The 57,671-nt window shown below is 58.1% G+C and carries 47 protein-coding genes and 3 tRNA genes (1 of these 50 running past the window's edge); 28 read left to right on the top strand and 22 right to left on the bottom strand.

All coding sequences use genetic code 11. From position 1 onward, the window contains the following. Nucleotides 1-480: the 5' end (the start) of an ATP-binding protein gene (locus VG146_07835; GenBank protein ID HEV2392258.1), read on the bottom strand. 2,634 nt of this gene lie to the left of the window's left edge; 480 of the gene's 3,114 nt are visible here — the first part of the coding sequence; it begins with the start codon at nt 478-480; its stop codon lies beyond the left edge, outside the window. Nucleotides 481-633: 153 nt separating this feature from the next. On the opposite strand from VG146_07835, the gene VG146_07830 reads away from it, so the two are divergent. Further along, entirely contained in the window at nt 634-918 is a 285-nt protein-coding gene (locus tag VG146_07830) for a hypothetical protein (GenBank protein HEV2392257.1), read from the top strand. On the opposite strand, the gene VG146_07825 is transcribed toward VG146_07830, so the two are convergent. Beyond that, nucleotides 915-1,577, bottom strand: coding sequence for a dienelactone hydrolase family protein (locus tag VG146_07825; GenBank protein HEV2392256.1), 663 nt, complete (start codon nt 1,575-1,577; stop codon nt 915-917). The genes VG146_07830 and VG146_07825 overlap by 4 nt on opposite strands. 249 nt (nt 1,578-1,826) lie before the next feature. On the opposite strand from VG146_07825, the gene VG146_07820 reads away from it, so the two are divergent. The 19 genes from VG146_07820 (at nt 1,827) to VG146_07730 (ending at nt 24,963) form a co-directional block, all read left to right on the top strand. Next, a complete protein-coding gene (locus VG146_07820; GenBank protein ID HEV2392255.1) occupies nt 1,827-4,208 on the top strand; it encodes a DUF4838 domain-containing protein in 2,382 nt (793 codons plus the stop codon). Between the two features lie 138 nt (nt 4,209-4,346). After that, nucleotides 4,347-4,469, top strand: coding sequence for a hypothetical protein (locus tag VG146_07815; protein HEV2392254.1), 123 nt, complete (start codon nt 4,347-4,349; stop codon nt 4,467-4,469). After that, a complete protein-coding gene (locus VG146_07810) occupies nt 4,466-5,476 on the top strand; it encodes an ROK family protein (GenBank protein HEV2392253.1) in 1,011 nt (336 codons plus the stop codon). Before VG146_07815 ends, VG146_07810 begins: the two co-directional genes overlap by 4 nt. Nucleotides 5,477-5,482: 6 nt before the next feature. Beyond that, nucleotides 5,483-6,055 (top strand): glucose-6-phosphate isomerase family protein, encoded by a 573-nt coding sequence (locus VG146_07805; protein ID HEV2392252.1) that lies wholly within the window; start codon nt 5,483-5,485, stop codon nt 6,053-6,055. Further along, complete coding sequence (locus tag VG146_07800) at nt 6,052-6,435, top strand: phosphomannose isomerase type II C-terminal cupin domain (GenBank protein ID HEV2392251.1); 384 nt, start codon at nt 6,052-6,054, stop codon at nt 6,433-6,435. The genes VG146_07805 and VG146_07800 overlap by 4 nt, the downstream gene beginning before the upstream one ends. Then, nucleotides 6,435-8,978, top strand: a complete 2,544-nt coding sequence (locus VG146_07795; protein HEV2392250.1) for a discoidin domain-containing protein — start codon at nt 6,435-6,437, stop codon at nt 8,976-8,978. The genes VG146_07800 and VG146_07795 overlap by 1 nt, the downstream gene beginning before the upstream one ends. Nucleotides 8,979-9,036: 58 nt before the next feature. Next, complete coding sequence (locus tag VG146_07790) at nt 9,037-12,546, top strand: glycosyl hydrolase-related protein (protein ID HEV2392249.1); 3,510 nt, start codon at nt 9,037-9,039, stop codon at nt 12,544-12,546. An 88-nt stretch (nt 12,547-12,634) separates the two neighbouring features. Further along, a complete protein-coding gene (locus VG146_07785; GenBank protein HEV2392248.1) occupies nt 12,635-14,476 on the top strand; it encodes a right-handed parallel beta-helix repeat-containing protein in 1,842 nt (613 codons plus the stop codon). Nucleotides 14,477-14,880: 404 nt separating this feature from the next. Then, the gene (locus tag VG146_07780) at nt 14,881-15,630 is read left to right on the top strand and encodes an ankyrin repeat domain-containing protein (protein ID HEV2392247.1); all 750 of its coding nucleotides are present in this window, start codon (nt 14,881-14,883) and stop codon (nt 15,628-15,630) included. Between the two features lie 648 nt (nt 15,631-16,278). Continuing rightward, nucleotides 16,279-16,722, top strand: a complete 444-nt coding sequence (locus tag VG146_07775; protein ID HEV2392246.1) for a hypothetical protein — start codon at nt 16,279-16,281, stop codon at nt 16,720-16,722. A 234-nt stretch (nt 16,723-16,956) separates the two neighbouring features. Further along, complete coding sequence (locus VG146_07770) at nt 16,957-17,283, top strand: rhomboid family protein (GenBank protein ID HEV2392245.1); 327 nt, start codon at nt 16,957-16,959, stop codon at nt 17,281-17,283. Next, complete coding sequence (locus tag VG146_07765; protein ID HEV2392244.1) at nt 17,265-19,019, top strand: hypothetical protein; 1,755 nt, start codon at nt 17,265-17,267, stop codon at nt 19,017-19,019. The genes VG146_07770 and VG146_07765 overlap by 19 nt, the downstream gene beginning before the upstream one ends. Further along, nucleotides 19,016-20,206, top strand: coding sequence for a DUF4350 domain-containing protein (locus VG146_07760; protein ID HEV2392243.1), 1,191 nt, complete (start codon nt 19,016-19,018; stop codon nt 20,204-20,206). Before VG146_07765 ends, VG146_07760 begins: the two co-directional genes overlap by 4 nt. Nucleotides 20,207-20,220: 14 nt before the next feature. After that, nucleotides 20,221-21,180: a MoxR family ATPase gene (locus VG146_07755; GenBank protein ID HEV2392242.1), complete on the top strand. Its 960-nt coding sequence runs from the start codon at nt 20,221-20,223 to the stop codon at nt 21,178-21,180. A gap of 4 nt (nt 21,181-21,184) precedes the next feature. Then, the gene (locus tag VG146_07750) at nt 21,185-22,591 is read left to right on the top strand and encodes a DUF58 domain-containing protein (protein ID HEV2392241.1); all 1,407 of its coding nucleotides are present in this window, start codon (nt 21,185-21,187) and stop codon (nt 22,589-22,591) included. Continuing rightward, complete coding sequence (locus VG146_07745) at nt 22,588-23,619, top strand: stage II sporulation protein M (protein HEV2392240.1); 1,032 nt, start codon at nt 22,588-22,590, stop codon at nt 23,617-23,619. Before VG146_07750 ends, VG146_07745 begins: the two co-directional genes overlap by 4 nt. Then, nucleotides 23,616-24,401, top strand: coding sequence for an RDD family protein (locus VG146_07740; protein HEV2392239.1), 786 nt, complete (start codon nt 23,616-23,618; stop codon nt 24,399-24,401). Before VG146_07745 ends, VG146_07740 begins: the two co-directional genes overlap by 4 nt. 65 nt (nt 24,402-24,466) lie before the next feature. Further along, nucleotides 24,467-24,541: transfer RNA gene (locus tag VG146_07735), tRNA-Glu, on the top strand. 32 nt (nt 24,542-24,573) lie between these two features. Further along, nucleotides 24,574-24,963 carry a hypothetical protein gene (locus VG146_07730; protein ID HEV2392238.1) on the top strand — a complete coding sequence of 130 codons (390 nt, stop codon included), beginning with the start codon at nt 24,574-24,576 and terminating at the stop codon, nt 24,961-24,963. Between the two features lie 62 nt (nt 24,964-25,025). Here the strand turns inward: VG146_07730 and VG146_07725 are convergent, their stop codons facing one another. The 7 genes from VG146_07725 to VG146_07695 form a co-directional block, all read right to left on the bottom strand. Continuing rightward, nucleotides 25,026-25,844 (bottom strand): sugar phosphate isomerase/epimerase family protein, encoded by an 819-nt coding sequence (locus VG146_07725; GenBank protein ID HEV2392237.1) that lies wholly within the window; start codon nt 25,842-25,844, stop codon nt 25,026-25,028. A 21-nt stretch (nt 25,845-25,865) separates the two neighbouring features. After that, nucleotides 25,866-26,717, bottom strand: coding sequence for a nucleotidyl transferase AbiEii/AbiGii toxin family protein (locus tag VG146_07720; protein ID HEV2392236.1), 852 nt, complete (start codon nt 26,715-26,717; stop codon nt 25,866-25,868). A 43-nt stretch (nt 26,718-26,760) separates the two neighbouring features. Then, nucleotides 26,761-26,994 carry a hypothetical protein gene (locus VG146_07715; GenBank protein HEV2392235.1) on the bottom strand — a complete coding sequence of 78 codons (234 nt, stop codon included), beginning with the start codon at nt 26,992-26,994 and terminating at the stop codon, nt 26,761-26,763. A 47-nt stretch (nt 26,995-27,041) separates the two neighbouring features. After that, nucleotides 27,042-27,434 carry a hypothetical protein gene (locus tag VG146_07710; protein HEV2392234.1) on the bottom strand — a complete coding sequence of 131 codons (393 nt, stop codon included), beginning with the start codon at nt 27,432-27,434 and terminating at the stop codon, nt 27,042-27,044. A gap of 71 nt (nt 27,435-27,505) precedes the next feature. After that, a complete protein-coding gene (locus VG146_07705) occupies nt 27,506-28,501 on the bottom strand; it encodes a glycoside hydrolase family 43 protein (GenBank protein HEV2392233.1) in 996 nt (331 codons plus the stop codon). 256 nt (nt 28,502-28,757) lie between these two features. Further along, nucleotides 28,758-29,819: a serine hydrolase domain-containing protein gene (locus VG146_07700; protein HEV2392232.1), complete on the bottom strand. Its 1,062-nt coding sequence runs from the start codon at nt 29,817-29,819 to the stop codon at nt 28,758-28,760. A gap of 43 nt (nt 29,820-29,862) precedes the next feature. Then, entirely contained in the window at nt 29,863-31,140 is a 1,278-nt protein-coding gene (locus VG146_07695; GenBank protein ID HEV2392231.1) for a Gfo/Idh/MocA family oxidoreductase, read from the bottom strand. Between the two features lie 103 nt (nt 31,141-31,243). Here VG146_07695 and VG146_07690 point away from each other — a divergent pair, with 103 nt between their 5' ends. From VG146_07690 to moaA, 3 genes are read left to right on the top strand one after another with little or no spacing between them, the layout of a single operon-like run. After that, nucleotides 31,244-33,799 carry an ATP-dependent DNA helicase gene (locus tag VG146_07690; GenBank protein ID HEV2392230.1) on the top strand — a complete coding sequence of 852 codons (2,556 nt, stop codon included), beginning with the start codon at nt 31,244-31,246 and terminating at the stop codon, nt 33,797-33,799. Nucleotides 33,800-33,842: 43 nt separating this feature from the next. Next, nucleotides 33,843-34,658: a hypothetical protein gene (locus VG146_07685; protein ID HEV2392229.1), complete on the top strand. Its 816-nt coding sequence runs from the start codon at nt 33,843-33,845 to the stop codon at nt 34,656-34,658. Continuing rightward, entirely contained in the window at nt 34,639-35,709 is a 1,071-nt protein-coding gene (gene moaA / locus VG146_07680) for a GTP 3',8-cyclase MoaA (GenBank protein ID HEV2392228.1), read from the top strand. The genes VG146_07685 and moaA overlap by 20 nt, the downstream gene beginning before the upstream one ends. Before the next feature lie 97 nt (nt 35,710-35,806). On the opposite strand, the gene VG146_07675 is transcribed toward moaA, so the two are convergent. From VG146_07675 to VG146_07650, 6 genes are all read right to left on the bottom strand, one after another. Then, on the bottom strand, nt 35,807-36,349 hold the full coding sequence (locus VG146_07675) for an ABC-type transport auxiliary lipoprotein family protein (GenBank protein HEV2392227.1): 543 nt from the start codon (nt 36,347-36,349) through the stop codon (nt 35,807-35,809). Between the two features lie 258 nt (nt 36,350-36,607). Beyond that, on the bottom strand, nt 36,608-37,573 hold the full coding sequence (locus tag VG146_07670) for an MlaD family protein (GenBank protein HEV2392226.1): 966 nt from the start codon (nt 37,571-37,573) through the stop codon (nt 36,608-36,610). 8 nt (nt 37,574-37,581) lie between these two features. After that, on the bottom strand, nt 37,582-38,358 hold the full coding sequence (locus tag VG146_07665; protein ID HEV2392225.1) for an ATP-binding cassette domain-containing protein: 777 nt from the start codon (nt 38,356-38,358) through the stop codon (nt 37,582-37,584). Next, the gene (locus VG146_07660; GenBank protein ID HEV2392224.1) at nt 38,324-39,505 is read right to left on the bottom strand and encodes an ABC transporter permease; all 1,182 of its coding nucleotides are present in this window, start codon (nt 39,503-39,505) and stop codon (nt 38,324-38,326) included. The genes VG146_07665 and VG146_07660 overlap by 35 nt, the downstream gene beginning before the upstream one ends. A gap of 116 nt (nt 39,506-39,621) precedes the next feature. After that, nucleotides 39,622-39,795 (bottom strand): DUF1328 domain-containing protein, encoded by a 174-nt coding sequence (locus VG146_07655; protein HEV2392223.1) that lies wholly within the window; start codon nt 39,793-39,795, stop codon nt 39,622-39,624. A 254-nt stretch (nt 39,796-40,049) separates the two neighbouring features. After that, a complete protein-coding gene (locus VG146_07650; GenBank protein ID HEV2392222.1) occupies nt 40,050-42,677 on the bottom strand; it encodes a DNA translocase FtsK in 2,628 nt (875 codons plus the stop codon). 143 nt (nt 42,678-42,820) lie between these two features. Between VG146_07650 and VG146_07645 the strand changes: the two genes are divergently transcribed. Then, nucleotides 42,821-44,230, top strand: coding sequence for a POT family MFS transporter (locus tag VG146_07645; GenBank protein HEV2392221.1), 1,410 nt, complete (start codon nt 42,821-42,823; stop codon nt 44,228-44,230). Nucleotides 44,231-44,591: 361 nt separating this feature from the next. Here the strand turns inward: VG146_07645 and VG146_07640 are convergent, their stop codons facing one another. The 5 genes from VG146_07640 to VG146_07620 are packed head-to-tail and all read right to left on the bottom strand — an operon-like array spanning nt 44,592 to nt 49,298. Then, entirely contained in the window at nt 44,592-45,464 is an 873-nt protein-coding gene (locus VG146_07640) for a prepilin-type N-terminal cleavage/methylation domain-containing protein (GenBank protein HEV2392220.1), read from the bottom strand. A gap of 3 nt (nt 45,465-45,467) precedes the next feature. Further along, the gene (locus tag VG146_07635; GenBank protein HEV2392219.1) at nt 45,468-46,127 is read right to left on the bottom strand and encodes an SUMF1/EgtB/PvdO family nonheme iron enzyme; all 660 of its coding nucleotides are present in this window, start codon (nt 46,125-46,127) and stop codon (nt 45,468-45,470) included. Next, nucleotides 46,081-47,034 (bottom strand): LD-carboxypeptidase, encoded by a 954-nt coding sequence (locus VG146_07630; GenBank protein ID HEV2392218.1) that lies wholly within the window; start codon nt 47,032-47,034, stop codon nt 46,081-46,083. The genes VG146_07635 and VG146_07630 overlap by 47 nt, the downstream gene beginning before the upstream one ends. Nucleotides 47,035-47,049: 15 nt before the next feature. Next, on the bottom strand, nt 47,050-48,156 hold the full coding sequence (locus tag VG146_07625) for a zinc ribbon domain-containing protein (protein HEV2392217.1): 1,107 nt from the start codon (nt 48,154-48,156) through the stop codon (nt 47,050-47,052). Nucleotides 48,157-48,215: 59 nt separating this feature from the next. Beyond that, complete coding sequence (locus VG146_07620; GenBank protein ID HEV2392216.1) at nt 48,216-49,298, bottom strand: SPFH and helix-turn-helix domain-containing protein; 1,083 nt, start codon at nt 49,296-49,298, stop codon at nt 48,216-48,218. A gap of 961 nt (nt 49,299-50,259) precedes the next feature. On the opposite strand from VG146_07620, the gene VG146_07615 reads away from it, so the two are divergent. The 3 genes from VG146_07615 to VG146_07605 all read left to right on the top strand — a co-directional run bounded on the left by VG146_07615 (nt 50,260) and on the right by VG146_07605 (nt 55,653). Beyond that, entirely contained in the window at nt 50,260-55,350 is a 5,091-nt protein-coding gene (locus VG146_07615) for a choice-of-anchor D domain-containing protein (GenBank protein HEV2392215.1), read from the top strand. A 139-nt stretch (nt 55,351-55,489) separates the two neighbouring features. Next, nucleotides 55,490-55,565 (top strand) — tRNA-Thr (locus VG146_07610). A 12-nt stretch (nt 55,566-55,577) separates the two neighbouring features. After that, a tRNA-Ile gene (locus VG146_07605) sits at nt 55,578-55,653 on the top strand. 402 nt (nt 55,654-56,055) lie between these two features. Here the strand turns inward: VG146_07605 and VG146_07600 are convergent. Then, nucleotides 56,056-56,451: a hypothetical protein gene (locus VG146_07600; protein ID HEV2392214.1), complete on the bottom strand. Its 396-nt coding sequence runs from the start codon at nt 56,449-56,451 to the stop codon at nt 56,056-56,058. Between the two features lie 390 nt (nt 56,452-56,841). Between VG146_07600 and VG146_07595 the strand changes: the two genes are divergently transcribed. Further along, nucleotides 56,842-57,564, top strand: coding sequence for a hypothetical protein (locus VG146_07595; GenBank protein ID HEV2392213.1), 723 nt, complete (start codon nt 56,842-56,844; stop codon nt 57,562-57,564). On the opposite strand, the gene VG146_07590 is transcribed toward VG146_07595, so the two are convergent. Further along, nucleotides 57,545-57,671, bottom strand: a 127-nt coding sequence (locus tag VG146_07590) for a transposase (protein HEV2392212.1), incomplete at its 5' end; no start/stop codon positions are given. The genes VG146_07595 and VG146_07590 overlap by 20 nt on opposite strands.

The following is a 57,671-nucleotide window of genomic DNA, read 5'->3' as shown; positions in this document are numbered from 1 at the left end:
TTGCTCGGGGCGGTCACAATTGAGTTCGAGCAGCCGGTCCGACAGCAGTAGAATCACCAGCCCATGGCGAACGGGGCATAAAGGGACCGGGTCGATGACGCCGGCCATTGGCCGGTTAGTTTGCGCGGCAATCTCGGGAACCGGGTAAAATGCCCAGTTACCGTCGCGGTACTCCTGAAGGCCGCCGGGGACAACCGACCAAAGTTGTCCGCCGGGGCTTTGGTAAGCGCGGCTTTGAACCATCTCGGGCGCCGGGATCTCGCTCACCTCGTAACCGTCCAGGACCGTCAGCAGAGGAAGGTTGTAATGGCGGGCAACGACTTTGCCCAGCGCCGAGACAGTCACCGAGACGCAGGCCGACTCCGGCAGCCCATCGGTAACCCGGTACACGCGCCAATTCGAGCCCTTCTGACCCCAGCACAAGGGCAACATCGCCAGCACCACGGCGACGACTAATACCGACCTTCGCCTGAACATCATCCGTTGAGGGATTCTCGCGGAGAATCGCGTCTCCATTATCTCTCCGCAGGCCAAAGGACGCAATCAAACAAAAGTCCAACCATTGCGCTTTGGCCCGCTTTTAGCTATCGTCTGCCCCGCATGGAAGCCGGTGAGAGAGAAATTTGCGCTTATTTGAAGAGTTGGCCCGGGCAATTTGTGTCCGTGGTCCAAATCTGCCGGCGAGCTGGCAACCGGCGGCAGTTTCAGGAGAACCCGAACTGGGCGGTGCCCTTGCTGGCGACCATGCTCGACAAGAAGGTCGTCGAGTGCGATGCCTACAATCGCTATCGGCTTAAGCCGCCTGAGAAGAAGAGAAAGGTGTTTATGTCACCCGAGCTTAAAAAGATTCTGGAAAAGGCGGGCCGCACCTTCGACGTTGATGAGAGCGCCGCCGGCCCCGGCGACCCTGGGATTTAGAGCCTTCGGGCCATCGGTTGGAGATGGTTGGCGAACCATTCGGAGGCCATTTTGGCGACGATTTCCAGCGCCCCCGGTTCCTCGAAGAGGTGCGAAGCGCCGGGGATAATGCGCAGGGCCTTTTCACACTTTAGCTTGTCATAGGCCTCTTCATTCAATGGGAGAACGGGTATATCATCTCCACCCACGAGCAGAAGGGTTGGGGCCAAAACGCGTTCGAGGGCAGCGCCGGCCAGGTCGGGCCGGCCACCGCGGGAGACAACCGCTCGGATGAGTTCACGCAGTTCGGCGGCTGCCACCAGCGCGGCGGCAGCCCCCGTGCTCGACCCAAAGAAGCCGACGGCCAGATCGCGGGTGGTGCATTGGTCCAAAGCCCAACGGGTCGCCCCAGCCAGGCGTTTGGCCAGAAGCGGTATATCGAATCGCAAATGCCGGGTTTGGGCCTCTGCTTGCTCTTCGGCGGGGGTCAGCAGGTCCATTAACAATGTGCCCAGACCTGCCTTTTGCAAGGTGCGGGCGACAAACTGGTTGCGGGAGCTATGCCGACTGCTGCCGCTGCCGTGAGCGAAGACGACCAAGCCCAACGCTTCACCAGGCAAATCGATTTGGGCTTCGAGTTGGACGCCTCTCAGCGGAATGACAACTTCTTGTGCGCTCATAAAACGGTCCTTTCGACCTTGAACCAGCCGCCCTAGCGGCTACGAACCAATATAGCCCCTTTGGCGCACCGGTGCAGCAACGAAGAGCAGCAACATCGACAATTCGGCCCTGTTCGGCAGGTTGAAGTTCAAGTCCGCATTCAACTTGCCACATCCCAAACCCGGGCGATACATTGTCACCTGCTCGTTCGTGAGTACCCAGTGGCCGATGTTGCGGAATCGGCAGACGCGCCAGGTTCAATTTTTTGCATGAAAACAAAAGAAAAAATGCTGTTTTCACTCGTCTCCATTCTCACCTTCGGGATTCTTCAATCTCTTGAACTTCACGCGGCTGAGGCGGTCCCGATTTTTGACGGCAAATCGCTGAACGGCTGGGAGGGCAACATCACGAACTGGCGCGTCGAGCGCGGCGCGATTGTCGGCGGCGAATTAGATAGAAAACAACCCCACAACGAATTTCTAGCCACAACCAAGGAATTCGGAGATTTTGAGCTCCGCTTGCAATACAAAATCGAAGGCTCCAACGGCTTCGTGAATGGCGGTGTTCAGTTTTGGTCCCAGCGCGTGCCGAACAATTTCGAAGTTTCAGGATACCAGGCCGATCTTGGCGCCGCTACCGATGGAAACCTATATGACGAAAGCCGCCGGAACAAAAACCTCGTCGAAGTTCCGAGGGACATCCTCGAAAAAGCCCTCAAACCCGGCGCCTGGAACGATTACCGGATTCGCGCCGAAGGTTCGCATATTCAATTGTGGTTGAATGGCGTTAAAACGGTCGATTACATGGAACCCGACGCGTCAATCCCGCGCCACGGAATCATCGCGCTGCAAATCCACGGCGGCGCATATACAAAAGTGCAATATCGGAAACTGGTCCTCAAAGAATTGGTCGAAACCGCAGGCTTAAACTTGGCGGAACACGGCCAAACAAAATACTCAATCATCGTCGCGCCCGACGCCACCACCACCGTTAAACACGCGGCGCAGGAACTTTCCGATGATCTTAAGGAAATCTCCGGCGCAGATTTTCCAGTCCTAACCGAGAAACGCCACGGCCCATCAATTTTCGTCGGCGCATGCCCCTGGCTTCCGTCCGCATTCAACAAAGTGCGCCTGGATGACTTAACGGACGAAGCATTCGTCATTCGTTCATCGGGGCGCAATCTTCTTTTGGCAGGGCACGGTGATCGCGGCACGCTGTACGCGGTCTATAGTTTCGTCGAAGACAAACTCGGCGCCCGCTGGTACGCGCCCGATGCAACCTTTTTTCCCCATCGCGACACCATCCGCCTCGCCAGCCTGAGTGAAACTCAAATCCCCGCCTTTAGCTACCGCAACACCGATGAAACAATCGTTCACATTCCCGGCCACGCCCAATGGGATGCGCACCTCAAACTCAACGGCATGAGTGTTCCTGACGAACCGGACCTCGGCGGCATCAACAGGCTCTTCAACGGTGCGGAGAATTTCTACGACCTCGTCCCGCCCAGCCGTTATTTCGCCGGCCATCCGGAATATTTCAGCTTGGTTAAGGGCAAACGAAAATCCTCGCCCGATTCTCAACTCTGTCTCAGCAATCCCGACGTTTTCAAATTGGTTGTAGCCGCGCTAATTGCCGAAGCGAAAGCCAGTCCACAAGAACTGACACTCGGCCTTTCACCCAATGACGCCACGCATGGCAATTGCCAGTGCGATGCCTGCAAGGCCGCTGATGCAAAATTTGGTTCCCCGGGCGGAACATTGCTCGATTTCGTCAACAAAGTCGCCGCCGCAGTGCAGGCCTCGTTCCCGGATCGAAAAATTTGGGTCGAAACCCTCGCGTATCAGTACACCCAAAAAGCCCCAACGCCCGAAGCCATCGCTCCTGCTGATAACGTCCTCGTCTGCCTTGCTCCCATTTATGCTTGCGACGGACATTCTCTCGCTGCTGATCCTCAAAACAAAGCCTCCAACCAGGCATTGCTCGATTGGGAAAAGGTCGCCCCCGGCCATCTTCAAATCTGGCATTACGTCGTGAATTTCGCCCATTATCTCCAGCCTTATCCAGATTGGGATGAAATCGGCGCTGACATGGAATACTATCGGGACAATGGCGTTTCTGGAATGTATTGCGAGGGCGATTCGGCCTCTGGTTGCGATTTCCAGCCGATGCATACTTGGGTGATGGCGCACCTCTTCTGGAATCCGCGTCAGGACGTCTGGTCTTTGGTGCGGGATTTTTGCAACGGCTACTTCGGGAAAGCCGGCGCGGAGATGTACGCCTATCAACGGCTGTTTCATGAGCGCCTCCAGCAACCCGGCGTTCACCTTCATCTTTATGATCCGCCAACCTCTTCGCTATTCAGCGCGGACTTGCTCAAATCCGCTAACGCACTCGTCGAGCGCGCTGAAGCGGACGCAGAAAACGAAACAATCCGTAATCGCGTTCAGGAAACCCGCATGGGTCTTCGTTATATCTACCTTGCGACACACATTCCCGACTCTAACACCGCTCCGGACCAACGCGGCGCGTATCGAACCAAACTCAATTCGTTCATCGCCGACCTCGCGCGATTCAACATCACCTCACTTTCCGAAGGGCATAGCGCGGAGGAATGGATAAAGAGATTCAAGGCTGCCGCCGGCGAGTAGATTAATAGGCCTTGTGTTTTCCTCGCGTTGTAGAAAGCCAAACCCGCCCCGGGTGGGCTGGTCAGGCATATTCATTGACGTATTCTCCCCAGGTTGTCACGATTGATGCCGTTAGGTTTCGGGACTGAAATTCTATCTATGAAAGCGCCCGCTTACAGGATACTTCCTTCTGAGATCGCCTTCAGCGCCCCTTCCTTGGTTGCCAAGGTGGTGTGGACATGGAAGCACGGCTTGACCTTCGCCGCAAAGGTGAATGTATGACCGTGCTGGCATGCGATTTGGGCGGAACGCGGTTGAAGATTGGCCTGGTGCGTCAGGCCCAGGTGTTGGCGCAGGCACTGAAGCCGGCGAAGTCGCAGCAGGGCCTGAGGCCGCAACTGCCGATGCTCAAGGCTGTCTGGCTGCGCCTTTTAGAGAAACAGAACATCTCGCTGGCGAATTGCGGCGGCATCAGCGTTGCGTTTCCAAGTCTGGTGGATACGGGCAGTGGCCGCGTGCTGGCCGAATACGGAAAGTTTACCGACGCGCCTCATATAGACCTGCGGTCTTGGGCATTGAAGGAATTGGGGCTGCCATTGGCAATTGAAAACGATGCGCGCATGGCGCTGATCGGCGAATGGCGCGCTGGGGCGGGCCGGGGCGTGGATAATCTGGCGATGATTACCCTTGGAACCGGTCTCGGCACGGCCGCTATAATTGAGGGCAATGTACTCCGAGGAAAACACGGGCAGGCCGGTGTGCTCTGCGGCCATTCGACTGTGCGCTACGGTGGACGCGCCTGCAATTGCGGCAATATCGGCTGCGCGGAGGCCGAAGCCTCCACGGCGTTTCTCCTGGAGATGGCAAGCGGTTTGCGCGATTTCGAGCACAGCTCCATGCGCAATGCCACAACGCTCGATTACGAGTTGATCTTTAAGCACTCCGCCTCTGGCGATGAGTGCGCCGTCGCTTTGCGCGATCACAGCATTCAGGTATGGAGTGCGCTGGCGGTCAATCTTATCCACGCTTACGATCCGGAGATGTTGATCTTGGGCGGCGGCATCATGGCCAGCGCGGATGTCATCCTGCCTGCGGTGGCGAGCTACGTTTCACGCCATGCGCACACCACCTGGGGCAAGGTGCGAGTGGTGGCGTCCCAGTTGGGCGACCTGGCAGGGCTCGTTGCCGCCGAATGGTTGGTCCAAGAGCAATTGGGCCTCACGCCGGAGCGCCAGTCCGACTGTACCCTCGCAGGAGCACCTAACCATCCGACCCGAACGCCTCAGTAACTACGAATGTTCAACTCCAAGCAAATCCTTTCCAGCTTTGATCCCGCAAACGGAACGATTTCGGGTTTGGTCAAAGTCGAGCGCCATTTAAGCGACTTGCGGGGCTGCTTCGTTGACCTGGCCGCTTATGAGCGCACGCTGGCGCTGGGCAATCCTGTGCTGTACAGCGTTGCCGCGGCTGAGCTGGGGAGTGGCCCGGGTGATTTGAATTATGCCGTTGGCCTGATTATGCCCGGAAGGGTGGGGGACGAGTACTTCATGACCAAGGGCCACCTGCATGCGTGGCGCGAGGCGGCGGAGATTTATATTGGCCTGAGCGGCCAAGGCGTGATGCTGTTGGAGGATGAGGCCACCGGCGAGAGCCAAATGGCGCCTTTGCGCTCCAACCAAGTGGTGTATGTCCCAGGCAAAACTGCGCATCGCACGATGAATACGGGCCAGGCGCCATTGAGCTATCTGGGCATTTATCCCGCAAAAGCCGGGCATGACTACGATGCGATTGCCAGCAGGAATTTTCGGTGCGTTGTCATCGAGCACGATGGCCGGCCCATCATGGTCGAAAGAAAAGGCGTCTTATGAAGAACCATGTCTCAAAGCCTATTCCCGACGAAAAACATCGAGTCGGTCTTGTCGAGCGTCCTTGGGGCTGTTTCAAACAATATGCTCTTAACCAGGACTGCACCGTGAGCTTGATGACGGTAAGCCCCGGCCAGCGGCTCAGCCTGCAATCCCACACCGGTCGCGCCGAGTTATGGATTATCATGGACGATGGCGCGCGAGTGCAGGTCGGCGACGCCGAGAGAGATTATCGCGCCGGCGATGAAATCTGGATTGCCGTCGGGGAAAAGCACCGTCTGTCTTGTGTTGGGGCCGAACCGGTGCGCGTCTTGGAGGTAGCCTTTGGCAATTGGCAACAGGAGGACATCACCCGGTACTCGGACGATTACGCAAGGGCCTAATGAGAACACAACGGCACCCATCCCGAGGGCTGACCGGCCTGGCCTCCGTGGCCCTCTTATGCCTTGGGTTGCAGGCTGTGAATAGCGCGCCAGAACGGCTGCGCAACGTCCTTTCGCTCGATGGAACCTGGCAGATTGCCGAAGGAAAAATGGACCAGGTTCCCGTCTCCTTTGAACGCACAGTGCCGGTGCCTGGCTTGGTCGCGCTGGCCACCCCGGAGTTTGCCAACCCACCAGGGCCGAAGGTCACCGAGCGGAACAAAATTAACCAGAAAGACCCCAAGCGTGACGCGTTTTGGTACCGGCGCACATTCCGACTCGATCAACCGCTGCGCGCCGTTGCTTTGCTGAAGGTCCGCAAGGCCATGTTCGGCACGCGAGTGATCCTGAATGGCCAAGTGCTTGGTGATCATTTGCCAAGCTTCACCGCGGGCTGTTTCGACGCGAAGGCTGCCTTGAAAGCCGGTCAGAACGAGTTGCTGATCCGGGTCGGGGCGGATCGCGATGCGGTGGGACCACGCTTTCCAAACGGATTCGACTACGAGAAAGAGCGGTACATTCCCGGCATCTTCGATTCCGTGGAGCTGATCCTCTCCGGCACGCCCCACTTCACGCAGGTGCAGGCTGCGCCGGACATCGCCACGGGCGCCGTGCGCGTGCAAGCGGTCCTGCGCAACGATGGGGAGGCGGTACGCACCGTGGTTAATTTCACCGTGCGCGAGGCCAAATCGGGCCGTGAAGCTGGACGCCTGAGCACCGAGTCCTTGAGCATTGAGAAAGGCGCGGAGACAACCGTTGATGTGCGTATTCCCGTCGCTGGCTGCCACCTATGGTCGCCGGAGGAGCCATTCCTCTACACGCTGGAGGCCGAAAACGGCGCTGATCGATTCCAGACCCGCTTCGGGATGCGGGAACTCAGGTTCGATCCTGCAACAGGCCATGCGAGGCTGAATGGCAAACCGTATTTCATGCGCGGGAGTAACATCACGCTTTACCGGTTTTTCGAGGACAGCCAGTGCAAGGACTTGCCCTGGCGCAACGCGTGGGTGCGGCTGCTCCTTCAGCGGGTTAAGCAGATGCACTGGAATAGCCTCCGTTGCTGCATCGGTTTTCCGCCCGAGGCGTGGTATGACGCCGCCGACGAGCTTGGCATCCTCATCCAGGACGAGTTTCCGGTCTGGTATGGCGGTTCGGGCTGGAGCACCTGGCCCAAGGAATTGAAGAGCGGCGAACTGGCCCTCGAATATGCCGAGTGGATGAGAGAGCGGTGGAACCATCCCTGCGTCGTCGTGTGGGACGCCAGCAACGAAACGGCCAGTCCCGAAACGGGCCTGGCCATCAAAAAGGTCCGGGACCTCGACCTGTCTCATCGGCCCTGGGACAATAGTTACTCTGATCCGATGGAGCCAGGCGACGTATTCGAGTCTCATCCCTACCACTTTAATCCTAATTTCCGGCTATCTGACCTGGCTACGACCGACCCTGTCCCCCAAGGCAATCAAGTTCATAACGATGGCAAACACGCCGTCATTATCAATGAATACGGCTGGCATTGGGTCAACCGGGACGGCACACCGACGACTCTAACGCGCGAGCTGTACCGCGTTGTGCTGGGCGAACGGGCCACCGCCGCGCAACGCTTCCATATGCAGGCCACCTGGCTGGCCGCGGACACCGAATTTTGGCGTGCTCATCGTAAAGCGGCCGCAGTGCTTCATTTCACCATGCTGGGTTATTCGAGGCCGGACGGGCAGACCTGCGACCATTGGAAACCGGGCGGCGTCGAGGAGCTCCAATGGGAGCCTGAGTTTTACCGTTACGTACGCGACGCGTTCGCTCCCGTGGGGCTGATGGTGGATTTCTGGAAGGACAGGAACATTTGCAAGACCCAATCGCGCGTGCCGATCATCCTTATCGACGATCTCGACCGGCCTTGGGGCGGCTCTGTCAGTCTGCGGCTCTACAAGGCTCAGGAGGCAGTCTCGATTTTCGAGATGAAGCAGGAAGCAAGTGTTGGAGCTTTCGGCCAGGCGACAATAGAGTTCGAGGTGACTTGGCCCAAATCGCCGGGCCAATATGTGCTCGATGCCGCATTGCGCGGCGTGGATGGTCAAACCGTCCATAGTGTGCGCGAATTGGAGACGATCGGCCCGAGGGCGTTGGGCTTGGCTTATCGCAAACCGGCCTCAGCGTCCTCGAGTCAAGCCAAAGAATACTTGCCGGCCAACGCGGTGGACGGCGATACAGCCACCTACTGGTCTTCGACCTTTGCTGATCCTGCCTGGCTCGCGGTGGACTTGGGCGAGCTTTCCACGATTAGCCGTGTTCGCATCACTTGGGAACGGGCCTACTCGAGGGAATTTGAGGTCCAAGTCTCGTCTGACGGCCAGAACTGGATTGGCGTGTTCACGGAGAAAAACTGCAAAGGCGGTGTCAGCGAAATTAAACTTGCTCCCCTCAGGGCGCGGCATGTCCGCATCTGGTGCGTCAAGCGAGCGACGCAATGGGGCCATGCAATTCGCGAACTTGAGGTCTTCTCATAGCTCAGCGTGAGGAAAAGAAGAAAATTCGTGTTGATTAGCCCTCACTCGAAATCCCATTGTGCGCGCGCCATATAAATTATTCCCTGCGCTTGCCTCGGTCGTGTTGCTCTCGGCGATGCCTTTGTTCGCAACCGAAGAGCGGATTTGGAATTTGGGCGAGCCGGATCGCTCTGACCATGAATTCAACACGGCCATGAACATTCGCGCCCACCCTTCAGTCGTGGTGCAAATCGGAACCGGGAACGAAGCCGGGCAATGGCCGCATTTCCAACCCGCTTCGGGCAACGGCGCCTTTGGGCAACATCTCTATCGCTATTCGTTGGATTTCAATCTTCCAGCCCCCGCCCTGCGCGGGATTTTTTATTTGGACTTGAATCTGTTGTTTCGCCAACCGCGCACGCCGGCCTTGGAATTGGAAGTCAACGGCCAGCGCGGCCGCTATTACTTCGAGCCAGAGCCGATGTTCGCCCTTGGCGCCATCAGCGACGAATTCAATCCCATCCGTTCGGTGGCAGGGCGCAAGATTGCCCTGCCCGCGTCCTGTTTTCGCGCGGGGAAAAATCGCATCACATTTGCGGGCGTGGATGACCCGCCGGTAGTCGTCACCAACCAAAATGTGGGCGGCGATGGCGATTCCGGCTTCTATTACGATTCTCTCGCGCTCACACACGACCCGAATGCCACATGGGATGCAAAGGTGCAGGTCCGCCTGACGCCGTCCGTTTTCTATCGCAAGACCGCGAAAAGTGTCGAGGAAGAATGCCCGTTGACCATCAGCTTTCCAAGCGAGTGGCCCGGCGGTGAGGCGCGCGTGACCATTGGCAGGTTCACCACGCAATTCAAAGTCCCAAAGCCCGCTGAATTTGGCGAAGCACGCTACACGATGCTAGTTCCCGGCCAAGAGCCGGCATGCACCGCCCAAATTGTGTTGTCGGACAATTTGCCAGACCATAATTCAGCCGCCAATGAACACACTTTCGCTGTGAATTTCGTCCCGGCGCGAAAGTGGAAACTTTACTACGCGCCGCACGAGCACATGGACGTCGGCTACACGGATTATCGCGCCAAGGTAGCCGAGTTGCATGCGCGCAACGCAGATCAGTTACTGAACGTTTTGGAGCAGCATCCGGATTATCGTTTCAACTTCGATGGCGGCTGGGTGATGGACCAATGGCTGGACTGGCGTTCACCTCGCGATATCGCCCGAATCGAGCCCCACGTCCGCGCGGGGCAAATTGCGGTGAATGGCTTTTACGATTGTCCCGCCACCGCGTATCCCTCGCTCGAAGGAAACATTCGCAATCTCTACTACGGCAGGGAGCTGCAAAAACGCTTTGGCATTCCATTTGATTTCGCGCTCATTTCGGATGTTCCTTCGGTTTCCTGGTCGATCCCTTCGATTCTGGCGTCGGCTGGCATCCGGTACTTTGCCGATGGTGGCAACCAGGACCGCGGCCCGTTGCTCGCGAGTGGACATTGGAATGTGCGCTCGCCTTTTTGGTGGGAAGGGCCGGATGGGCAGCGCGTGCTCGCTTGGTTCTCCGCCCATTACCATCAACTCAAAGCCCTTTGCGGCCTGCCGCCCACCATTGAATCGGGCAGGGGCGGTGTAGCGCGGTTCCTTCGCGCCTACGAACTGGCCGATTACAAGCCCGACGCCGTGCTGGTTTATGGCACCCAGGTCGAAAACCTGCCCACGGACTATGATGACGCGGCTTTCGTGGAACGCTGGAACGCACACTTTGCCTATCCCAGGCTTATCACCTGCCGCTTTTCGGAGTTCTTTCAATACATTGAAAAACATTACGGCGAGAGCCTCCCGGTGGTGCGCGGCACCGGGGGCGCTTACTGGGCCGATAACTTTGGCATTCTCGCCGCAGCCACCGCGCGCGACCGCGCCAACCAAACGCGCGCCCTCAGCGCGGAAACGCTGGCCACCCTCACCACCACCACGGACCCCAACCTGCGTTTTGCGCGCGAATTGGATCACGACATCTGGCGGAATTTGCTCCTCTATGGCGAACATAACTTCGGCACGGGCAACACCGCGACTCAACCGGCTCGCGACGAGGTGATCGGCGTGGTCAATGAGAAACAGAATTACACCCTCCGGGCAGCAGAGGAGATCGACAAGTGGATGCGTCACAGCATGAGCCAACTCGCCGACCAGATACAAACCGAAGGCCAAGACCTGATTGTGTTCAATCCCCTGAGTTGGCAGCGAAGCGGGCTGGTCGGTTTCCAATTGAATGACGGGGCAACCCTGACCGACGTGGCCACCGGACATCCGGTGGGCTACGAGATGCTCGATGGGACCAATGGCTACCAGGCCATCCGCTTTTGGGCGCGGGACGTTCCACCAGCCGGTTACAAGGTCTATCATCTCGGGCACGGCCCCACCCTCCAGTCCAGTCCCGCCGAGCAAACGGCCAGTAACGTCGTGGAGAATCGCTTTTACAGGATCACCCTGGATGCCGAGCACGCCGCCATCAAGAGCATTTATGACAAGCAACTGGAACGAGAGCTCGTAGATTCCGCCAGTCCGTACTTGGCCAATGAATATCTTTTCGTCAGCGGCGGAGAACAGTCGCGGTTGCTGCACCCCTTTCACTGGCTGCCCGAGCCTCAACTGGTCATTCACCCGGCGGAGCGTGGGGTTCTGATTGGTATTGAAAAAACCCCATGGGGCCCGAAAATTCGCATGACCGCTTCGGCCACGCACACGCCCCGGATCTCAACGGATATTTTGCTGCCCGACGACGTGAAGGAGATTGAAATAAGCGATCACATTCAGGTGGACTTGCTCTATTCCAAGCAGGCTTGTTATTTCGCCTTTCCTTGGGCAATGCCGAAGCCGACGTTCCGCTACGATATTGCCGACGGTTTCGTGAATCCCGCCAAGGACTTGCTCGAAGGCGGCTGTAGTGATTGGTTTGCGATCCAAAGTGTGGTGAATGTCGAGGATGGCAGTGCTTCGGTGGACCTTGCGGCGGTGGACGCGCCGCTGGTGTGCCTGGGCGACATCAATCGTGGCCGCTGGGCCCCGCAGTTCACCAACCACACTCCCGTCGTCTTTTCTTACGCGCTGAACAACTACTGGTCGCCCAAGTGGGCCGGCAAGAATTCCGCGGAACTGTCGTATCGTTACGTGATCACCAGCGGGCCGCCCTTTGACCCGGCCCAGGCCGAACGGTTTGGCATCGAGACGCGTTGCCCCTTGGAAGTGGCCGAGCTTAAAAAGAGTGACAAATTGCCCGGTCTTCGCGGAACCCTGCCGCCCGGGAAAGCCAGTTTCGCTTCCCTTTCGCCGGCGGGCCTTGCAATGACGGCGTTTAAATGCGCCGAGGATGGCCAAGGACTGGTCGTGCGCATCCTTGAAATAGCCGGATTGGAAGCTGACGGAATCTTGAAACTTCCCCGGATGACCATTGTTTCAGCCAGAGAAGCCAATGCCGTCGAGACGCCGGGAAAGAAATTGGAAATCGGCCAAAACAGCGTCCGGTTCCACATTCATCCGCACCAGATTTTAACAATGAAATTGATGGTTAAAGTTAAAGGACAGATTTGATGCTTTCTGGATGTGGAAAACAAGAGCCGCTGGATGCAGTGGCAGCGCGATAACTCGAAGTCGTCTTGGGCCAACAAAGCTTTGGTAAATGAATCAAAGTATTTACTCCATCCTGCTGATCGGGCTCGTTGCGTCTGGCGTCTCTGCTACCCAGTTGCATGTTGCGCAGAACGGTAATGACGCCAGTCCCGGCACTAAAAAAGCGCCGCTCCGCACCATCCAGCGTGCCGCGCAGTTGACCCAACCGGGGGACGTGGTCACCATACACGCGGGAGTTTATCGCGAGCGTGTCAATCCGCCGCGCGGCGGCATCTCAGATGCCAAGCGAATCGTTTTTCAGGCAGCCCCGGGCGAGCACGTTGAGATTAAAGGCTCGGAAGTTATCAAACAATGGGTCAAGGTTCAGGAAGAGGTCTGGAAAGTCACGCTGCCAAACTCCTTCTTTGGCGATTTTAACCCTTATAGCGACGTCATTCATGGGGATTGGTTCGACCCAAAAAGCCGCGAGCATCACACGGGTGCAGTTTATCTCAATGGCGATTGGTTGACCGAGGCCGCCAGCCTCCAGGACCTCTTCAAGCCCCCCGGCAATCAACCGCTCTGGTTCGGACGCGTGGACCACGAGAACACCACCCTGTGGGCCCAGTTCAAGGGAGTTAGTAATCCCAACGAAGCGCTCGTCGAAATCAACGTGCGACGCGCCGTCTTCTACCCGGACCAGCCCGGTCTCAACTTTATCACAGTGCGCGGTCTGACACTGAGCCAGGCTGCCACACCTTGGGCGCCCCCGACAGCCGAGCAGATCGGATTGATTGGCACGCATTGGAGCAAAGGTTGGATTATCGAACACAATATAATCAGCTATTCGGTCTGCTGCGGCATCTCGCTCGGAAAATACGGCGATCAATGGGACAACACATCGGCCAACACGGCGCAGGGCTACGTGAAAACCATCGAACGCGCCCTTCAAAACGGCTGGAACAAAGAAACCATCGGCCATCATTTAATTCGCAACAACGATATCTCGCACTGCGAACAAGCGGGCATCGTCGGAAGCCTGGGCGCTGCATTCAGCACCATTACGGGCAACAACATTCATGAGATTCACGTCCGCAGCCTCTTCTCCGGCGCCGAGATGGCCGGTATTAAATTTCACGCAGCGATAGATGCCCTTATCCGCGGCAATCACATCTCCCACACCTGCCGGGGTCTGTGGCTGGATTGGATGGCCCAAGGCACGCGCGTCTCGGGCAACCTCTTTCAGGACAACGCCGCCGAAGACCTGTTCGTCGAGGTGGATCACGGGCCTTTTGTCGTGGATAACAACCTGTTCCTGTCCGCTACCAGCCTCTCGGACATGTCGGAGGGCGGGGCGTACGCGCATAATCTATTTGCCGGCAGAATCATGAACCGGCCTGAGCCTAACCGTTCCACACCGTTCCTCGTCGCACACTCGACGGCCATCTCGGGCCTGGTCAACGTCCGGGGTGGGGACGACCGTTTTTACAATAATATCTTCATTGGCCGGGGCCCGTCTGAGCCGAATTTCGGCCTCAGGACCTATACCCAGGGCGAGTTCCAGCTCCACACCGGTGGGAATGTCTTCTACAACGGCGCGCAAGGTTACAACAACGAATCGAACTGCCTTTCACTGGCCCAATTCAATCCTATCGCAAAAATTCTGCAAGACAACGGGCGGGTCCTGCTTCAGCTCAAATGGGGTCCTGAACCAAAGCAAGCAAGGACATCTTTGGTGACATCTGCGCTGCTCGGCAAGGCAACGGTTCCCGGACTGCCCTACGACAATCCCGATCGTTCACCGCTGGAAATTGGCACGGATTATTTTGGCAGCAAACGGAACAGAACCCATCCCATCCCCGGCCCGTTCGAAAACAGCAGCCCTGGTGAACGGATCTTAAGAATCTGGTGAGCAAGAGAGATCGATTTAGCGTCTTGTGAACCCCCCCTCCGATGAGAAATCCATTTAGGAGACGACGTAAGGAGTCTCTGATCAACCGGGTTCTGGAGGGGCGGAGGCCGAATTTGATCAGAGACTCCTTACGTCTTCTACTACAATGACTTACGGAAGACTTTGGCATTGGCGGTGTGAAGCCCCTTGGGACAGGTAATCGGTTAGTGACGGCGGGCGCTGCCGCCTAAAGGCGGCGTTCCGCGCGTCCGGAACGCCGGCTTCAGCCGGCAGCCCCGTAGTCACTGCGGCATTACTGGGACAGGGCTTGTGCACTTGACTGGGCGAAGTGCGAGGCCGATGGTAAGAAAATTTCGAGGCACGGGCACCCGAGGGCACGCAGTTGCAAGATGAACCAAACCGATATGATCCTGCGAGCAGATGACCCATTGGCACGCGAAGTGGTTAGTGCGGTTAAGGGCGGCGACCTGGATGCCCTCCATAGAATGGTTGGTGCCCGTGCCGGACTTGCACTAGCACGAATCACGGATGAACGTGGATCGAAAGCGCTCTTGCACGTAGTCACCGATTGGCCTGGGTTCTTCCCTAACGGTCCGGCGATCGTGAAGCTGCTCATCGCAGCCGGCGCAGATCCCAATGTCCGAACCGGAGGAGCCAAAAACGAACCGGGAGAAACCCCGCTTCAATATGCGGCCAGCAACGACGATGTCGAGGTCGCCGAAGCACTGGTCCTTGGAGGCGCGGACATTGAGGCCAGGGGCGGCTCCATTGCCGGCGGCACAGCCTTGGAAAACGCGATTGGCTACGGGTGCTGGCGGGTGGCGCGGCTGCTGCTCCAGCATGGTGCCAAGGTCGAGAAGCTATGGCACGCAGCAGCGTTGGGAATGACTTCCGTAGTGGAGAAGTTTCTCCGGGAGCCCTCACCGCCATCGAGCGAAGAGGTCAACCATGCTTTCTGGCACGCCTGTCGTGGTGGCTATCGCCGCACGGCTGAATATCTCTTTGGGCGGGGTGTGGACCTGAATTGGATGCCCGACTATGCCAAGGAGAAGCCGCTGGCGATCGCCAGCAGCGCAGGCATGGATACTGGGAGGGAGGCTCTGGTGAATTGGCTTCGGGAAAAGGGCGCGCAAGCTTCAGCCAGACCGGCGTGAAATGGAGTCCGTGGCCAATGGAGTCCGGAATCCAAAGGGCAATAGACCATGAATCACATTATCAAAACAAATTCTATATATAATTAAGGCAGTGACAAAATTGAGCACGTTCGCCGGACGGAGCGCCACGGAGCGCCCTCCGCACTTGGCTCTATCGAATGAATTGCCTTAGAACACCCGTTTTGGTCTCTCGCTGGACTGCAACCCTTGCAACCCTTCATCAGGTCCGTTTCCGAAGTTGCGCTATGCGCACAAATCAATGAAAATAAGCCAGGTGTCACGCCATCGGCGCAGCCTCGCCAGCGGAACCTGTGACCAGACAGAAACATTTGAAGCTGCCGAGTGCTCGATTTTGAAAGAATGGGAATATCTCATCCAAGTGGGACCGCCCGAGGGACAAACGCCCAAATACGCCAGGAGCTGCGGGTTTTTGCTTGGAACCTGCGTTCCTTGGACACGGCCTTTGCTCGGCGCTCTTTGGCGCTGAACGCAATCGAAAAAGGCCGTGCCTGGCACTGGAGGCTGTTGCCACCGGGCTGGGTTGACCTCTCCTTCATCCTGCAACACGGGCAGATCAAGACCAAGCAGGCATTCGCTACGTTTTTCCAGAGCTCTGAAGCTGCCTCAATTAGGCTTCCCAAGCGAACCATGAAAGTCAGAATACACCCAACTGGAGAAACGCCCCTTAATTGGGGCATGGTCAAGAACGCCTTTGCGCACATTCCTGGTCTCAAGGTCACGCAGTTTGCAGACCTTATCGATGCCAAGATCAGCGCTTTGTCCACGCGGGAGTTCGCGCGGGATTTCGTGGACCTCTACACGGCTCACGGCCAGAGGCGCCTTGACTGGCGCCGGCTATTAGTCAGGGCCTCCAAGAATCCGTTAAACGATTACAGCCCGGTCGAACTCGATGACCGGCTCCGACTGCTCGAAGAGGAATTTCGGAAGGGGGCTCGCGAACTCCCCTGCGAGGGCCTTGCAAGCAACGAGTTGACAACATTCCTTGAGGAGTTACGCGCAATTAATGCCGACGTGGCACGGGAGTTAACCAAGTTCCAGAGCGACTCAGAGAATGAGCCAGGGATTGAATAGTGACCTTTACTGTAGTTTAGGACCGTGGGATTCCGTTGAAATTCGCGTCTGGCGGAAATACCCGTTGTTCTTCTCCGTGACTCAGCGCAGCGGGGTTGCTATTGTTTTGAGCAGTTGAAGGCCGTAACCAGCCGGCGCGAAGGCTTTGTCATCCTGTGGGCCATGGGTTAGGAGGCCACAAAGGAACGCGAGAAGGTTTCGCAACGGGCGGGGCAACAGGCTTCAACAAGCGGGATGCCAAATCTGACGCAACAACGGTGCCTGAACCATGCCGAGCGCGAAGCGGTCGCGCGCTGTCCAGAGTGCGCCCAATATTTCTGCCGCGAATGCGTGACGGAGCATGATGAGCGGGTGCTTTGCGCGGCTTGCCTGAGGCGCTTGGCGCGCCAGCCCTTGACCCAAGGCCGCGGCTTTGCCGGGGTCATACGGTTCATTCAATGCCTTCTGGGTTTGTTGCTGGCGTGGTTCTTTTTTTATCTGGTTGGAGAGAGTCTGCTGGCGGTGCCGGATTCCTTTCATGAAGGCACGCTTTGGCAAAGCCAATGGCTGGACAACCCATGAGCCGCCCGAAGCATCGGTCTGAGGGCAAAGCCGCCACGGAATTGATCGAGGAAGCGATCCACTTATTGCGTGCCGCGCCGGCATGGGCGTTGGCCAGTTATTTTGCAGGCACTCTCCCGTTCGTCGCCGCCGGACTCTATTTCTGGGCGGACATGGCCCGCAGCCCGTTCGCCAGCCGTCATTTGGCGGGCTCGGCGCTGAGGTTGGCGGGGCTGTTCGTCTGGATGAAGTTTTGGCAGGCCTTATTCGTTCAGCGGTTGCGCAGCGCGCTGTCCGGAACGCCCAGCCGCCCGCTGTCCATCGGCAGGGGCGCGCGCCTTTTCGTTGCACAGAGCACCCTGCAATCGACCGGCTTGTTCCTGTTGCCGCTGGCTTTTGTTACCGTGGTCTTTCTGCCATGGACATGCGCCTTCTACCAGAATCTCAACGCCCTGAATGACGATACCGGCGCCGCAACCGGCCCGCTCATCAAAGAAGCCGGGCGGCAGGCATCTTTGTGGCCCCGGCCGAATTGCGCGCTGTTGGCCATCCTCACAGGCTTCGGTTTTTTTGTATTCTTGAATTGGTCGATGGTTTGTTTTCTGTTGCCTGGGCTGGTGAAGATGTTGTTTGGGATTGAATCGATTTTCACGCGAAGCACGATGAGCTTGTTGAACACGACATTTTTTGCCGCCATGGCCGGGCTGACGTACCTCTCGGTTGATCCGATCGTCAAAGCCGTGTACGCATTGCGGTGTTTTTATGGCCAATCGCTCCACTCGGGTGAGGACCTCAAAGCCGAGCTGCGGCTGTGCAATGCGTCCATCGCGCCGGCGCTTATTTGCATTTTGGCCCTGACGGTCTGGCCGTTTCGAGGCTCGGGAATGCCCGCTGGACAGCCGCTGGAATCAGAAGGGGCCAAAAGCGCAACCGAATCGCGCGAAGCCTCCGGAGTGAGCCGGCCTCCGGCCCATTCTCAGGGCTACACGCCGGCGATTTCGCCTTCGGATCTAAATCAGGCGATTCGCAAGACCATGCAGCAGCGCAAATACACCTGGCGCATGCCGCGCGAGAAGGTGGTTGAACCCGACGAACCGGCGGGCCTGGGGATTCTGGGGCGCTTTCTGGAGCGAGCGGGCAAGCTGATGAAGGAATGGACCAAGGCCATCGGAAACTGGCTGGATAATTTCCTGCGCAAATTGTTTTCGCACCGTAGGCCAATCCAACCGCCGATCTCGGGCCATGGCTGGATTCTGAGCAAGGAATTCCTGTTGTATGGGCTGTTAGCGGCCGCGTTGGCAGGGCTGGCACTACTCACATTGCGTTCAATGCGATACGGACGGCCTGCGGCGCAGACTATGATGAGCGAGCCGCTCCAATCCGCTCCGGACCTGACCGAGGAGAATCTTAAGGCGGACCAGTTGCCTGATGAAGGCTGGATACGGCTGGGTCAGGAGTTATTGGCGCGGGGTGAGTTGCGTCTTGCGATGCGGGCTTTTTACCTGGCGAGCCTGGCCAACCTGGCCGGGCGCAACCTCATCCAGTTGGCCAAATTCAAGTCCAACCGCGACTACGAGCGCGAACTGCGCCGCCGCGGCCATGCATACCCGGAAGTACCGGTGTTGTTTGGTCAAAACGTATCGATCTTTGAACGGGTTTGGTACGGAATGCACGAAATGGATAGCGGCCTCATCTCGGAATTTACCTCGAACGTGGAACGGATTCGAGTCCAGGCGCTGAGCCAGGCCAAGCCATGAACCGGCGCCTGCCCCATTTCATCCTGCTGCTGTGCGTGGCGCTTTTCGCGTTGAGCTTGCTGCACCTGTTCAAACTCCGCTATGCCGTAGGCGATGTTTACCCGCAGTACTCTTCGCTGCGCTCCGACCCGCTCGGAACGATGGGCCTCTACGAGAGCCTGGAATCGTTGCAGGGGCTGTCGGTTCGCCGTGATTTTAACGCGCAAAACCAACTCCCGGACGAGCATCATGCGACTTACCTGCACCTGGCGGCCTCGCGATGGGATTGGACTTCGCTGCCGGCGGAGGTGGCCGTCCAAATTGATGAGTTCCTCGCTCGGGGAGGGCGTCTGGTAATTACCTTCTTTCCAGAAGGCGGCCAGGTATCGCGGCCATTCTCGAAAGGACCTCCGCCGACTTCCAGGAAAGGGCGCTCGATGCGGGCAGATACACTGAAAGAAAGATGGGGAATCGAGTTCGGCACCGTCCCGTTGGAATTGGGCAAGGTAGGCGCCTACAAACCGGCGCGGGTGCTCAATCAATCAGGGCTTCCTTTAGCGCCGGCGCTCGATTGGCACAGCGCGATGGTGTTTACCAACCTGGACGACGAGTGGCAAACGGTCTATGCCCGCGGCTCGAATGCTGTCGTTATCCAGCGCCAGTTCGGCCCAGGCTCGGTGGTGCTGGCCAGCGATACCTATTTCCTCAGCAATGAAGCGCTGCAAAAACAGGCCCAACCGGAGTTGCTGGCCTGGCTGATTGGGCCGGCCAAACTCATTGTTTTTGATGAGGCCCATCTGGGAATCACTGATACTCCGGGTGTGGCCGCGCTCATGACCAAATACCACCTTCAAGCCCTGGGGGCGGGATTGCTGCTGTTGGCCGGCTTGTTCATTTGGAAAAGCTCGATAAGCTTCGTGCCCCTCTACCCTGCCCCACCACAGCAGGCCCAGGTCCTGGGAAAGAATGCCGTCGCCGGTTTCATCAACCTTTTGCGGCGCAACATCCCGCGACGGGAGGTGCTCCGGGTGTGCTTTGAGGAATGGATCAAATCACTGTTGCAGGGGCGCGCGCAGTCCATTGCGCGGGTCGATCAGGCGCAGGCCATCCTGGAAACCGAGAACGCAAGGGCCCAGAAGGAAAAAGACCCTGTCCGCGCGTATCGTGAGATATGCGGTGTCCTGAAAGGGGCCAAACGGAAGCAATGAACCTACACTAAAGCATGAACCTGGAGAGATTGAAGGAGGTGCTGGGGCAGGCCCGGCATGAAACGGGCAAAGTCATCATCGGCCAGCACCAAGTGATCGACCGGGCGTTGATAGCCATCCTGACCGGCAACCACGCGCTCATTGAAGGAGTCCCGGGCGTGGCCAAGACCCTCCTGGTGCGGACCCTGGCCCATGTGCTGGGGTGTGATTTTGCTCGCATCCAGTTTACACCCGACCTGATGCCTTCGGACATTACCGGGACCAACGTGTTCAACCTGCAGCGCAACGAGTTCTTGCTCATTAAAGGGCCGATCTTCACCTCGTTTCTTTTAGCTGACGAAATCAATCGGGCGCCGGCCAAAACGCAATCGGCGTTGTTGCAGGCGATGCAGGAGCGCCTGGTGACCATTGATCGCATGACGCATGCGCTTCCATCGAGCTTCACCGTGTTCGCCACACAGAACCCGATTGAATATGAAGGAACCTATCCCCTTCCCGAAGCGCAAAAAGACCGGTTCATGCTCAAGATAACCATGACCGCGCCCGAGCGCGCCGAAGAGCTGACTTTAGCCCAGCGCACGATGACCCGTGAAACCCCGGAAACGGTGCTGACCAATGGCGCCGTGCAAGCGGTCATCCAGAGCGAAGAACTGCCGGTCTTGCGCGAGCAACTGGGCGCGATCGTGGTGCGAGAGGATTTGATGGGTTACCTGGTGGATATCGTGCGGGCGACGCGGCAGCACGAGAGCGTGCTGGTCGGGGCTGGGCCACGCGCCACCCAATCCTTGATTATGGCCTCACGCGCTTGCGCCGCCCTGGAGGGGCGCGATTTTGTTACCCCTGACGATATCAAGGCCATGGCGCTTCCCGTGCTGGAGCATCGCCTCATCCTGCGGCCCGAGTTCGAGATCGAGGGCTTGACCGTGCCCGAGGTCATTCAACAAATCATGCAGCAAATCGCTGTGCCCAGATAATCGCGTGATCGTTCCCGATAATCGTCTTCTTTTTTGGACCGGCTTCGTCGTGCTGCCGTTTTCGGTTCTTGGCGCGCTCGAACCGGCGGCGGCGCTAGTTTCCTGGTGCGCCATTGGGACGCTGGCGGTCTTGGTTTTGGCAGACGCGGCGCTCACGGGGCGCAGCCTGGCAGGCATCAGTGTGCAGTTGCCGCCTCTTGCCCGAATGTCCAAGGACCGCAAGACCCGGATCGAGGTGCGGATAGGAAATGAATCGAAAAAGGCTGCGACCCTGCGCCTGGCTTTGGGCTGGCCGCGCGAGTTCCACGCCCCGGTCGAAGATCTCTTTGTGCAATTGCCGGCGGGAACCGAGTGGTCGCGCACGTATTGGGAATGTCTGCCGCTCAAACGCGGCCAGTACCGGCTCGAGACGGCGCGTGTGGAAATCCGCTCGCCTTTAGGATTCTGGGCCGTTCGCAAGGTTCTGCCGGCAAAAGCAGAAATCCGTGTTTATCCCAACCTGCTTTTCGAGCGCAAGAATCTGGCGGCGCTCTTTCTGCATCGGGGCGCATTCGGCCTGCATGCGCAGCGGCAGGTGGGAAAAGGGCGCGAGTTCGAGAAACTCCGGGAATATCTGCCAGGCGACAGTTTTGATGAGATTCATTGGAAGGCGACGGCAAAGCATGGGCGCCCGATTACCAAGGTGTTTCAAATCGAACGAACGCAGGAGGTGTATGTCGTGTTGGACGCCTCGCGCCTTTCGGCTCGCGCAACGAACAACTCCACGCTCGAAAAACGCGAGCGTGGAAATGGACCCGAGCTTCATGCCGCCTCGGGTTCGGCGATTGTTGAACCGCTGCCTTCGACGACCGCTCTCGAGCGGTTCGTCACGGCCACCCTGGTCCTCGGGTTGGCCGCGCAGCAGCAGGGCGATTTGTTTGGGCTGCTTGCTTTCAGCGATAAGGTCGAGAAATTCCTGCGCGCTCAAAATGGCCAAGCCCATTACGGCGCCTGCCGCGAAGCCCTCTATGCGCTCGCACCCCGCAGCGTCTCACCCGATTTCGACGAAGTCTGCAGTTTTGTCCGGCTGCGCCTGCGCCGGCGCGCCCTGGTTATCTTTTTGACCGCCCTGGACGACCCGGTCCTGGCGTCGAGTTTTGTCCGCAACATGGACCTGATTCGCCGCCAACATTTGGTTGTCGTCAATATGCTTCAGACGCCGGGCGTGGCGCCTGCATTTTCCAACGCGGAGGTGGAATTTGTTGATGATCTATATGAACAGTTGGGCGGTCATTTGCTCTGGCAGAACCTGCGTGAGTTGGAGAAAGTCCTGAATCGGCGCGGGGTGCGTTTTTCACTGCTACCGGACGAGCGGCTAAGCGTGGAACTGGTCAGCCAGTACCTGAACGTCAAACGGAGGCAGGCCCTGTGATCATCGACCTGGAACGCTTTGTGGCCGCCGAGCGTCCCTCCTGGATCGAACTGGATCGAGCGCTGGATAAGCTCGAAACTCACCCCAACCAGCGGATGAGCCTCGAGGAACTCCGGCATTTTCATCTGCTGTATGAACGCACGGCGGCGGACCTGGCAAAAATCACGACTTTTTCCGCAGAGCCCGAGATGCGGCGGTATCTCGAGCACCTGGTGGGCCGCGCCTATGGAGAAATTCATGAAACGCGCTCACGCCATGGCCGGCTGCGCCCGCTCGAATGGTTTTTTCAAACCCTGCCCCAAACATTCCGGCGGCACGTGCGCGCGTTTTATTTCTCGCTGGCCATCACTCTGGCCGGGTGCGCCTTCGGGGGCCTGGCGCTCGCCTTTGACCCTGAATCCAAGCCGGTCCTTATGCCTTACCCGCATCTGCGCGAAGACCCGGCTAAACGCGTCGCCGAGGAGGAAAAGGCCTCTACCGACCGGTTGGCGGGGTACAAGACTTCGTTCTCGGCCTTTTTGATGACGCATAATACGCGCGTTTCCATTTTTACCCTGGCCCTGGGGATGACTTGGGGGATCGGGACGATCATCATGCTCCTTTACAACGGGATTCTGCTGGGCGCCGTGGCTGTGGATTATGTCCGGGCCGGGGAAACCAAATTCCTGCTGGGCTGGCTGCTGCCTCACGGGGTAATTGAGATTCCCGCCATTCTGATCGCGGGCCAGGCGGGCCTGATGCTGGCGCTCGCGCTGATAGGCTGGGGCCGGCGCGTTTCGCTAACCCAGCGGCTGCGCGAGGTGTCGCGTGACCTGGTCACGCTGATTTTCGGTGTGGGCCTGCTGCTGGTTTGGGCTGGGTTCGTCGAGGCCTTTTTGTCACAGTATCATGAGCCGGTTATCCCTTATTCGGTTAAAATTGCGTTCGGTTTAATCGAGTTGGCGTTGCTCATCCTGTTTCTGGGGAAATCCGGCTCGGGTGCAAGCGAAAAGGCCAAACGCTTCAGGCCGGAACAAAAAGTGCAATGAGAACCAGCGCGCTGCAAATCCGCACGCCGGAGGGGATAGCCTTCTCGCAACTGCTGGCTGCGCCGGTAACGCGGTTTCTGGCGTGGCTGGTCGATCTGTGCTGCATCGCGGTGTTGTTCATCGGTTTTGGCGTCCTCATCGGCCTGCTTCAACTGCTCAGCGCCAATCTGGGAGGGGCTGTGGCCACACTGGGCTATTTCTTTATCAGCATCGGTTACGGCATCGCCTGCGAGTGGGGCTGGCGTGGCCAGACGGTTGGCAAGAAGCTCCTCAGACTGCGCGTGGTAGATGCCGAGGGGTTGCGGCTGCAGTTCAATCAAATCGTCACCCGGAACCTGCTGCGGTTCGTCGATTCGTTGCCCTTGTTTTATTTCGTCGGTGGGGTTGTGTGCTGGTTGAGCCCCAAATGCCAGCGTCTGGGGGACCTCGCGGCCAATACGATCGTCGTGCGCCATCCGCGCCTGGCCCAACCTGACCTGGACCAGTTGTTGGCCGGCAAATATAATTCGCTGCGGCAATATCCGCGGCTGGCGGCGCGGCTGCGCCAGAGTGTTTCCCCCGCTGAAAGCGCCCTTGCGCTGCAGGCATTGCTGCGCCGCGAACAATTCGACCCGCTGGCTCGCCTCGAGCTGTTCGCCGGGCTGGCCGCCCATTTCCGGGCCAAAACAGATTTTCCCGAAGAAACCATCGAAGGTATTACCGACGAGCAATTCGTTCGCAATATTGTGGACCTGATCTACCGCACCCTGACGGAAAGCCGGCCTCAAAGAGCAGCGGCTTAGCCCGCCGCGGCAATAATTGTATGGCAATTGACGCGAGGCCGGATTAGCCTAAAACGATGCTGGGCGGCGCGTTCGTCTATCGGTTAGGACACGGCCCTCTCAAGGCTGAAAGACGGGTTCGATTCCCGTACGCGCTACCACTGAGTAATACGACATTGAACGATTTGCCAACATGCGCCTTACAATGCGCCCCTTTCAAATTATCTTTAATCCCACGAGCGCGGCTGAGTTAGCCCGGATGCCGAGGGAATTGCAGTTGCAGATTCTGGGGGAGTTTCGCGGGCTGCCGCAGCAGGTGATGCAGACCGAGATGGGCGAGTTCGGCAAGCTCGAACGGGCCGGGCGCACGCTGCACCGGTTTCGTGTGGCGGATTACCGGGTCTATTTCGAGCGGCACGAATTGGGCCTGGTGGTCCACCGCATCCTCAACCGCCATACGCTTAAGGACTTCTTTTTCAGGTCCGGGCTCAAGATGGAGGAGGATGAAGCGTTACAGCAAAATCCGAAATTTTGGGAGCTGATCGAGACTGCCAAGGTCGCCACGCAGAGCAAGGGGGCGTAGGGGACTGTAGCCGCGAGAGAACGCAAAGAACACAAAGAAGGGCTGAAGGCTGAAATGGTGTCTCAGGCGGTTGCGGCTGGATTTAGTGGCGGTGAAGTTTTGGGCGCCTTTTTGTCATGGAGGGCTTCATCCCAGAGGCGGCGAAGGACGTCGCGGCTGTAAGTCAGATGGTGGCGATCGGGGGTGAAGACTTCCAGGGTGATGGTGGCGTCGTAGCCGTTGGCCTGAAGGGCGCGAATGTAGTGGGGCGTTTCCAGGGTTCCGGCGCCCAAGGGCAGATGAAGGTCCGCGCTGCCCCCCTTGTTATCGTGGAGATGCACGTGCCGGAGCCTTTGGCCATAAGCGCCCAGGATTTCGTCCGTCGTGTTATACTCGACCAACAAGTTAGCATGCCCGATGTCCAGGTGCAGACCCAATTCCGGCAGCGGTTCGAGTAATTCGCCGAGCTGTCGTGCGGTGTTAAAGCTGCCCGGGAGATTCTCGATCATCAAACCCACGCCCATTTCCCGAGCGGTGTCTTCGATGTCGCGAATGGTTTCCAGATTGCGCTCGATGACAAAGCGCCTTTCGTGGAGAGGCGCCTGGCGGTCGGGATGCAGGTTCATCCATTCGGCGCCCACGGCGGCGAAGACCTCGAGGCAGACCTTGAGTTCATCGACAGCCGCGCGGCGAAGGGACTCGAAGGGGCTGCAGAGGGGGAGGTAATAAGCGGTGTGTCCCACCACGCCGAGGTTGGCATCCTGGAGAGCGGCGCGAATTGCGTGGGGGTCCACGCGGCGGGCGGCAGCCATTGGTGGTTCAAGGGTCAGATCGAGGAAATCGAAGCGCGCATCGGCCATCCACTCGATTTCCTTGAGCACGTCACGGCCTGGATGATTCATGGTCCCAATTTGCATGACGCATCAAATCTCCAGTTTCTCACTCAACGGTTGAAGAGCGGCGAACCAACGGCGCGAATCCAGCAGGCGAATTCTCTCTCGAGGGAGCGCGCCCGAGGTTGCCGCAGGTTTGGCCATGTTCAAACGGCGCCACAACGAGGCGGGCAGTTTGCGCGCGGCGCCAGGGCAAAGCCACGCATAAACGGTCAGTACCGCCCGCAAGAGGGGGGTATCATCCTCGAGACGCCAGATGAGATGCTGCCAGTCCAACTGCGCCCCTTTTGCATAAATCAGGTTAAAGACATCCGTCCAGTCGCAATGATCGCGTTGGAGAATGTAGAGCTTGCACCAAAGCAACTCCTCGGGAGGGACAACCCGCATCTCTTGGCGGCGTATCGAAACCGACCTGGCGCGCTGAAACCAGAGGTCATCGACCTGGGCGCGCTGGTTTGCCATGGACCAGATGATATCGACGATAACGTCTGATTGGACGCTGCGATAAATCCATTTCCGGTCGTAGGGCAGGCGCGAATAATAATCCAGGAAACCGGCATCGGACAGGGCGGCCACAAACCTGTCGCGGTGTTCCGGTGCAATATAAAAATCGATGTCTTTGGTATCGCGCCAATGCCCCGTGAAGACGGCCAGGGCAAAACCGCCTCCCAGCAGAAAAGGAACATCCGATTTTTGCATCGCTTCGATGGCTCTTTGATAAAACGCCCACTCTTCCTTTGAGATGGCGGAAGCCCAACGGAATTGGAAGGGCGCGCTCGCAATGGCGAGGTCGAGCCGGGAGCGGTTTGGATTGGAACCGTTCCCGCGCCGAACCGGGCGGGACTTGCGGGCGGCGCGACGCGAGCTTCTAATTAGCGCCATGGGATGAACCTACGACAGGGCCGAAAGCCCGCAGCCGTAAGGATTACGCTCGATCATGAACTGCTTGAACGCCTTCCTCGTGGGCACAATGAGCACAGCAATAAATACTGCTGCTGGCCTCGACCCCATGCCCGATTATTTTACACCCACAATGTTCGCACTCAGGCGCCAAGGCGTGGATGGCGCACTCGAAGCAATCGAAATAATGCGAGATGCCCGTCACCACCATCTCTATGGGTTTGTCATATTCGTTACCGCATACTTCACATCGATTCATATTCTTTTCCTTTCTAGACAAAATGTTCGAACCTTTTACCTCAGCCTTTACCCGCGTCTTTGCCGTTTCAAATCCTCCCGTGTCGCATTCACCATCTGGTCTTGCTCGGCGTCTTCCACCCCCTCTTCGACCAGCTTTTCCGCAAAAGTCTGCTCATCCGGAGTGGCGACGGTCGGGGCCTGGTGACCTTCTGATTCGGCCACAGGTTTCCACCTGTCCTGTTCGGGCACCAATTCGGCCGCTGTCGTTTCTGGATTCAGCCGCTCCTCGCCGGTCAACTCCCGGCGCGCCTGGACGAAGTCGGTGTCCAATATCCTCTCCGGATGCCCGTTGATGAACGCCAGTTCCCGGGCGCGTTTCAAGACCATCTGCCGCGTCACCGTTCCAAGGCCCCTGGCGTGTTGGCTGAATCGGCCCTCCTTTATTCGATTCTCCTTCATAATTAAACCTAAGCCCGCTTCGCTTTCAGGCAATGGCCTATTGCCAAAATGCGAAAAATCTCTTTACGCCATCACGTTTTTGTTTCGAACCCTGGTCCCCACGTCGGTCCGGCGCAACGGGGGCCTTCCGAAGTCCAGTCGATTTTATCGATAAACATATGGCGCGCCTTCATCCCCGGGTCCCACGCATGATACGCAATATAATCGGTCTCACCATCGGGCCCCCCAACCACACAATTGTGCCCCGGCCCGATGAGGCAACCCGGCACTGTCCTCAGCACCCGGGGACCATGTTCGTTTCCGCTGTCCGAATACGGACCCAGCACGCTCTCTGCGGTGCCGTAATCCACCCCGTAACTTTCATTCTCCCAACAGCCCCCGCTATAAAAGCAGAAATAGCGGCCTTCACGCTTCCATACCGAGGGCCCTTCCAAAGTGTGCCAATCCCGCACCTGGCCGTACGTTAGCCGCTGTCCCTGGAAGCGCTGCCAATCCGAGCGAGCCCGCAGCACGACGCGTTCCGGGCCGGCCAATTGAGTCATCGATTTCATCGGCGCAACGGCCAAAGCCGTGCCGGCGCGAACTGAATCGGAGGAATCCAGGAAATCCCGTGCGAAGAAGAGATACCATTGCCCATCATCGTCCAGGAACGGATGAGGATCGATGGCAAAGGGGCACAGGCCAGGGTCCAGCAGAGGCCGGCCTGAATCTTTATAGGGCCCTTGAGGCGCATCGCTGATCGCCACTCGCAGTTGATGGTTCTTGTCGCCGTGCCCGACCGAGTAATAGAGGTAGAACTTCTCCTCTGCACAGGCCACTGCGGGCGCCCAGAAATTCTCCCCCAGCTCGGGGTCGGGCCGCACCAGGGCGCTGCTGGCAAAGCGCCACTGAAAGAAATCGTCGGATTGCAATAGGGGAAAGACCTTGCCAACAGGTTGGCCCGTGGCTTCGAGAGCGCCGGTTCCAATTGCGTAATAATGTTCCTGATACTTCCAAACGAACGGGTCGGCAAAATAGCTGCCATAGACGGGATTGATATGAATCCGTTTCGGCAGCGCAACTGTCATGCATTTATCCTCGCTCGACCCCGCGCCGAATCAATCGGGCATAACCCTCTACCCTGGGGGAAATGACAAAGCCGAACCAACGAGCCACAAACCCCTGATGTTGGGAGACCACGTAAGGAGTCGGCCCCCTCTCGTCCTGGTCCTTCCTCCGTACCAGCCGACGCCCAGGAGGCTCTGATCTCAGCTCTGAGTTTCACCGGGCCAAGCCAGCGGCCTGACCAACAGAAGAAGGATCAGAGCCTCCTGGCGTCGGCCGCTACAACGGTTTGGCGGCGACTATGTCGAATTCCAGAGAGGCTATTTTTCTGGCCAGAATTGTCGCGATAGCCTCATCGGTATTGGTCAAAACGATGACGGCCAGTTTATCATCTGGAAACCGCTGGAGGGAGGCGGAAAAGCCTGAAGTGGCGCCGCCGTGGCCGATGTTCAGATGGCGTTCAAACGAACCGATATTCCAGCCAAAACCGTAATGGGTGGATTGGCCGTTGCTGAGGTTCATAGGGGTCCACATCAGGCGCTTGCTTGCGGGGCTTAGCAGGTCATCCCGGTCCAGGGCGGCGTTCCATTTAATCAGATCAGCCACGCTGGAAGCAATCGCCCCTGCTGAGAAGACATCCGTAATGTCTGAATCGCGGTTGATCCAGACATGGTTGGTTTGCTCATAACCGGCGGCGCGATTGGGAATGACCAGTGCCGGTAGCCGATTCGTCGTCGCCGTCATTCCCAGGGGCTCCAGAATCCCCTCGGAAAGAAAGTCCCAGTAACTTTTATGGGTGACATTCTCGATGATGTAGCCCAGAAGATTATAACCGGTATTGCAGTACTTCCAGGAGTCGCCTGGGGCAAATTCCACAGGCAACGCACCAATGGCGTGGATGAACTGGGCTTGCGAAAGATGCCGGCGCAACTCGAATCCGTCCAAGCCGGTGTAGCTCTTGATTCCCGAGGTATGAGTGAGCAAATGACGCACGGTGATCCTGCTCCAGGAACCAGGCGCGCCTTCGAGAAAATGGCTGATCGGATCATCCAGCGAAAGTTTTCCCTCATCAACGAGCAACAGAATGCAAGCGGCCGTGAATTGCTTGGTCAGGGACCCAATCTCGAAAACTGTTTCCGGCTTAACCGGCGTCTTCAATTCCAGATTGGCAAACCCGTAGGATGCTGTTTTCATCGGGATTCCATTGGTGACGACGCTCAGGCAGAGCCCGGGAATCCGATGCTCCTTCATTTGCTGAATCACGTAATCATCCACCCGATCGGCTCGGGCAAAATGAACGAGCAGGACCGCATTCAGGCAACAAAGCAGGCGCGCACTCATCGGAGCGCACCATAGCCGGGAGAGGGCAAGGCTCAAAATCTTTTTACGTCTCCGGCAGTTTCCACGGGGGGCGCATTGGGCGCGTGAGCATGGCGTTGGCTGCCTCGTCGTTCTCGAAGCGTTCCTTCTCCGGGTCCCATTTGAGCTTGTGACCCAAACGCAAGCAGATATTGGCCATGTGGCAGACCGTCGAGACCCGGTGGCCGATATCGACCGGGAAATAAGGCTCTTTGCGGCTCTTGACGCATTTGAGGAAATCGTCGTGTTCTCCCTCGATGTTGGTGTAGAGGTGGATTTCGTCAGGGCCGATCTTTGAATTGAGAATTGCCGGGGAGCTGGCTTCGACCTTGGCGCGCCAGCCGCGGTTACCTACCCAACCCTCGGTTCCGATGAATTTGATGCTGGGATTGCCGGGTGTGCAGGTCATGACCACGCCGTTGGCGTAGCGATAGGTGACGTTGTAGTCTTTGACAGTGTTGTACAGGCCCTCGTGCCAATGCGTGCCGGTGCCCTCGACCTCCACCGGCCCGGTGCGCTCCGTGTTGTTTGCCCATTGTGCCGTATCAAACAGGTGCGCGCCCCAGTCGCAGATGATCCCCCCCGAGTAATCGCAAATCCAACAGAAATTGAAATGGAGGCGGTCCTTGGTATAGGGCGCAAAAGGGGCTGGGCCGAGCCACAAGTCATAATCGAGGTCGGGCGGAACCGGCTGAGGTGTGGGGTCGCCCGGCACGGTCGGTTGGCGCGGAAGAATGACCTCGATGCGCTGCAGCTTGCCAATCCGCCCATTGCGCACCAATTCCGCCATCCGATGATATTCCGGCACGGCACGGTCTTCGGTGCTGGTTTGGAAAACCCTGCCCTCTTTGCGGATAACGTCGATGAGGATTTTGCCCTCGCCAATCGTGAGGGTGGGTTTCTCGCATTGGACATCTTTGCCCACCTTCGCGGCCATGACACTGATGAGGGTATGCCAATGGTCCGGGGTGGAAATCATGACGGCATCAATATCCTTGCGCGCGAGCACGTCGCGGAAATCCTTCGACATCGTGCAGTCCTCGTTATCGTAGGCGGCATCGACCATCGCCTTGGCCCGGCGCATGCGGTAGCCATCGACATCGCACACCATCAACACTCGGGCAGCAGGCAATTCGAGGTAGCGGTGCAGGTTCCAGGTCACTCCGTGGTCGCCTGTGCCGATAAAGCCGATGGTGATCTTTTTGCTCGGCGCATCGGCTCCAAGGACAGAGGCCGGAATAAAATAGGGGGCTGCCAGGACCCACGCCGTGGTGCGCAGAAATTTCCGCCTGGGAATGCTCATAGTCCGCCTTTGGTTCATGAGTGCCATTCTTGCTCGCGCCCTGGCGTGAAGTCACGCCAAGAATTGGGTTGCCGCATCCCTGTGGTCGCCTGAAAATAGCCGCGTGGCCCCGGTCTCAAAACCCGTCGTTACAGTGCAGGTTCGCGAGCTGGTCGAGTTCGTTCTGCGCGGTGGAGACCTGGGCGGCGGGAGGGACTTTGTCGGGCCGGGCAGGGCCCTGGCCGGCATCCGTGGCCATCAACAGGTGCAGCATTCGCGGCCAAAGGAGTATCAGAGGGAAGTGCGGATTTCCCACGATATCGAAACCGAGGAGTTCATCTTGCGAGTTCAGGGCCGTATCGACGGGCTGCAAGTGAACGGCAACGAAGTGCTCATCGAGGAAATCAAGACCGTTCAAGCCCATTGGGACGGGGTGACCGATCCGTTGCATTGGGCCCAAGCCAAGTTCTACGGTTTTATGTACTCCAAGGCGCACGGGCGCGCTGCCCTGACGCTCCTGCTAACTTATTTCGACCTCAATAGCGGCAAGAACAGTGGTTTTCAGCAGGCCTTAGCGGCGGCGGAGTTGTCTGCATTCTTTGAAGCAACCACGGCGATTTATTTGGAGTGGGTGCGTGAAAACCAACGATGGCGCCGGCAACGGGATGAGTCCATTCGGGGGTTAGCTTTTCCTTTCGGACAGTATCGCCCGGGCCAGCGGGAGTTGGCCGTTGCGGCTTACCGCGCGCTCGCCCGCGCGGGGCGGCTTTTCGTCGAGGCCCCCACTGGCATTGGCAAAACCGTTTCGGTCCTTTTTCCGGCCATGAAGGCCATGGGGGAAGGCCGCTTCGAGCGAATCTTTTACCTCACCGCCCGAACATCGGGCCGATTGGCCGCTGAACAAGCCTTGAACGACCTGCGCCAGGCCGGGCTGCGCGCGCGCACGCTGACCCTCACGGCCAAGGAGAAGGTCTGCGTTCAGGATGGCCGGCCTTGCGACCCGGCGACCTGCCCGCTGGCGCGCGGCTATTATGACCGGCGCAAAGCCGCCATGCGCGCCGCCCTGGCTCGAGAGCAAATCACGCGCTCGGCGCTCGAAATGATCAGCCGCGAGCACCAGGTCTGCCCTTTCGAACTCTCGCTGGACCTCTCCTCCTGGGTCGATGTGGTCATCTGCGATTACAATTACGTCTTCGATCCGAAGGTGTATCTGCGCCGCCATTTTGCCGAAGAGGGGGCCAATTACGCTTTCCTCGTCGATGAAGCGCATAACCTGGTGGACCGCGGGCGCGAGATGTTCTCGGCTGAGCTGAGCGCGCATGAAATCCGCGAGGTCAGCCGGATGCTCCGGCAGCCGGTCCCACGCTGCGCCAGGGCGCTGAACAAGCTGGCAAAGACAATATGCAACCTCTGCGACGGGTCGTCCGAGTCATCGTCCTCCTCCTCGTTCTCGTCCTCGACAACCTCTCTGGAGCTTTCGAGAACGAGGACGATGGAGCCAGCCCGGCTTTCGGTAAGGGCTCAGGCGCCTCCCGCCTCGACCCCTTTTCTCTTCGAGTCCTTGGCGACGGTTGCAGAACCTTCATCGCCGGCCTCCCTCGCTGCACGGCGGGCCTCGGAGGAAAACGGCGCACAAATCTTTACAAGCACTGAAGTCCCCCCTGCCCTGCTTGGCCTGCTCGATCGGGCGTTGGAGGAGGCGGAAGGCTGGTTGGCGCAAAACCGCCCGGCAGAATTCCGCGAGAACCTGCTGGGACTCTATTTTCGGCTCTATTCGTTCCGGCGCACGGCGGAGTTGTTCGATGAACGGTATGTGCTGATAGCCGAGCCTGGCGACAACGCCCGCGTGCGGCTGTTTTGTCTGGACCCTTCCTTCCTGGTGCGGCAAGCCCTGGCCAGGGGCAAGGCAGCCATCTTTTTCTCCGCCACACTGACGCCGCTGGATTATTATCGAAGCTTGCTTGGAGGAGCGCCCGAAGACCCGGAACTGCGGTTGGCTTCGCCATTCCCGCCGGAAAACCTGGCCCTGCTGGTGCAGGACCGTATCCGCACAGATTTCAAGGGGCGCGGCGAAAGCATCGAGGGCGTGGTCGAATCGATTGCAGCGGTGGTGCGCGAGCGCCCGGGGAATTACCTCGTCTTTTTCCCCTCGTATCAATATCTCGGGGCGGTCCTCGAACGCTTTCAAAACCTTCACCCGGCGGTCCGGGTCTTAAGCCAGCGCCCTGGCATGAGCGAAACGGAACGCGACGAATTCCTGGCCTCGTTCAGCCACCAAAACCAAGCGGCATTGGCCGGGTTTGTTGTCATGGGCGGTATTTTTGGCGAAGGAATCGATCTGGTCGGCGACCGCTTGATTGGCGCGATCATTGTGGGGGTGGGGTTGCCGCAGCTATGCGTCGAGCGCGATTTGATCCGCGATTACTTCCAGCGGCGCCGGGGCGCAGGGTTTGATTACGCCTACACATTCCCCGGAATGAACCGGGTGTTGCAGGCCGCTGGGCGCGTCATCCGCTCGGAAAGGGACCGCGGGGTTGTGCTCCTGGTTGATAGCCGGTTCGCCGAACCGCGCTACCGCAGGCTCTTCCCGCGCTGGTGGCAATACCGGCGCGTGCGGGGCGCGGGGCAAATCCAGGCTGCCATCGGCGCCTTATGGCCCGAGGAAATTCCGAGGGACTGAACGCTTGCCAAACGAGTTTGGACCCGGCATTTTGGGTCACGCTATGAAAAACAGAATTGGCCTTATCATCCTGGTTTTGGTGTGTGTGGGGCTGGCGATTGGGTTGTTCGTCAGCCGGAAGGCAGCCTCAGACCAGCATAGTGAAGACGCGACAAAGATCGATGACCTTTCCAATCGCTGGGTCCAAACCCGGGGCAAGCTCGAAGAGCAAACGCAGGTGGCGGCGATGTTCGAAAAGGACCTCGATGCCCAAAGGAAGGCCATAGCGGAGCTGACCAATAAGTTTTCTCTCGTTTCGGCCAACCTCGCTGACACCAGCTCCAACCTGGCCAAGACCGAGGACGCCCTCAAGGCCAGCCAGCAGGACGTGGCCCAGCGCGATTCCAAAATCGTCGACCTCGAGACCCAAAACCAGGCCCTGGACAAGCAGGCAGCCGACTTGAGCGCGTCGCTGACCAATTTGACCCTTCAAATCGCCGATACCCAAAAGAAGCTCAACGCATCCGAAGGCGACAAGGCCTTTTTGCAGAACGAACTCACCCGGATGATGGCTGAGAAGTCCGAACTGGAACGGCAGTTCAACGACCTCACTGTCTTGCGCGCTCAAGTCAGCAAGCTGAAGGACGAGTTGAATATCGCCCGGCGTATCCAGTGGATTCGGGATGGGCTCTTTGCTCGGGCGGAGCAGAAAGGGGCCCAGCACCTGATGCAAGGGTTCCCGGGGCCTACCGTCATGACGGCCAAGTCGATCAAGCCCGCCTATGATCTGAATGTCGAGGTTGGCTCCGACGGGTCGGTCAAGGTCATCCCACCGCTGGGCAACCGGCAACAGGAGACCAATGCCGCCCCGGCAAAATAAACCGGCCCTGCTCATCGATTCCCATGGGCGGACTCTGCGCGACTTGCGCGTCAGCCTGACGGACCGCTGCAATTTCCGCTGCCTGTATTGTCTTCCCGAGACCGAGGCGGCGCAAAACTTCTACCGCGGCCACTGGGCGCACATGCCCGATTCGGCGCCGATTGTGCAGCAATGGGTGCCCAGGGCCAGCATCCTGACCTTTGAAGAAATCGAACGGGTCGTGCTGCTGATGGCACGCCTCGGGATACAAAAAATCCGGCTCACCGGGGGTGAACCCCTGCTGCGCAATGGCATCGAGGATGTGGTCGCGCGGATCGCCCGTATCCCTTCGATTTCGGACCTGGCGATGACGAGCAACGGCTTTTTGTTCCCTTCAAAAGGGCGGGCATTGCGCCAGGCCGGCCTGCGCCGGGTCAGCTTCAGCCTCGACTCGCTGGACCGGGCTAACTTCAAGAAAATCACTGGCCGTGATGGGCTGAGCGGGGTCCTGGAAAGCATCGCCCTGGCCCAGGAACTGGGTTTCAGTCCGGTGAAGGTCAATGCGGTGGTGATTCGCGGGTTGAACGACCACGAGGTGGAGAACCTGGCCCAATTCGCCCGCGAACGACAGTTGAGCATGCGCTTTATCGAGTTCATGCCGCTGGATTCCGCCCGGGCGTGGCTGAAGGAAATGGTCGTTCCCGGACGCGAGATACTTTCCCGCATTCAAACCCGTTTCCACCTGCGCCCGGCTGCTTCGGAGAACCCGTCCTCGACTGCGCAGCGGTGGGTGTTTGCGGACGGGCGTGGAGAGCTTGGCATTATTGCCCCGGTGAGCGAGCCCTTTTGCGGCCATTGCAACCGCATCCGGCTGACCGCCGACGGCAAAATCCGCACGTGCCTTTTCAGCGTGACCGAGCATGATTTGCGGGCGCTGCTGCGGGGGGGCGCCGGAGACGAGGAGATTAGCGACTGGCTTCAGGAGGTCGTCTGGCAAAAGGAAGCCCGGCACCACATCGGGGAGGCTGATTTCGTGCCGCCTTCACGCTCGATGAGCTGCATCGGGGGCTGAGGGTGCAAAATTTTCTAAGTTTCTTACAGAAGCAAACGAAGGGAACGAAGAGGGAAAAGCTCGGTTTTCCATCGGCAGATTAAAGATGTACTTGACGTTAGGGACTCCTCAATAAGGCTCTTTCCAAATCCGAAACTGCCTCGGCCATAATCTGTTTTAACGCGTCATTCCAACTTGCCATCAGGGCGGCAGCACTCCGCGCGGCCAGCTTGGCGCGTCGCACATAGTTCTTGTCCAGGATGACCTTTCCTGGCCGTCCCCCCGGCGCGTCGAAGAAAGCCAATCGAACCTCCAACACAGCCTGCGGGTCCGCGCGATTGCGAAAATCGCCGTAGAGTTGCTCGACGGTGATTTCCACGAGCAGGTTGGGCCGGAGCGCGCTGCCTTGCTGGGTCACATCGCCAAAAAGGCCGCTGGCCTGGAAGTACTGCCGAAGCGGCGCCCTGAGGACATCGGCGGGCGGCGCCAGAAACTCCGCATAAGGATCAGTTTCGTAACTGAACTGGCCGGTCCGATAAACCAAAGAAATCCCATCGAATGGTGAGGAGACGCTTAGACGCCGAATCGCCAGCACCGGCGCGTTGGCAGGAGGCTTGGCCGAGGTCAGCGGCGGGATTGCGAAGGCGAAATGTTGTTTCACAAGGGGTGGCCGGGAGAGGCAGCCGGTGATGAGGGCACAGGCTGCAATCAGGACTGCTGCGTTGGCAGAGATACTCGGAGGACCGTGGGATGGACCACGCACAGAGGGACCCCTCTCCCCTGTTCTCCCCCATTCCGCTGCGATGGCGCGACAGCGCGGCGAGTCCGAAGGGGAGAGGAAGAAACCTCGGCAACATATGGTTATAGCGCACGTTGCAGACTCCGCGGTAAACGATTTATTCATGCTATGAACACCTCCTTATTTGCCTGGCGGCTCGACGCTTCGGGCCGGCGGTGGCGGTTTGCCAAAAACAACCCCGGCAGGGTATTGCTTAAAGCGTTCGATGGCTTGTTCGAGGTCTTCAGACGCGCGGCGTAGGTTGTCCAGCGTATCGCTCAAAGGGCTGGCATCAATACCGGCTACAATGCGGTTGAGCTTGTCCACGGTCGTGTGCAATTCGACCAGAACGCGGTCAGCGTTGCTGGAAACATTCTTGAGTGTCACCTGCGGGGCCGAGTTGGTTGCGCCGATAAAGGTGTGGATTTGCCCGCTGATGCCCTGCAAATTCGCCAGCAACTGGTTTGCGTTGGTCACCACCCCGGCGATGTTGGCCTGGTCAATATGATTGAGCAACCGCTGGCCCGCAGCGAGGTCCTGCTGCACAGCGCCCGCTATTTTCGCAAAATCGATTTGTTTGATCTTGCCCAAGGTCTTGTCCAGAGACGCCAGGATTTCGCTGAACTGGCTTGGGGCTGATGGGATATAGATGTTTCTGGGTTTCCAGGGAACACGCAGGGGCGGGTACTGGGAAGGGTTGACATACTCAAGACTCAGGATGGTGGCGCCGGCCAGGCCTTGGGATTTGACCCGAGCGCGAAGTCCAATGTTCACCTGGTCCTGAATCTGCTTGGCGAAACGAGGGCCGGGCGGGACCAGGGCGACATCATTGTTAACCTCGAACTCGACATACACATAACGCGGCTCGGTATGGTGATAAATGTTCCAGGTAAAATTGATTCGCGTAACCTGGCCGACGGGCACGCCTCGCAGCGTCACGGGCGCGCCGGTCTTGAGGCCATCGACGTTGCTCGCCACATAGGTCTCCTCGACGGTTTTGCCTTCAAACCATTTCGAGGCGCCGAAAATGAAAATGGCCGCCACCAGTATCCCCACACCCGCAAGCACAAACAGGCCGAGCTTGAAATCGTTTGCCTTGGCGCTCATGAAATGAATCAAACCCCCGCTCGTTCCGAATCGGATTCGCGATGAAAAAACCGCCGCACGCGCGGGTCGGGGGAATGATCGCGCAAATCGGCCGGTTTGCCCTGGGTGATAATCGTGCGAGTCTCTTCATCAACCATCACGACGCGGGAGGCAATGGCGAAGATGCTGGCCAATTCGTGGGTGACGACCACAAACGTAATGCTGAAGTAGCGGGCCAATTCCAGGATGAGATTGTCCACCCCGGCCGCCGTAATGGGGTCCAACCCAACAGATGGTTCGTCCAGAAAGAGAATGCGCGGGTCCAGGGCCATTGCCCGGGCGATGGCGGCCCTCTTCTGCATCCCCCCGCTTAACTCCGCAGGCAGGATCGGGCCGGCGGCAGCCAGGCCAACCAACTTGAGCTTCGAGAGCGCGACGAGGTCTTTGGCCAGATCGGGCAGGTCGGTAAACTCGTCCAGAGGCAGGCGGACGTTTTCGAGGACGGTCATCGAACCGAACAACGCGCCGCTTTGATACAACACTCCGAAGGTGCGCAGCAGGTCGCGCCGTTCCTGGCCCTGGGCTTTAACAAGGTCCTTGCCTTCGATCCAGACCTCGCCTGCGAGCGGCGGGTAAAGCCCTATCAAATGTTTCAACAGCGTGCTTTTGCCTGAACCGGAGCGCCCGATGATGACGAGCACCTCGCCGCAATGGACCTGGAAGCTCAGGTGCTCCAAAATCGCTCTGTCGCCATACCCGGCAGTTAAATCCTTAACCTCGATGATAATGTCCTCTCGGGCGCTCATGCCCGGGAGGCCAGAAAGTAGTTTGCGGTTGAATAGAGCGTATCAGCCAAAATGATAAGAACCATGCTGGCCACGACGGCGCGGGTCGTCGAATGCCCGACGGCCTGCGCTCCGTGTTTTGTTTGCAAGCCGCGCAAACATCCGACGCTGCCAACAATGACGCCGAAGATGAGGCTCTTATTGATGCCCACCACGATGCGCCCAACCCGACGCGCCCGATTAACTGGTGGTAAATCATGAGCGGAGGAAATCCCATGAAACGCATGACCATCACGCCTCCAATGATTCCGAGCACCATGGCATAAAGGGCCAGCAGCGGCGTGAGGAGCACCGAAGCGATGACCCGCTGAACCACCAGGAAGCGGACCGGTTCAAGCCCCATTGTCTTGAGGGCGTCCAGTTCCTCGTTGACCTTCATGGTGCCCAACTCAGCGGCAAAGGCCGAGGCGGAGCGTCCCGCCAGCAGCACAGCGGTCACGAGGGGGCCGGTATCGCGAATGGCCGAGAAGCCGATCAGGTCAGCAATGAAAATCTGGGCGCCAAGCTGCTCGAGGGGCCGGGCGGACTCGAGAGCCAGGACCAGGCCAACGAGCCAACTGAACAAACCAATTACCGGCAAGGCATTGGCGCCGGCGGTCTCCATGAGCCGTTTAATCTCACCCCAACGCAGCCTTTTGGGATGCAGCAGAACGTCCGGAAGCGCCGCGGCAACAGCTCCGATGAATGTGGTTTGTTCGCGTACATCCTGCAGCAGAGCCCGGGTTACTCGCCCAACCTCTTCCGGCAGGCTGACCTTGGGCGGGCGATGCGGGCGATAAGCGCGGAAATCCTCGGCGGTGAAGGTTTCCAGGAGTTTGCGGGCGCCGTCATTGAGGCCGCGCACCACGACCTGCGCGCCGGGGGTCATGCCCCCTTCGCTCAGATAGCGCAGCAGAGCGATACCAATGCCGCCCTGGAGGTCCAGGTGTGTGGCATCCACCTCCAGAGAGCGGATGCGCAATGGCGCAAGGCGCTTTTCCAGTTCCCTCCATAAAACCCCAGTGCTCCGCACATCCAAGCGTCCACGCAGCACCAAACTGACGCGGCCTTCCGGATGCTCTTGAATTTCGGTGGCCACTGCTCCAGCCGATTGAACAGACACCTGCATGAAAATTCAGCCCTTCGGACTGGCCCCCGCGCCCACTCCCAGCGGAGTCTTCGGAGTCCTCTCTCCACGCCCGTGCCAGCCCCCCCTCCGAAGCAGCTCGGTCCGGGGGCCTCAACTTAAAAGAGCTTCCGCCCCGCAAATATCCCCACCAGCAGCAGAATGACAAACACGGCAATGAACAGGAAAAAAAGGAACTTCGCGATGGAAGCCGCTGCTCCGGCTATTCCCGCAAAACCAAGGATTGCCGCGATGATAGCGATGACTAGGAAAATGGCAGCCCATCTCAACATGCGTTTGCCTCCATAAAACTCTGTATTCGATCCGTTATTTGCTTCCTGGTTGAACGTAGCCGCAGGCTGCGCTCCCTGCGCTGGGGTGTTGTACCCAAAGGGCTCGTTCACCTGACCAATCGGCGGGATGAATCTCCTGCGGAACTCCTGCCAGGCCCCAATTTCAGGGCGTCGTGGAAATTGGCCCTTTATCGAGCGGCTCCGTCTAGGAGCCTGTTTTAAGTGCGCCTTTCCACGGCGTACTAAAACAGGCTCTAAACCGCCGCCCCCTGCCCATCCGCTCCGGTGCCGTCCAAATCAATCAGGATGTCCCGCGGCTCAGCCCCTTTGCTCGGGCCCACAATACCGCGGTTTTCCAATTCATCCATGATGCGAGCGGCCCTGCCGTATCCGAGACGCAACCGCCGTTGCAGGAGCGAGACGCTGGCCTTCTGCTCGCTGCGGATGACCTCGATGCATTGCTGAATGATTTCTTCGTCTTCGTCGATCCCGCTTTCGTCGTCGAAACTGCTCGAAGGCTTTGAAAGCTGCTGATGAATTTCCAGTTCATAACTCGGCTTTGCCTGGTGCGCGATGAAATCCACCACACCCTGGATTTCCTGGTCGGTAATCAGCGAGCCTTGGGCGCGTATCAATTTTGCCGAACCCGGCGGCAGGTAAAGCAGGTCGCCTTTGCCGAGCAACTTGTCGGCGCCCATGGCATCGAGGATGGTGCGCGAATCAACTTTAGCGGCCACCTGGAAGGCGATGCGGGCGGGGATATTGGCTTTAATAACGCCGGTAATGACATCCACGCTGGGCCGCTGGGTCGCCACGATGCAGTGAATGCCGGCGGCGCGCGCCATCTGGGTAATCCGGGCGATGGCCATCTCGACATCCGCCGGGGCGACGAGCATCAGGTCGGCCAATTCATCGATGATAACTACAATATAGCTCAGCTTTTCTGGGATGACGATGTCCTCCTCGCGCGGCACCACGATCTCTTCATCAACCTCGACGGCAAATCCGTCCGAGCCGGGCTCCACTTTTTCCTTTTTCGCCATCAACGGCAATTCGAGTTCTTTGGGCGGCAGCGGCTTGTTTTTGGGGCGCGAGTTAAACGAGCCGATATTGCGGGCGCCTACGCGGGCAAAAATCTGGTAACGTTTCTCCATTTCGTTGACAACCCAGCGCAGGGCCAGGATGACTTTCTTGGGGTCAGTCACCACCGGCACAACCAGGTGCGGCAGGCGGTTGTAATGCTGCAGTTCAACCACTTTGGGATCGATCATGACGAAGCGGAGCTGGTCGGGCGAGAAGCGGTAAAGCAGGGAACAGATGATGGCATTGATGCAAACCGACTTGCCTGAGCCGGTGCTGCCGGCAATGAGCAGGTGGGGCATCTCGGCCAGGTCCGCTACGATGGGATTGCCATAGACATCCTTGCCCAGGGCCAGCGGAATCTTGGCGCGCGTGGTGCGCCACTCTTCCGATTCGAGCAAGTCGCGCATGATGACCTTGGTCTTTACCGCGTTTGGGACTTCGACGCCCACAGAACTCTTGCCCGGAACGGGGGCCAGGATGTGGATGCGTTCGGCTTTGAGCACTGCGGCGATGTTGTTGTTGAGGGCGGTAATCTTTTCCAATTTCACCCCCGGGGCAGGGTGTAATTCGTAACGGGTGATGGTAGGGCCTTTGGTGATATCGCCCAGGGAGACCTCGATGTCGAATTGCGCCAAAGTCTGCTGCATGAGCCGGGCGTTGGCCATCAGCTCCTCTTTGGATTCAGTCGGCTTAACGCTCGGGTCCGGGTGCTGGAGGAAATCCATTGGCGGCAACTGGTAATTGCCGATCATCGGCGTGGAAGCGACGGTAATGGGCTTGGGCTTCTTCGGCTTGGCGCGCGTGGCGGGTGGCGCCCCAGCAGCCGGCCCTGACCCATCCGCCTCGGTCTTTGCCTGCCCGTCTTTTTCATCCGCAGGGCCTTTCTCAGCCGTGGCGGGTTCGCCTTTGGCCGGCGCGGGCTTGCCATCGCTCGCTGCCCCATCGGGTTCAGCCTTTCGGCCAAGGACGTCCCCTGTGGTGGCAGCCGCGACTTCCCGCGCAGGAATGACGTCCCCTTCATAATGAGAAGGAGCTGTGGGAGGCTCAGACACACCCGGTTTTTTCGCGCGCACTGCTTTACTCTGGGGAACGCTCAAGTCGCGAACGGTGGGTTCTGGCACCGGCTGCATGTCGGCGCCTAAACCGGACCGGGCGACTTCCTCTTCGAGCTGTTTCTTTTGTTTCTGCAGTTCGCGCGCGCGCCGTTCCAGGGTCTGTTCCTCGAGGGGAGTCAGGGCCGCTGCCGGACGCGCAGCCCACAGGGCGCGTATCCATCCGCCGAGCTTGAAATTGGTCAGGTACAGCAGACTGATAAATGCGAGCATCAAAAACAAGATCGTTGCCCCGACACGTCCGAAATAACCAAATAGGAATTGGTTCATACCCTGGCCCAGCAATCCGCCTGGGATTTCGTTGAGGTTGCGTTGCAGCAATCCGAGATAATCACGGTATAAATCGAGAAGCCCCATGCAGCAGAGAAACAAGGCCATGGACCAGGCCCAGCGCCTGCGCAGGTAAGCGAATGTGTCGAAAAAGCAACCAAACCCAATCAGCAGCAACAGCGGAGGCACTTCATAAGCGGCAGCCCCAACCCAGTGCACCCAATAAAAGGCCATTCGCGCGCCAAAAGGCCCAATCCAATTATGCACCGAGGGGTTGGTGGGCTGGATGTTCTCCTCAATATCATGCGGGTCATAAGACAGCAGGGACGCCAGCAATAATACCGCCAGCCCCATCAGGACGATGCCGATCACGTCGTTGAATCCATGGGCGGAGTTGGTCGATGTTTTGCGCGCCATGCCCGGAGAGTAACAGCTTGCGCGCAAGGGTGACAAGATGGATGCGCAAGGCCGCGTTTCGGCTCTTACCAGGCCTTGAATCAGCTTGCGCCGGAGCTTCGGAGCGTGTAATCGAACGTATCCTGAAGATGGCTGCGTCTATTATGGCCCACACCAAATACCTCACCGCCCCCATTAAGACCGACAAAATGCCCCCGGGGGTTCCCTATATTGTGGGCAACGAGGCGGCCGAGCGCTTCAGCTATTACGGGATGAACAGCATCCTGGTGTTTTTCATGACGCATTATCTGCTCAATGCGCAACATCAGCCGGACCACATGACAGGGGCAGAGGCCGAGGCCTGGTATCACACGTTTGTCTCTTTCGTCTATTTCCTGCCTCTTTTCGGAGCGTTTCTTGCCGATGCTGTCCTGGGTAAATACCGCACCATCCTGTATGTCTCGATTATTTACTGCTTCGGCCACTTGGCGCTGGCGGTCAACCATACTCGACTGGGTTTGGCAATTGGCTTGGCATTAATCGCAATCGGCGCGGGTGGCATCAAGCCATGTGTCAGCGCCAACGTAGGGGATCAATTCGGCGCGTCTAACCAACATCTTCTGCCGCGAGTGTTCAGTTGGTTCTACTTTTCCATCAATTTCGGATCCGCCTTTTCCACCCTCCTGATTCCCTGGCTGCTGGACCCTTTCCAGGCGCCCACGGCATGGGCCGCAAAACTGCCAGGATGGCTCATTGCGTTTCTCCAGAGAATCCACGGACCCGACATCGCCTTTGGGACACCGGGGCTGTTGATGGCCGTCGCCACGATCATCTTCTGGCTTGGGCGCAAGAAATTCGTTCACCTCCCGCCGGCGGGGCTGCGGCCTTATGTGCGGGAAATTTTTCAACGCGAGAACCTGAAGGCCTTGGGCAATCTCCTGATACTGGTGCCCTTCGTGGCGGTCTTCTGGGCATTATGGCAGCAAAACTTTTCCTCGTGGGTGCTGCAATCCGAGCACATGAACCGCCACCTGTTTGGGATTGATTGGAAACCGGAGCAAATCCAGACAGTTAATCCCATTTTTATCCTGATCATGCTCCCGCTGTTTTCCTACGTCGTCTATCCGCTGGTTGGGCGAGTTTTTCGTTTAACGCCTTTGCGGAAGATTGGCATCGGGTTATTCGTCACCGCGCTGTCCTTTGCCATCGTGGGTTGGATTCAGGTCCGCATCGACGCCGGGGCCGCGCCTCATATCACGTGGCAAATATTGGCTTTTCTCGTCCTGACCATGGCCGAGGTGCTGGTCTCGGTCACCCACCTCGAATTCTCCTACACCCAGGCCCCTAAGAAGATGAAATCCCTGGTGATGTGCGCCTACCTGGGCGCGGTATCCGTGGGCAACGTCTTCACCGCCGCGGTCAATTTCCTGATTCAAAACCCGGACCATACCGTTAAGCTCAAAGGCGCCAGCTATTTCTTTTTCTTTACAGCCGTCATGTTTGTGACGGCTCTTCTTTTTGTCTTTTGTGCCCGATTTTACAAAGGCAAGACCTATATTCAGGACGAGGCGTAGATGACGTGTTGGCCGCGTCCGGATTGCCACGCCGCCTCTCGGAGCGACTCCTCGATGCGTCGAAGCGTCTGCTCGGCAAAAATTAACAGCTCGCCAGCCGCCTGCGGCTCCCAGGCGGAAAGCAAAATGAATCCCTCAGAGCAGCGGGTCGCGTAATCGCCGCCCAAGTCCATCGCAACTTGCCGCGCCCATTGGATGGCTCCTTCCGTCCAAGCCTCCGAATGTTGAGAGGCGGGCTGCTGGACGCCGGCGGGGGCAGCGGCGGCTCTCCGCCCGTCAGCGGTTGCGCATCCACAATACACCGCTCCGCCGTGTCCGGGTATTCCTTACCGCACCAGGTACATTTTTTCATGGGGAGCTGTCATTTCGGTCTCGTGGCGTGGTCTTGCAACCAGGCGACATCCGCGTCATTTGGGCTGTCAAACCAATCGTTGACTTCAACTCCATCTACAAGGGGTGGAACAGTCCGCCCGTCGCGCCAACGGCGCATCTCGGAGTGGCCGTCGGCGAAGGAAAAGCCGCAGCCGAGGTTGTGGTAATCGCCAGGGAGATCGTAAAAGCCGTAAAGCTGCGGTTGATCGGGCCAGCCGGTCATGCGGGTGGCAAAATTGCCGATATCGATGCTGTCGGCACGCATATCGAGGAAGACAAAAATCTTCGATGCTCCCGGATTGGAAAGGGCTGCCTGGGTGAAGTATAACTGGTAATTGCCCGTGTCGAGATAGCCCGCGGCGTCCCAGCCGCCGAAGCCGCCGAGATAAAAGTTCATCGACATGCTGCGCACGCGCGGCAAGGCTTGGCCATTGACCATGACAAATGAATGGTCAGCGGGACATTTCCAGATGGTGAGATTCTTGCCGCAGTAAGGCCACATCGGGCTTTTGGTGATGTCATGGTTTGGGTCCCAATTGGCCGGATCGGTGGGGTCATTAAAATTCAGCCACCCGGTCACCCACGTGGAAGCGATTGTGGAGGGGTCGCGCGGGTCATCGCTGGCATACAACAAGCGGTCCCGGTTATCGTCGGAATACATCCGCCAGGCGAGGCACAACTGGCGATGATTCGAGAGACACTGCAGACCTTGCGCTTTGAGTTTGCTCTTGCCCAGCGCCGGCAGGAGCATCGCGGCCACAATGGCGATGATGGCAATGACCACCAGCAGCTCGATCAAGGTAAAGGCCTCCGGTGGACCCTGGTAACTCGAGGACAGAACAAATCGGTTGGCCGGCCGCATGAATTAATGGAATATAGCGTGAGGCAGAGGGAATTCAATTTCGGCTTCCTGCCGGAGGGGCAAGTTCCTGACGCCCTGATTTTCTTGCGGGAGGCTCGCCACTCCCGGCTGGCCTACTGAACTGGGGCCAGCACATGCGCATTTGGATGTCATGCGAAACCATGGCAGGCTCCGCACCCAAAACACGACCCAGAGAGCAGACAGCGAAGCCACCCGGAAGCCGTAAATGCCACTGACGTCATCTGGTTCAATAAAATAACGGAAAGCCGAGCGCATCGTATAGGGATCATCGAACCAGCTACCGCTGCGCAGAATCCGGTCAGTCCCCGTGGCTGGGCCTTTGGGGTCCATGACGGCTCCGCCCGTATAGAAGCCAAACCAATCCTGGCACCACTCGGAGAGTTCTCCATACATATCATACAAGCCCCACGGGGTTGGCAGTTTTTGACCAACCAGCCAGGTTGCGTAATAGCGGCCCATGAAATAATACGAGGTCCATGCCGGTTTGTTTGTGGTGTAACTGTTCTGGTCATACCAGGCGTAATTGGGGAGCTCGATGTAACCCGGGTCATCGCCGTAGCTGAATGTCTTTTCGAGTGGAAAAGGAAATCTCAGTTCAACGGACCGCCGGTTCGGTGATGAGCAGGTCGCCCGTTTGGGCATCGAGGTGCGCGCGCGCGCCAACCGGAATGGTGGCGTTATGAGGCACATGACCAAATGGCAAGCCGCAGACGATGGGCACGTTTAAAGGCAGCAGGCGCTCTTTAAAAACATCCTCGACAGTTTGGCGGTATTCCTTGGCCCGTTTTGCTTTCGGGTCTCTGCAGGCGCGGTTGCTCCCAATGGCGATGCCGGCCACTTGCTGCAGCAGGCCCGCATTGAGCAATTGAGTCAGCATCCGGTCGAACCGGTAAGGGACCTCGTCCAGGTCTTCGAAGAACAGAATGCGGTTTTTAAAGGAGGGCTGAAATGGGGTGCCAAGGGTCGAGCAGAGGATTGAGATGTTTCCGCCAATCAGCCTGCCTGAAACATGGCCGCGCCGCAGGACCTCAACCCCCTTTTTGCTAAACCCCTCGCAGATGCTCCCCGGAGCAACATCTTCCATCAAGGTGCGCAGGAAACTGCGCAGAGTGAATTCGGGCATGGCTTCTTTGATAAAATCCGAGTTCAACATCGGCCCGTGAAAGGAAATCAAGGCCGCCTTGACCAGAAAGGCGCAATGCAGCGAAGTGATATCGCTATAGCCAATAAAGATTTTGGCGTTCGAGCCGATAACGCTATAATCCAGCAAGGGCAGCAGGCGCGCTGTCCCATAACCCCCGCGCACGCAGAGGATGGCCTTGACCTTGCGCTCCTTGAACATCTTCATCAAATCCCCCGCGCGGTCGCGGTCTGAGCCGGCCAGAAATCCCCAGCGTTTGCGCGCATTGGTGGCGAGTTTGGGTTTAAAGCCGAGGCCTTCAAGGACCTCCACGGAACGGTCGATGTTCTTGGGGTCAGGCGGGGCGCTGGCCGGGGCAACCACCCCGATCACATCGCCATAATTGAGGCGTTCAGGTCGTTTCAACATCAGGGATTCGGAAGGTCAATGGTGTTGCGAGAGCAACAGCAGCACGCTAAGGGCGGCTAAAATCGCCAGCACAGCCAGTGTGATTTTGATCCAACTCTTGGGGTATTTGCCGGCGATTGTGCCAGTGTAGCCATTGATGACTACCTGGAAATTGCGCGTGCCGTAATTGTAGGTGAGCAACCAGATCGGGGTCAGGATATGCTTGAAGGTCTGGCCGGAATAATCGCTGTTCACCTGCAGGTTCCGGTAGGTGTCGCCCGGCACTTGCTGCCCGCAAAGCCTCGCCATCGCGGCATCCATTTCGTCGCGGGCCTCCTTGGCAGCCCCCACCAGATCGAGCTGATAACGCTCGACAACCCAGCCCGACAGATAGCCCGGTTTGTAAGGCACCAGTTCCTTGGTCGGGAAGGGCTCGATACGCCGGAGCATCTGTTCCTGAACGCCCTTCGAGGCGGGCACCAGCTCGTCGTCAAAAAAATGGTCTAATGACCCGGCGCTGGGCTCCCAACGGACCCTTTGGACCTGGCGCGTGCGGGTTTGGCCATTGGCGTCTTGATAGGTCTCGGTTACGTAATAATAATAGCCGCTCTCGGCACTCCAGTCCGCATGGACCTGGGCGTCGAACGTCCAATATGGGATGTACAGGCCTTTGACGGTATCGGTGAGGGCGGCGCGTTTGAGTTTATTGGGGGCGAACCAGCGATTGGCATACCAGCGGCGGATCGCGTCGCGGACCTGGTCCTCGCTGAGCTTCATTGGCAGCAAGCTCTCTGGGCGGAAGGCATCCTTGGTTTCCTCATAAGGCACCAGGGCGCTGGAACCGCAGAAATCGCACCGTTGCGCGACGCGTTCGGGGTCAAACACGGAAATGGCCTGGCAACTTTGGCATTTAACCGAAATCTTCTTCGCCTGCCAGCCGCGCTGCTCATCCGGGATGCCGCGCAAGGCGGCCACCAGGTCGTGCTCGACGATGACTTCTTCGCCGGTTGGGGCCAACTCGACCTGCGCCGGCGAGATAGTTCCGCAGAAGGGGCAGACCAGCGCCTTCTTGGCCGGATTCCACACCGCCTCGCCGCCACAGGAAGGGCAGGAGAACTTTTTCTGAGCAACGGCTTCAGGCACAGTCAGGGAATGGTTTCAGCCAATCGTAAATCCGGAATTTGCCGCAAAGGATGCCCGGCTCAACTCTTTAAAAAATCATCAAGCGCGCCTCGTGTGATGCGCCAGACAGCCCCTATCTTCTTGCCTTTCAGCGAGCCGTCCGCCAGGGCCGTCATGATATCGCTCTCGCTCACTCCCAGGGCTTTGGCGGCGTCGGCGGGGCTGAGCAATTCCGGCAAGCCAGCGCCGGCTGAGGATGCGCCTGCAAGCGGCCTGGGCGTGGCCGCCACGCTAACGGCGCCCGCCTGGGGCGAGGTGAATGCCTGAGCCATTTGCTGGCCGAGAGCCAAACCCGCTCCCAACTGGGTGGCGCTGCTGGCCACGCCGCCGCCTTCCCCTTTGCCCATCCCTTCGGCCATCTGGAATTTGACATAATCATTTAGATTCCCAATGGCAGCCATGCTCGATCGCTTGTCGATAGCCTGCTCAACCTCCGGCGGAACCGAGATGTTCTCGACAATAAAGCTCGGTATCTCCAGACCGTATTTGGCGTGCACGGCCGGATTGATCAGCGGCAGCAGGGCCTCGCCCAAATCTTCGTAACGCGACGCCACGTCAAGCACGGGCAGCTTGGCCGAGGCCAGCGCGTCACTGAACACACTCACGATGCGCGAGCGCATCGTATCGGCAAATTCGTCGAGGCGGAAATGGTCATCGGTGCCGGCGACTTCTTTGAGGAACAGCTTGGGGTCCACGACATGAAAATCGTAGGTGCCGTAAGCCCGCACACGCACCACGCCAAAATCCGCGTCGCGCATCATGATCGGATTGGCAGTGCCCCATTTGTTGCCCGTAAACAGGCGGGTAGTGACGTAATAAATGTCGGCCTTGAACGGGGATTCAAGCCCATACTTCCAGCCCTTGAGCGTCGAGAGGATGGGGATGTTGTCGGTGGTCAGGGTCCATTTGCCGGGGCCGTAAGTGTCGCCAAATTGCCCCAGATAAATGAACTGCGCAACCTGCGATTCTCTCACGATAAGCTGTGCCCCGCGCTTGATCTCCTTGTCCATATCCGGGTAGCGGAATGAAATCGTGTCGCGCGAATCATCTTCCCACTGGATGATCTCCAGGAACTGCGTTTTCAAGTAATCCATCAGACCCATAGATTTTGCCTTTCGCTTTTAGGGCATCATCGCGCCTCAAAACGGCGGTGGAAAGCACAAATTCCGATCCTGCTCACCTGAACAAGGCTTTCCAAACGCCCTCTTAGCCTTCAGCCTTTCTCTTCTTTCCCGCCTTCGCCAGCGCTCCTTATCTGCCATCGCAGCACCCTCGAACAGGTCGTTTTTGGGGGCTCGCGTTTCTTTAAAGAGGCGCCACCAATATGAATCCACAACCCGGCTGTAACGCCCTGTAACCCCCTGTAACGCATTTGTAACGCCCTTGTAACGGTCTGATCTTCAAAACCCCTCGGTTTTATGCGGGTTGTAACGGTGTAACGCCCTGTAGCACCTAAACACTCCCCCTCCCCTCTCCCTTCCCTGGCTACCACATTTTGGGCCCTCTCAGCCTTTCTGTAACCAGATGTCGCCTGTTGTCACCAATGGTCACCAATGGTAACCACAAATCACCTCCCCCACTCGCCGACCCAAACCAGATGCCGGCCAAAAAAAATTCTTATCCAAACAAACGACGGCCCTCCGGCTCAGTTCGATTTCCACTCCCGGATAACCTCGGACCTCACTGCCGATAGCCGCGGAAAGGCGCGGATCATGCCTCTCTCTTCCGCACCTTTCCGCGGTCATCCGCGGCTTTCCGCAGCTAAAACAAAAGTTTCTCCTCCCGCGTCTTCACAGATTTCCCAGGACTCCCCGGAAAAGATTGACGTCTTGAGCCATGGTGATAAGATAGATTATCATTACTTGTTTGACTTTGCGGCTTGAGAAATCGGCGCCGGAACCCCGACACGCTATTTGTGCTCGTCGGGCAACTGTGGCGGTTGCCATCCGTGCCCCCGACGAGCAAGAACTACCAGATTCTTCATTCTACCTCCCAATGAACCTGCCAGCCCTCCCGATTTCACAATCGTTTCGCCTGTGTAACTTTCCGCAACGCGCTTGCCTTTTGACCATTCTTTCTCTGGTGTGTGGATTCGCCATCGCCTGTTCTGGCCAGACCGCGTTTCTGGACTTCAACACCGCCGGCCAGTACACGAACAACTTTAATCCCTGGAACGATAACGGCGTGGGGGGCAACGGCGGCAGTTATTCCTTCATGGAAAGCGATGGCGTGGGCGCAGGGGGAAGCCGCGGGGTGAGTGTGTTCCAGAGCACCGATACGACCGCCGCTTACAATGCCGGGAGTTGGGATTTCTCGACAAATGGGGCGGTGATTGTCGTCTCGACGCTCATCAAGGCCAATGCGCAGTTCGGTGTGAACAAGGTGCAGCTTGGGTTCATGAACGTGAATAACAACGGGCTCAATAACAACGCAGGAGTCGCCTTCGAGAGCTACCGCTTTATCCCGACCGCGGCAGGGGTTTGGCCCCTATACGAGCAATACCGGACGGCAAATGCCTTGGGCAATACAACCCTTGGGACGCTGAACGTGGTTCCAGGCGAATGGTATAAGTTCGTAATCAGCGCAACAAACACCTCCGGCGCCTCCGGCAACTATACAGCCGGTTGCGCACTTTACGATTACGGCTCCGACGGGCTGACTCCAGGCACAAATCTCATCAACTTTTCTACCGTGCTGAGTCATACCGCGCAAACGGATGTGACGGTCTCGCCTGTTTGGCCGGCGTTCCGAGCCTTTCAGGATGCCGGGATCGATGCGTGGGACAATTTTCTGGTCTATACGCCCTCGAGTCCGCCGGTCATTACCCTGGCCCTGACCAACACGAGCGCGGCCCTGGGCCAACCTGCGACCTTTGCCGCGCTGGCGGACGGACCGGGCGCCATCGCCTATTCATGGTACACCAACCGCACGCACGTCGCCGGCGCCTCCGGCCAAAGCTACACCACGCCGCCGCTCACAGGCAGTTACACCAATATGATGGTGGTGGCCAGCAACACCAACGGCTCGGCCACCAATTCGGCATCGATTTCTGTTTTCGTGCCGTCCGCAGCCACGGTCACTAACTTGGCGGCCAGCGCCATTGAACCGACCACCGCTACTTTGAACGGCCGGGTCCTCAACACAGGTGGCGCCACCCCGACGATCACAATCTATTACGGCCCCTCGGATGGGGGCACCACCCCGGCCGCCTGGGCCAATAACGTTGGTCTCGGGCCGCAGTCGGGGAGCTTTTCCCAAGGAGTTGCAGGTCTAACACCCGGCACGACGTATTATTTCGCAGCAAAAGCAGTCAACGCCTCGGGAACATCCTGGGCCACCCCATCGCAAAGTTTCCAGACCCTGCCCATCAACCCGCCGGTCGTGACAAACCTGCCGGCCTCCGGCATTCAAGCCAATGCGGCCACCCTCAATGGCCAGGTGCTTTCCACAGGAAACGATACGCCCATTGTAACTTTGTATTATGGGCCGACCGACGGCGGCGCCACCGCCTCGAGTTGGGCGCAGAGCGTGAGCATTGGGCTGCAATCGGGCTCGTTCGCGCAGACCATCTCCGGCCTTTCCTCGAATACGACCTATTATTTCACTGCCGCAGCGGTCAACTCGGCTGGGGCCGCCTGGGCCGTTCCGTCGCAGTCATTCACAACACTTCTTACTAATCCTCCGGGAGCATCCGCAGTGGCCGTGCTCACGCACCATAATGACAACCAGCGCACTGGACGCAACCTGAACGAAACGATTCTGAATACGAGCAATGTCAATTCGAACCAATTCGGGTTGCTCTACACGCTTCCTGTGGACGATCAGATTTACGCCCAACCGCTCGTGATGACCAATGTCCTCATAACGGGCAAAGGGGTCCATAATCTGGTGATTGTCGTTACGGTCAATGATTCGGTGTATGCCTTTGATGCCGACGATTCCACCGTGACAACACCCTATTGGCACACCAGTTTCATCAACCCGCCCAACATCGTTGCTCCTGCCAATACAGACGAAAGCGCCATCGGGGCTTGCGGCGGCAATTATCAGGATTTCAGCGGTAACATGGGGATTGTGGGCACGCCGGTGATCGATCCGGCGACTGGCACAATGTATCTGGTGGCCAGGACGAAGGAGAACGGAACCACCTTTGTGCAGCGCCTGCATGCGCTGGATGTCGCGACCGGTTTGGATCGGCCCAATAGCCCGGTTGTTATCACTGCGACCTATCCCGGCACTGGGGCGGGGAGTTCCGGAGGGGTAGTCACCTTTGATTCCATCCGGGAGAATCAGCGACCCGGCCTGGCGTTGGTTAATGGAACGGTCTATATCAGTTGGTCATCGCATTGCGACAATGGGCCCTATCACGGCTGGGTCATCGGTTATGACGAAACCACACTGCAACAGGTGGCGGTTTTCAATGATACACCCAATGGTTACAACGGCGGGATTTGGATGAGCGGCCAGCCGCCCGCTATCGATACAAACGGGAACCTGTACCTCTCGACGGGCAATGGGAGTGTGGATACTTCAGGCGGTCCCAATCGCGGCGAGAGCTTTCTGAAGCTCTCGCGCAGTGGGACCAATCTGACGATGACGAGTTGGTTCACGCCTTATAATTGGCAGACGCTCGAAAACGGGGACATCGATCTAGGTTCTGGCGGCCTCATGTTAATCCCAGGCACGACGCTGGCGCTCTCAGGCGGCAAGGAAGGCATCCTGTACCTGGTCAACCGCGATAACATGGGCGGGCTGACCGCTTCCACCACAACCAACGACAATATTATTCAATACTTTTCGGTCACACCCAATGAACTCCATGGCGGGGCTGTTTGGTGGGACGGGCCGGCCAATTCCTGCGCTTACATCTGGCCCGCTGCCGTCAACCTTCAGCAATACGTCTTCAACGGGTCACAGGGGCGGTTCACCTTGCCCGCCTTTGCTCAAAGCCCTACTGCTGCTCCCAACGGACAGCCCGGCGCCCTGCTCGCCCTCTCCGCCAACGGCGCAGCCGCCGGCAGCGGCATCGTCTGGGCCGCTCATCAGTTGACTGGCGACGCCAACCAGAGTGTACGACCTGGGATTCTGCGCGCCTACGACGCGCAAAATGTCTCGCGAGAACTGTGGAATTCCCAGCAGAACAGCGCCCGAGACGCGGTGGGGAATTTCGCGAAATTTGTGCCGCCCACCGTGGCAAATGGAAAGGTGTATCTGGCGACTTTCTCGAATCGTTTGAATGTCTATGGTCTGTTGGCCAGCATCACGCCCCCGGCACTCTCGCTTAGTCCAGGGAATTTGAGCTTTGGCACGTTGGTGACGGGCCAGAATAGCAACAAGACCTTCCGGGTAGTCAATAATGGGGGCCAGACTCTTAATGGCGCCGCCACCGTTACGGGCCCATTCAGCATCAGCGGCGGCAGCCCCTTCAGCCTCTCTTCGGGCCAAACCGGTTTCGTCCAGGTCGCCTTCAGCCCGACAACCGGAGGAAGCTTCAGCAACGCGGTGGTTTTCTCAAGCAACGGCGGCAACAGCACCAACACGGTGACCGGTTCAGCCGTGACCCCGGGCCTGCTCGCGGTATCGCCGGCCACCGTCAATTACGGGACGGTGGCAGTCGGGAGCAATGTCCAGGCTACCCTGGTGGTCACCAATGAGGGCGGTTTGATGATTACCAACGGAACCGTAACAGTGGCGGCCGGGCCATTTGCGGTCGTCTCGGGCGCGTCCTTTACAGTGCCCGGATTTGGCAGCAGCAATGTGGTAGTGCGCTTTGCGCCCACCAGCGCCGGGAGCTTCAGCAATGCGGCGGTATTCGCCAGCAGTGGCGGGGGCAGCACCAATGCGCTGCTGGGAGTCGGAGCCGTGGCGCCTGTGGCCTCTTTCACAGCCAGCCCGACCAGCGGCACGCCTCCGTTGCTGGTAAGCTTTGCCGACACCTCGACAGGTACTATTACGAATCGGCTTTGGAACTTTGGTGATGGCGGGATAACCAACACAACCTTAAGCGGCGTCAATCATTCGTACGCTGCTGTGGGCACTTACGCCGTCAGCCTGACGGTCAACGGACCCGTCGGCACGAATACACTGGCTCGACCCGGCTACGTTGTAGTCACGAATGTGCCCGCCTTGTTGGCCCTCAGCCCGGCGAGTTGGGCTTACGGTTCCCTGATCACGGGTCAGAGCAGCAACAAGATTTTCCAGGTCGTCAATAACGGCGGCCAGACTCTCAACGGCACAGCTACCACGGCCACCCCCTTCAGCATTAGTGCAGGCAGCCCCTTCACTGTGTCTCCGGGACAAACCGGGCTGGTGCAGGTGGCCTTTAGCCCCACCACGGGAGGGAGCTTCAGCAACGTGGTGGTGTTCAGGAGCAACGGCGGCAACAGCACCAACACCGTGACCGGTTCGGCTGTAACCCCTGGCCTGCTCGTGGTATCGCCGGCCAGCATCAATTACGGGACGGTGGCGGTCGGGAGCAATGTGCAAGCCATCCTGGTGATCACCAATGAGGGCGGTCTAATGATTACCAACGGAACAGTCACGGTGGCGCCTGGGCCATTTGCGGTCGTCTCGGGCGCGTCCTTTACAGTGCCCGGATTTGGCAGCAGCAATGTGGTAGTGCGCTTTGCGCCCACCAGCGCCGGGAGCTTCAGCAATGCGGCAGTATTCGCCAGCAGTGGCGGGGGCAGCACCAATGCGCTGCTGGGAGTCGGAGCCGTGGCGCCTGTGGCCTCTTTCACAGGAACACCGACGAGCGGCGCCTGGCCCTTGCTGGTGAGCTTCACCGATTCCTCGACAGGCACGATAACAAACCGCTTTTGGAATTTTGGCGATGGAGTGACGACCAACACCACAGGGACCAATCTCACCCACGGTTACGGCGCGACCGGGACCAACACTGTCACCCTCACCGTCAGCGGACCGGTGGGGACCAACACGCTGACCGAGGCCGGTTACATCGTCGTGACCAACGCCGGTCCCGTAACGATTACAATATCGGTTTCGGGAAACCAGGCGATGTTGACCTGGCCGATAGGCACGCTCCAAACCGCTGTTCAGGTGATGGGGCCCTATACCAACATAGTTGGCGCCACCTCGCCATACCCGGTTACGCCATCCGAGGCAGCGCGGTTCTTCCGCATTCAGGTGCACTGAAAAACTACCGCGCAAAGCGTCCGGCAAGGGTACTGGCAGCGATCTCCAATCGCTTGCAACTGCGCGCGTGGTCTGTTATCAGTACGGGCATCGCCGCAAGGCATGTGTCGTTGGGCCTCTTGGTTGCCCAACATATCGCGCCAACGTAGCTCAGTCGGTAGAGCAGCGCTTTCGTAAAGCGCGGGTCGTCAGTTCAATTCTGACCGTTGGCTCCATCTTCAAAAGAGGGGCCCATAGCTCAGTGGTTAGAGCAGGCGACTCATAATCGCTTGGTCGGGGGTTCAAATCCCTCTGGGCCCACCATTTCATTCCAGCGCCTATTTGCCGGGCTGGAATGCATATCGAGTGTCGAAAATGCCCGCCAAAAGCGGTTCGGCGCTTTCTCACTTCTTTCTCACTTTCCAGGTTGCAGCGGGTTGCGCAGGGCCAAACTGCACCCATATGGGCGCTCGGGTATGTTGACCGCACAACGGCCGCTTCGGCCCCCTTGCCGGCACCAAATGGTGGTGTGCAAAATCTTTCCCATCACCAGGAATAGCTCAGGCCGATGGGGGTTTGTCCCGGGCGGTTGAGCCTGATTGGGTCTTTCAGACGTGAAGCAACGGACGGACGTTTTCATCGCATTCCGAGCTGAATCTGTCAGAGGGTTTTTGTTGAAGGCGCTGTTCGATCCGAACTCGGCAAAGGCCGTGCGGATCGCCGACATCAAATCTCCCAGCCGGACCACTTCTGCCTTCTGTCCCGGCTTGCAACCGGCTCCGCCTCCTTCCCATAAATGAAGCTTACCATGTTCATGTAGAGGTCATGGGTGTGCTGCGAAACGTACCTTTCGGCATTACCTACAGCCTCTCGCGCCCTCTCCTCGTATCCAGGTCGCAAGCCCTGCGCCTCGACAATCTGCGCGCCGTGGATCATGTGCACGATGGTTTCAATCCTCGATAGCCTTACCAAAACAGCATACCTGAATTTTCGTTGGGTCTGTTCGTTCTTCGCAACAGCCTGCGCTTTAAGATCTTCACAAATCGAACGCACGCGCTCAGCCGTGGTTTCCGCAATGCCTGTGATGGTACCTCGCTCCTTTGTCGAATGACGTTCTTTCATGCTACCAAAGGATATGCCCCGGCAGGCTCGGCACAACCATTGGCACAACCCGTGTAGCCAGACCCCTAACCAAAAGGTTTTCCTAATCTTGCGCGGTCAGCTCAGGCTGGCTGCGGGTGGTGGTGTGCTTGGAGGAAGAATGTCGGTCTGACAGTCACATCGTGAAGCAGGAGTTTCCCATGAACGACAGCACCTATTTCCGCGCTTCTCGTCCATTGAGTTTCGCTGCGAGGTGGCTAACGAACCGATGCAAAACTCCAGAACCAGCTTCTTCAAGACCGGTCTGTCTTTGGATTGAAATCGGAAAGCATAATCTCAAAAACTTAACTGAGAACTTGGTTTGCAGTTGTGATTTAAAAACCCTGTAATAATCTGATTCTAAATCGTCCCGTGTCCAATCAGCAGCCAAAACCAATTAAAACACCGCCTCCCACTTCAGGCATCGAGGAGATGGTCGCCGCCGCAATGAATGAGCAGGGTTTCTTATTCTCTCAGGCGGTTCAAGCAACACTTCAATTTCAACCTTCGTGGAAAATTTCGCCAGCTGAATGGCAATATGTTGAAAGAGAGTATCCAGTCACCGCTTCCGATGGGTCGCAAACCAGAATTGATATCGTGCTTCGTAACGCCTATCAACAGGGAGCGTATGCGGCGATTGAATGCAAGCGCGCCCATCCGCTTTATAAGCGATGGATATTTTTCGACGAACACCGCGATTGCCCGAAAGCGCCATTGCATTTTGAGGTCGTGAAAGTGATCGAAAGAAGATCAAACCCAAGTGCCAGCCTCGATGCACCGCAGTTTTTAACAAATGCCAATCATCAAATAATAACGAGGCCCAGCGATGTGTCTTGCCTAGTTTTCAATTCATATCTCGAAGTTGCGATCCAGCGCGACAAACGGTCCGGTTACACTGAAACAGTCGAAGAGGCTTTTGATCAGGTGATGAAAGGACACACCGGTTTGCTCACTAAGGTAATCGGGTTTGACAAAGAGTTTTTAATGTGTTCCGTTCCGATTGTCGTGACGACTGCTGAAGTGTTCCGCGCAGACTTCAGTATTAACAGTGTTCCCCTTACTGTTTCTACGGGGATCATAGTGGGTAGAGATTGAGCTTTCCGCAGAAGAACAGGATACGAATCCGGTAGTTGTGAAAGTTGCGAAAGCCTCGGGCAGCGGACTTGAGACTCTGGATTTTCGAGTTCAGCCCCTCGGTTACG

It is taken from the genome of Verrucomicrobiia bacterium, from assembly GCA_035946615.1.
Lineage (GTDB): Bacteria > Verrucomicrobiota > Verrucomicrobiia > Limisphaerales > UBA8199 > DASYZB01.
This window is presented reverse-complemented; position numbering and strand designations above follow the sequence as displayed.

Excerpts from the sequence above, each read along its gene's own strand:
- VG146_07825 (HEV2392256.1), bottom strand. The coding sequence starts at position 1,577 with ATGAGCGCACAAGAAGTTGTCATTCCGCTGAGAGGCGTCCAACTCGAA.
- VG146_07820 (HEV2392255.1), top strand. The coding sequence starts at position 1,827 with ATGAAAACAAAAGAAAAAATGCTGTTTTCACTCGTCTCCATTCTCACC.
- VG146_07815 (HEV2392254.1), top strand. The coding sequence starts at position 4,347 with ATGAAAGCGCCCGCTTACAGGATACTTCCTTCTGAGATCGCCTTCAGC.
- VG146_07810 (HEV2392253.1), top strand. The coding sequence starts at position 4,466 with ATGACCGTGCTGGCATGCGATTTGGGCGGAACGCGGTTGAAGATTGGC.
- VG146_07805 (HEV2392252.1), top strand. The coding sequence starts at position 5,483 with ATGTTCAACTCCAAGCAAATCCTTTCCAGCTTTGATCCCGCAAACGGA.
- VG146_07800 (HEV2392251.1), top strand. The coding sequence starts at position 6,052 with ATGAAGAACCATGTCTCAAAGCCTATTCCCGACGAAAAACATCGAGTC.
- VG146_07795 (HEV2392250.1), top strand. The coding sequence starts at position 6,435 with ATGAGAACACAACGGCACCCATCCCGAGGGCTGACCGGCCTGGCCTCC.
- VG146_07785 (HEV2392248.1), top strand. The coding sequence starts at position 12,635 with ATGAATCAAAGTATTTACTCCATCCTGCTGATCGGGCTCGTTGCGTCT.
- VG146_07780 (HEV2392247.1), top strand. The coding sequence starts at position 14,881 with ATGATCCTGCGAGCAGATGACCCATTGGCACGCGAAGTGGTTAGTGCG.
- VG146_07775 (HEV2392246.1), top strand. The coding sequence starts at position 16,279 with ATGAAAGTCAGAATACACCCAACTGGAGAAACGCCCCTTAATTGGGGC.
- VG146_07770 (HEV2392245.1), top strand. The coding sequence starts at position 16,957 with ATGCCAAATCTGACGCAACAACGGTGCCTGAACCATGCCGAGCGCGAA.
- VG146_07765 (HEV2392244.1), top strand. The coding sequence starts at position 17,265 with ATGGCTGGACAACCCATGAGCCGCCCGAAGCATCGGTCTGAGGGCAAA.
- VG146_07760 (HEV2392243.1), top strand. The coding sequence starts at position 19,016 with ATGAACCGGCGCCTGCCCCATTTCATCCTGCTGCTGTGCGTGGCGCTT.
- VG146_07755 (HEV2392242.1), top strand. The coding sequence starts at position 20,221 with ATGAACCTGGAGAGATTGAAGGAGGTGCTGGGGCAGGCCCGGCATGAA.
- VG146_07740 (HEV2392239.1), top strand. The coding sequence starts at position 23,616 with ATGAGAACCAGCGCGCTGCAAATCCGCACGCCGGAGGGGATAGCCTTC.
- VG146_07730 (HEV2392238.1), top strand. The coding sequence starts at position 24,574 with ATGCGCCTTACAATGCGCCCCTTTCAAATTATCTTTAATCCCACGAGC.
- VG146_07725 (HEV2392237.1), bottom strand. The coding sequence starts at position 25,844 with ATGAATCATCCAGGCCGTGACGTGCTCAAGGAAATCGAGTGGATGGCC.
- VG146_07720 (HEV2392236.1), bottom strand. The coding sequence starts at position 26,717 with ATGGCGCTAATTAGAAGCTCGCGTCGCGCCGCCCGCAAGTCCCGCCCG.
- VG146_07715 (HEV2392235.1), bottom strand. The coding sequence starts at position 26,994 with ATGAATCGATGTGAAGTATGCGGTAACGAATATGACAAACCCATAGAG.
- VG146_07710 (HEV2392234.1), bottom strand. The coding sequence starts at position 27,434 with ATGAAGGAGAATCGAATAAAGGAGGGCCGATTCAGCCAACACGCCAGG.
- VG146_07705 (HEV2392233.1), bottom strand. The coding sequence starts at position 28,501 with ATGACAGTTGCGCTGCCGAAACGGATTCATATCAATCCCGTCTATGGC.
- VG146_07700 (HEV2392232.1), bottom strand. The coding sequence starts at position 29,819 with ATGAGTGCGCGCCTGCTTTGTTGCCTGAATGCGGTCCTGCTCGTTCAT.
- VG146_07695 (HEV2392231.1), bottom strand. The coding sequence starts at position 31,140 with ATGAGCATTCCCAGGCGGAAATTTCTGCGCACCACGGCGTGGGTCCTG.
- VG146_07685 (HEV2392229.1), top strand. The coding sequence starts at position 33,843 with ATGAAAAACAGAATTGGCCTTATCATCCTGGTTTTGGTGTGTGTGGGG.
- moaA (HEV2392228.1), top strand. The coding sequence starts at position 34,639 with ATGCCGCCCCGGCAAAATAAACCGGCCCTGCTCATCGATTCCCATGGG.
- VG146_07670 (HEV2392226.1), bottom strand. The coding sequence starts at position 37,573 with ATGAGCGCCAAGGCAAACGATTTCAAGCTCGGCCTGTTTGTGCTTGCG.
- VG146_07665 (HEV2392225.1), bottom strand. The coding sequence starts at position 38,358 with ATGAGCGCCCGAGAGGACATTATCATCGAGGTTAAGGATTTAACTGCC.
- VG146_07660 (HEV2392224.1), bottom strand. The coding sequence starts at position 39,505 with ATGCAGGTGTCTGTTCAATCGGCTGGAGCAGTGGCCACCGAAATTCAA.
- VG146_07655 (HEV2392223.1), bottom strand. The coding sequence starts at position 39,795 with ATGTTGAGATGGGCTGCCATTTTCCTAGTCATCGCTATCATCGCGGCA.
- VG146_07650 (HEV2392222.1), bottom strand. The coding sequence starts at position 42,677 with ATGGCGCGCAAAACATCGACCAACTCCGCCCATGGATTCAACGACGTG.
- VG146_07645 (HEV2392221.1), top strand. The coding sequence starts at position 42,821 with ATGGCCCACACCAAATACCTCACCGCCCCCATTAAGACCGACAAAATG.
- VG146_07640 (HEV2392220.1), bottom strand. The coding sequence starts at position 45,464 with ATGCGGCCGGCCAACCGATTTGTTCTGTCCTCGAGTTACCAGGGTCCA.
- VG146_07635 (HEV2392219.1), bottom strand. The coding sequence starts at position 46,127 with ATGCCCAAACGGGCGACCTGCTCATCACCGAACCGGCGGTCCGTTGAA.
- VG146_07630 (HEV2392218.1), bottom strand. The coding sequence starts at position 47,034 with ATGTTGAAACGACCTGAACGCCTCAATTATGGCGATGTGATCGGGGTG.
- VG146_07620 (HEV2392216.1), bottom strand. The coding sequence starts at position 49,298 with ATGGGTCTGATGGATTACTTGAAAACGCAGTTCCTGGAGATCATCCAG.
- VG146_07600 (HEV2392214.1), bottom strand. The coding sequence starts at position 56,451 with ATGAAAGAACGTCATTCGACAAAGGAGCGAGGTACCATCACAGGCATT.